This is a genomic window from Pseudomonas sp. PS01300 (assembly GCF_029960155.1).
Lineage (GTDB): Bacteria > Pseudomonadota > Gammaproteobacteria > Pseudomonadales > Pseudomonadaceae > Aquipseudomonas > Aquipseudomonas palmensis.
The window spans coordinates 1-40,390 of record NZ_JASCPN010000051.1 but is presented as its reverse complement, the minus strand read 5'-3'; the positions used below and the strand labels follow the sequence as shown (position 1 = coordinate 40,390).

The following is a 40,390-nucleotide window of genomic DNA, read 5'->3' as shown; positions in this document are numbered from 1 at the left end:
CGGGTCAAGCCCGCTCCCACACTGACCTGTGTGGGAGCGGGCTTGACCCGCGATGAGGCCACCCGAAACACCCGAGAAATTACCCGCCAAGCTCCCGATGTTTTTTCCTCTGACTGTCACCGCGCACTGCCAACCTAAGCCTCGTGGATCGGCCAGCAAGCCCTCTGGATCAAGGCGCTGCGCCACGCCACCGTGACATGCAAGCGCGACTCACCTCAACGTACGAACACGACGAAAGGAGCTTCTTCATGTTTAAGCGCACTATGATCGCAGCCTCGCTGGCTGTTGCCGCACTGGCTTCGGCTCAATCGATGGCAGCGGTTGTCGGTGGCGGTGCCACCCTGCCACAAGGTCTGTACACCACCCCAGGCGTACTGGGCGCCGGTTTCGACACCTACACCGGTGTTGGCAGCGGTAAAGGCAAGTCGGCTTTCCTGTTCAACCGTGCCGCCGATATCAACAAGCCCGCCGGTGTGACCGTCGATTTCGCAGGCAGCGACTCGATCCTTTCCGATGCGGAAATCAACACCTACAACCTGGACCACAACAGCGCCGGCAACGACGTCGCCAACAAGTGGGGCCCGCTGATCCAGGTTCCGTCGGCAGCCACCTCGGTCACCATCCCGTACAACCTCAAGCTGGCCAACGGCACTGCCGTCAACGACCTGAACCTGACCAGCGCCCAGCTGTGCGGGATCTTCTCGGGTTCGATCAGCAACTGGAACCAGATCGACGCCAGCTACCCGAACAAGGCCATCAAGGTGTTCTACCGCAGCGGCAGCAGCGGCACCTCCGAGATCTTCACCCGTCACCTGAACAGCCAGTGCCCGACCCAGTTCGGCGTCAGCAGCACCTTCACCACCGCTCAGGTCGGTGCAGAGCCTGCCACGTTCCAGGGTGTTGCCCTGAGCGGCGATATCGTGACCTCGGTGTACGGCACCGAAGACGCCATCGGCTATGTAGGCCCTGAAGACGTGGATGCCACCAACAACGCCAAGGTCGCCCGCGTCAACAACCTGCTGCCAACCGTCGGCAACGTGCAGACTGCACTGGCCAACGCCGCGCCACCGGCCACCGCCGCCGCACGCGCGATTCCGCAGAACTGGGCCCCGGTGCTGGCCAACCCGGCCACCGGCTACTCCATCGTTGCCTACACCAACCTGATCTTCGGTCAGTGCTACAAGGACGCCGCAGACGGCACCGCCGTCGTCGCCTTCCTGAACCGTCATTACGGCGCCACCACCAACAACGATGCGGCCATCATCGCGCAGAAGCTGATCCCGTTGAGCCCAGCCTGGAAAAACGCCGTTCGCCTGCAGTTCGCCAACCAGTCCGGCGCACTGGGCGTGAACAACCTCAGCGTGTGCAACACCCAGGGTCGCCCGGCCTAAGCCGCGCCGACGCCTGTCGCTGTACCCCGTCGGTAACGGCTCGCGCCGTTACCGGCTTTTGCGTTTCAGAACGCCACCGATCACATGAACTTTGCGTGACAAAGGTTCGGTCTGCCGCCCGTGCAACCGCCTATGTCATAGGTCACCGGCCGCACCGGCGTGTGGCACCCCATTACCGCGATGGACCAGAAAAGGATTGATTGCAATGCGCCTTGGCACTGCTGCTTCGCCCTCCCACCGTACCCACCGTCAGGCCGATATGCCCCTGCTGCGGCTCAAGCCGCTGGCCCAGGTGATTGCGCTGCTGGCCCTGGCCGGCAGCGTGCAGGCGGCGCCTGCGGCGTTCAGTTCGGCCTGGTTCGCGGCCAAGGGCAGCGCGCCGCAGGCCGGCGGTACGGGCGGGCAGGGCGGTGCGGTGCAGTTGCCGGGGCTGCCACCGCCGCTGGCCCAGCAGCAGCGTGCCAATGCCCAGTTGCAGCGTTCGCTGCAAAACCTCAACAACACCGTGGCCGCCATCGCCGCGCAACAGGCTGCCCAGGCGGCCGGCCGCGCCGCCGCGCTGGCGGCGCCCTCGAGCATCCACAACGGCCTGGGCGGCAATGGCCTGAACCCGCTGCTCGATGCCAATGGCAAGCCGTTGTTCACCAACGCCGAGGCTCCGGTACAGACGCAGAAGGGCGGCACCACCCAGGTGACGATCAAGCAGACGGCCGACAAGGCGATTCTCAACTGGGAAACCTTCAACGTCGGCCGCGACACCCAGCTGACCTTCCAGCAGGACGCCAACTGGGCCCTCCTCAACCGCGTCGGCAACAGCGTCGCGCCCAGCCAGATCCAGGGCACGATCAAGGCCGACGGTACGCTGATGATCGTCAACCGCAACGGCATCGTGTTCAGCGGCAGCAGCCAGATCAACGTGCGCAACCTGACGGCGGCCGCCGCCACCATCAGCGACCAGCAGTTCACCGAGCGCGGCCTGTACGTGGACAGCCTGGGCAGCCAGCCGACCTTCACCGATGCCGCCGGCAAGGTCATGGTCGAGCGCGGCGCGCTGATCCAGACCCACGCCCCGGCCAGCTCCACCCAGGGCGGCGGCTACACCCTGCTGCTGGGCCACGAGGTGGAGAACGCCGGCCGGTTGATCAACGCCAAGGGCCAGGCGACCCTGGCGGCGGGCGATACCTTCTACATCCGCAAGGGCGTCGGCACGGCGGGCAACCCGTACTCCACCACCCGCGGCAACGAGGTGGCCACCACGCTGAAGGCCGGCAGCACGGCCGGCACGGTGCGCAACAGCGGGCTGATCCAGGCCAGCCAGGGCGACATCACCCTGACCGGGCATCAGGTGCGCCAGCAGGGCGTGGCCGTGGCCACCAGCTCGATCGACAACCGCGGCACCATCCACCTGCTCAACGCGGCCAGCGACCGCACCGGCAACGTGACCCTGGCCGCCGGCAGCACCACTGCCATCGTCATCGACGCCAACCCCGGCAGCGCACTGGACAGCCAGCGCGAGGCGGTGCGCAAGGACCTGGGCGGGCAGGTCAACCAGCGCAACGGCGCGTTCGACAACCTCAGCGCGGTGGCCGATGACCGCAGCCTGTCGCGGGTGGAGATCGTCAGTGGCGGCACGGTGGACTTCCAGGGCGGCTCGCTGACCCTGGCCACCGGCGGCCAGGTGGCGGTGAGTGCCGGCCAGCGCAGCCTGCTGCGCGACGGCGCGGTGCTGGACGTGGCGGGCGCGGTCGGGGTCAAGCTGGCCATGGACAGCAACAGCATCAAGGTCAACATCCAGGGCAACGAGCAGCGCGACGCGGCGGGCAACCGCGACAGCGGCGCGCTCAACAGCACCGATGTGTGGGTCGACATCCGCGAGCTGGTGCACGTGGCCGCCGGCACCAACGGCTACGAGGGCGAGCGCTGGTACACCGCCGGCGGCCTGCTGGAAGTGGGCGGCTACCTCGGCACGCGCAGCCACGGGCTGGGCGAGTGGCTGGCCCAGGGCGGCACGGTGAGCTTCACCGGGGGCGACCTGGTGACCCAGTCCGGCTCGCTGGTCAACCTCTCGGGCGGCACGCTGGACGTGGCCACCGGCTACCTCAAGCAGACCTGGCTCAAGGGCGCCGACGGGCGCCTGTACAACCTCTCGCGTGCCCCTGGCGACGTCCTGTACCAGGGCGTGTACAAGGGCTACGAGCAGCACAGCGCACGCTGGGGCCAGACCCGCTACTTCTACAGCCCGCTGATCGCCCCGCGCGAGCGCCTGGAGAACGGCTACACCGTTGGCCGCGATGCCGGGCGGCTGGTGGTCGGCACCGCCAATGCGCAGCTGGGCGGTGAGATCCTGGGCGAAGCCTTCAAGGGCGACCACCAGCTGCAGGCCCCGCAGGCCGGCCTCGACGGCTACCGGCAAAGCCAGCTGAGCCAGGCCCGCAGCGCGCAGCTGATCGTTGGCGACTACCGGCCCACCGCCACGGGCAGCGTGCTCAACGCCGGCGCGGGCAACCTGCACCAGGTGGTGATCGGCTCGCAGGTGCAGGGCGGCTCACTGACCCTCGACGCCCCGGTCGAGGCCGAGCGCGAAGGCGTCCTGCGCCTGGAGGCCGAGCGCCTGCGCGAGCTTGGCGGCCTGCAGGTGGCCGCGTATGAGGGCATCCGCCTGGAGCAGGCGCTGAACCTGGCCGACGGCGCCGGCCTGAGCCTGCTGGCGCCACAGGTGCAGATAAACGCCGACCTGGTCAGCCACGGCGGCGACCTGCTGCTGGGCAACCTGCAACGCGGCTCGGACAGCCTGCGGGTCGGCAATGCCGGCCTGGCCGCGCGTATCGAGGTGGCCGACGGGGTTCGCGTGGAGGCCAGCGGCCGGCGCCAGGACGGCGTCAATGCGCAGCCCGCCGACCTGTCGGCCTGGCTGGACGGCGGTTCGCTGGCCCTGCGTGGCACCGGCGACATTCGCCTGGGCCAGGGCAGTGTGCTGAGTGTGGAAAGCGGCGCGGCGCGCACCCCCGACGGCAGCTGGCGCGGGGGTGCCGGTGGCGACCTGAGCCTGGCCAGCCTGACCTCGGGCGGGGCCGGTGGGCAGTTGCTGCTGGGCGGCGAGCTGCGCGGGTACGGCACCACGGGCGCCGGCACGCTGGCCCTGCGCGGCGACACCGTGAGCATCGGCGCCGACACCCCGGCGGCCAGCCTGAACCTGGGCAGCGATTTTTTTGCCAAGGGCTTTGCCCGCTACGAGGTGGTGGGCAACCAGCGCCTGGAGGTGGCGGCCGACAGCCAGGTGCAGGTGACGCGGCCGGTGTATCGCCTGCGTGGCGATGCCCGTTCGGCGGCCGAGGCGCTGGAGCTGTGGACGCCACCGCAGTACCTGGAGAACGCCGCCAAGGGCGTCCTGACCCAGCGCGCCGGTGCCAGCCTGCTGCTGCAGGCGGGCAGCGAGTTGGACCAGTCGGCCCAGCAGGTGGCGTCACGCTGGCTGCAGGTAGCCAGCGGCAGCCGTATCCAGGTCGATGACGGGCAGTCCATCACGTTGCGAAGCCCCGGTGGCCTGCAGGTTGACGGCAGCCTGGTGGCACACGGCGGGCAGATCACCCTGGCTGACACTGTTGTGCAGGAGGCCTTGACCAGTGCGGTGCGGTTCGAGCCGCATCAACGGGCGATCCGGGTCGGCGCCGGGGCGCTGCTCGACGTATCGGCCCGTGCCGTCACCGCCGTGGACGCGCGTGGCGAGCGCTATGGCGAGCTGCGCCAGGGCGGCAGTATCGTCATCGGCAGCACCTTCGACCCCAACCTGGGTGGCGCGCTGGCCCCCGACCTGTTCGTGGTGGTCGAGCGCGGCGCTGTACTGGATGCGTCCGGCAGCCAGATGAGCGTCGATGTACCCGGGGTTGGCGCGACTCGGCTGGCCAGCCAGGGCGGCAGCATCAGCCTGAGTTCGATCAATGGCCTGTACGTGGACGGCGAGTTGCGTGCAGCGGCGGGGGGCGCTGGCGTGGCGGGCGGCAGCCTGACCCTTGCGCTGGAGAGCGGTACCTACCCGATCACCCCGGCCTATGCCGAGGCCATCCGCCAGCGCGAGCTGCGTATCAGCCCGCGCGGGGAAGCCTTCGCCAACCAGGCCGGTAAGCTGGAACATGGCCATGGCCACCTCAGCGTGGCCCAGGTGGCGCAGGGCGGGTTCGATGCACTGACGCTGTTCAGCCGCGGCGTGATCAGCTTTACCGACGACGTGACGCTGCAACCGGCGCGCAGCCTGCACCTGTATGCCGGTGCACTGGGGCTGGCCGAAGGGGCTCGCGCCGATACCCGGGTGCGCCTGTCGGCTGCGCATGTGCGTCTGGCCGGGTACACCAGCCTGCCGCCGGCCGGGCCGGGCCTCACCAACAATCAGATCGGTATCGCGCTTTCGTCGCAAGCCGATCAGGCCAGGCTGCAGGTGGATGCGGCGCTGATCGACGTACGCAATACCCTGAAGTTCGGCACGGGGGTGAGTGAAGCGCTGAGCATCGATCGACGCGGCTTCCATCAGGTCAGCCTGAACAGCAGCGGCGATCTGCGCCTGCTCAAGACACTGGGCGGTAACGACACGCGGCTGGTGGCGCCGGGCACGCTGACCCTGAGCGCGGCGCAGATCTACCCTGGCACCAATGCCGTGGCAGTGATCAAGGCCGAGCATGTGAAGATTGCGCGCAGCAGCGCGGCCACGCCTGCCCAGCCCTATTCGCTGTTTGGCGCGCTGTCGATACAGGCCGACACCATCGACCAGCAGGGCGTGCTGCGCGCGCCCCTCGGCGCCCTGGTACTGGGCACCGCCAGCACCCGCGAAGTGACCTTGCGCCCTGGCAGCCTGACTTCGGTCAGTGCCGCCGGCCTGGTGATGCCTTATGGCGGCACGGTAGATGGCCTGGTGTACAACTTCGCCGGCCAGTCGCTGAACAGCACGGTGCTGGGCCAGAGCCTGCCCAACGGCTGGCTCAACGTGACCCTGGGCGGTGGCAGCATCGCGGTCGAACCCGGTGCGGTAATCGACCTGTCCGGCGGTGGCGATGTGCGCGGCGCCGGCTTCATCTCCGGGCGCGGCGGCTCCACCGATGCCCGCTATCACCCGCTGGTGCGCAACAACCCCGATGGCAGCTTCAGCCTGCCGGGCCTGGCGGACAACCCGGTGTACGCCATCGTGCCCGGTGTGCAGGCCAGCGTGGCGCCCGAAGCGGTGGCGGGCGAGCCATCGGGTTCGATGCCGTTGGTGGGCCAGCAGATCACCCTGGACGCCGGGATACCGGGCCTGCCCGCCGGCACCTACACCTTGCTGCCGGCCAGTTATGCGCTGTTGCCGGGGGCCTACCGTGTCGAGGTCAACGGCCAGGCCAGCGTCGGCGCGCCGCAGGCAGGTGCCACGGCGCTGCGCAATGGCTCGTGGGGCCTGACCGGCAAGCGCTCGATCGCCGGCAGCGGGCTGGGCGATGCCCTGTCGCAGCACCTGATACTGACCGGTGCCGACACCTTGCGTCGGTACTCGCAGTACAACGAAACCAGTTTCAGCCAGTTCCTGCTCGACGATGCCGCACGCCTGGGTATCCCGCGTGCCGCGCTGCCCATCGATGCCAAGGGCCTGACCCTGGACCTGGGCCATAACGACACCACGCGGCCCGGCTTCAGCATGCAGGGCGTGCTGTTGAACAAACCGGCGGACAAGGGCCACGGCAGCATCGCCACGGTGCTGTTCGGCGACACCCTGGTGATCCACGGCGACAACGCGCCCGCCACAGCGGGTGCCGGCGAAACCGCCATTGCCGCGTCGCAGCTCAACGCCCTGGGTGCCAGCAGCCTGCGCATCGGCCATGCCGGGCAGCGGGTGTACGGGCAGGGTGGCAACCAGCTGCTGTTCGGTGATGCCAGGGGCACCAGCATCGTGCTCAAGGGTGGCGCGCACCTGAAGGCCGCCGAAGTGCTGATGGTTACCGGGCGCATCGCCGGCGCCATCAACATAGAGCAAGGCGCGAGCATCGATACGCTCGGGCAGGGCGCACCCGCCTACGACAGCCGCGACGGCTACCTCTACAACCCGCACAACAGCAGCCTGCTGATCGTGTCCAATGGCTGGGTCGACGTGCTGGCGCCGCAAGCGCCCAGCGGGACGATCACCGGGCCGGGCAGCATCCTGATCGGCGGCTGCCTGACGCGGTGCAGCGGCCAGACCGAGCTGTATTCCGAAGGCACCATTGCCGCCGCCACCAACAACCGCTTCAGCCTCGACGACCAGGTGCGCTTCGGCACCCGCAACCTGACCCTGGCGGTGGGCGCGATCAACGTCGGCAGTGCGCAAAGCCTGGCCGCTGCCGCTGCGGCGGGCTACCTGCCCAGCGGCCTGACCCTCAACCAGCAGGTGCTCGACCGCCTGCTGCAGGGCGATACCCGCCGTGGCGCGCCGGCCCTGGAAACCTTGACGCTGACCGTGCAGGACAGCCTCAACTTCTTCGGCACCACCGCGCTCGACACCCTCGACCCGGCGACCGGCAAGTCGCGCCTGAGCAACCTGGTGCTGGGCACCCCGGCGATCTACGGGCATGGCGCGGCCACTGACGTGGCCAGCATTCGTACCGGCAACCTGATCTGGAGTGGCGCCACCCAGGCCGCGCCGGCCCTGCTCGGCAACGGTGCCGGCACCGGCAGCGGGCGGCTGCAGATCGAAGCCCGGCGCATCGAACTGGGGTATGGCCCGCAGGCGCAGAGCAGCAGCCAGCCGGCGTTCGAGCGCCTGGCGCTGGGCTTCAGCGACGTGGCGCTGCTGGCCAGCGAACGCCTGACTGCCAACCACCGCGGCAGCCTGTCGGTGTATCAGTCACGCGGCGAGTATGTGACCGGCGAAGGCTACCGCTACAGCGGCGGCAACCTGCTGGTGCGCACCCCGCTGGTGACCGGTGAAGCCGGTTCGGTCAACCAGGTGCGCGTCGGCGGTGCCCTGCAGATGCTCGCGGGGGCGGCGCCGAGCACCGCCGACGCGCAGCTCAAGGCCGGGGCGCTGGGCGCCGAATGGTCGTTCAGCGCGCAGCGCATCGACCTCGACACCCGCGTGGCACTGCCCAGCGGCAAGCTGACCCTCGACAGCCAGGGCGACCTGCGCCTGGGCCAGGCGGCGCAACTGGACCTGGCCGGGCGCAAGGTCAGCCTCAACGACCTGGACAAGTACAGCTGGGGCGGCGACGTGATCCTGCGTAGCCAGCACGGCAACATCCACCAGGCGGCCGGCTCGATCATCGACCTGCACGCCGAACACAATCAGGCCGGCAGCCTGGAGGTGGTGGCGCTGGACGCCAGTGCCGGCCAGGTCGACCTGCAAGGCCGCCTCCTGGGCGCAAGCTCCGGCCACTACGATGCCGGGGGCACCCAGGTGCCCTACGCGGGTGCGGGTTTCACCCTGCGTGCCCAGGGGCTGGCCGGTGACCTGAGCAGTGCCTTCGCCACGCTCAACCAGCGCCTGAACGACGGCGGCGTGCATGGCAGCCGGCGCTTCCAGTTCAAGCAGGGCGACCTGCAGATCGGCAACGGGGTGCGCGCCAACCAGGTGCAGGTGTCGCTGGACAACGGCCATCTGCGTGTCAACGGCCTGATCGATGCCAGCGGCGAGCGTGTCGGCAGCATTCGCCTGGCCGCCGGCAATGGCCTGACCCTGGCCCAGGGCGCGGTGCTCGATGCACATGGCAGCGTGCTGCGCGTGGACAGCTACGGCAAGATCATCGACAGCCCCAACCGGGCCACGGTGGAGCTGAATGCCGGTGCCGGGAAACTGACCCTGGCGCGTGGCGTGCGTATCGACCTGCGCCATGGCACCGACGCACCACTGGGCGGCGCCGCCGGCCAGCACGATGGCCGCGAGCGCGGCACCCTGGCGCTGTATGCGCCGCGGCTGCGGGCCGACGACCCGACCCATGGCGACATCGCCATCGACGCCTCGCAGGCGCTGTCGATTCTTGGTGCGCAGCGCATCGACCTGTTCGCCATGGCGCGCGATCATGCGGCCCCGCAGGGCGTCGACCCGCATGTCAGCGGCAAGCCCTATGTCCAGATCGACCAGGCCTACCTCGACGCACGCCACGCGCAAAGCGTGCAGTTCATCGACAGCGCCCTGGCCAACACGGCGCTGGTCAATGGCAAGCTCGCCGGCCTGGTCAAGGGTTACGCCCAGCAGTTCCACCTGCGCCCGGGGCTTGAAGTGATCACCGACGGCGACCTGGTGGTCAGCGGCGACCTCGACCTGTCGCGCTACCGCTATGCCAGCCTCAACCCCAACGTGCACAAGACCGGCGCGGTGTACGGCTCGGGCGAGGCCGGCAGCCTGAGCCTGCGTGCCGGTGGCGACGTGGAGGTGCTGGGCAGCATCAACGACGGCTTTGCGCCGCCACTCGAGACCCAGGACGACGGCGGCTGGGTGCTGCTGGAAGGGCGCCTGGCCTATGGCGCCCAGGTGGTGGTGCCCAACGGCGGGGTCGAGCTGCACGAGGGCACCGGTTTTCTGGCCGGCCAGGTGCTCAACTACGACCTGCCGATACAGGCGCGCGTGCTGGCCTCGGGCGCTGTGCTGCCAGTGCGTGCAACCCTTTCGGCCGCGATCGAGCTGCCGGCTGGCACCGTGCTCTCGGCGGCGCTCTACAACGCCGACGGCAGCCAGGCACTGGCGGCGGGCACCCGCCTGGAGGCCCCGCTGCGCCTGGAGGCCGGCATGCAACTGGGCGCCGGCACGCGGCTGGTGGTCAACACGCCCGTCACGGCCATGACCTGGCCAAAAGGCGTGGCACTGCCGTCCGATCCGGGCCACCTGCTGAACGGTGGCGCCGATGACCTGGTGCTGCTGGCGGGCAACCTGGTGCTGCAACGCGGCGCGATCATTCCGCCGCGCACCGATATCAAGCTGGGGGGCGTGGGCTCGGTGGCGCTGCGCAGCGAGGGCAAGGGCACCAACTGGGCGGTCGCCAGCATGCTGCCGGCCGGTTCGCAGTCGTGGAACCTGCGCGTGGTGGCCGGTGCCGATACCACGGCGGCCGACCCGCGCCTGACCGACCCGAACGCCAGCGGGCGCCTGCGCCTGGCCGACCACCACGTGGGCATGCTGGCGGTAGGCGCCAGTGCCGGCTGGGTGTGGACCCAGGAAGGCATCGACGGGTTTGGTGTGGACGCCAAGCCCGGCGACCCGATCGACTTCGATGCCATCGGCTACCCCACGCTGTGCGACGAGTTCCCCACCTGGTGCGCCCGGGCACCGGCTGCCGGCGGCGGCCTGGTGTGGACCCAGGAAGGCATCGACGGCTTTGGCGTGGACGCCAGGCCCGGTGACCTGATCGATTTCGACGCCATCGGCTACCCCACGCTGTGCGACGAGTTCCCCACCTGGTGCGCCAGGGCACCGGCCGCCGGCGGTGGCCTGGCCTGGACCCAGGAAGGCATCGACGGGTTTGGCGCAGATGCCAGGCCGGGCGATCTGATCGACTTCGATGCGATTGGCTACCCCACCCTTTGCGATGAGTTCCCCACCTGGTGCGTGATGACCGCGCCGGGCAACACCGAGCACGACACGGTGCCCGGCGGCGCCTCGCGTTACAGCGTGCTGCGTACCGGTACCGGTGACCTGGACCTGATCGCCGCCGGCAACCTGGACATGACCACGCTGTTCGGTGTGTACACCGCCGGTACGGCGACCCCGGTGCCCGCCGCCTATCAACTGGCACGCGGGCAGGCCAATGACGGGCAGGTGCTGCCGGAGTTTCTCGGCGGCTACGAGGCGCTGGTCGATGGCGGCGCGCAGAGCCTGTACCAGGCCTGGTACCCGGAGCAGGGTGGCAACCTGCTGTTGACGGTGGGGGGCAACCTGACGGGCAACTCCCTCAGCCGCGAATATGGCAGCCTGACCCGCCTGGCCTACCAGTTGCCCACTGCACAGGTCGGCAACTGGCTGTGGCGCCAGGGCAGTGGCAACGCGCTGGCGGCAGACGAGCAGATACCCACGGCCTGGTGGATCAACTTCGGCACCTATGTGCGCTACCAGCGCAACAGTGTGGTGGCCGGCTTCACCGGCTTCGGCACCCTGGGCGGGGGCAACCTCGATGTCACGGTGGGCGGGCAGGCCGGCACCCTCGATGTGATCGGCAATACCGCTGACCAGTACCGCACGCAGTGGGACGACAGCGCACGTACCCAGGCCCTGCAGCTGGCAGTGGGCAGCACCGGCCGCGTGGGCCGCGATGGCAGCCTGACGCTGGGCGGTGGCGGCGACCTGAACCTGAAGGTCGGCGGCGCCGTCAACCCGACCCAGGCGGCCCTGGGGCGTGGCGACAACGCCGATGTACTGGGCGTGGCCGCCCATGACCTGCAGGGTACCCTGGTCAACCTGCGCGGCAACCTGCAGGTGTCGGCAGCGGCCCTGGGCGGTATCGACCGTGCCTACGGCGCGCTCGGGATACAGCAGGACAGCCACGAAACCCGCGCCTACGACCCGTTCCAGGCCACCCTGGCCAGCGCCAAAGGCGGCCTGGTGGTGGTGCCCGGCGACGCCACGGTGCAACTGAGCACCCGGGGCGACCTGGTGCTGGGGGCGGCGGCCGACCCGGGCCGTGTGCCCACGCTCAACACCACGCCGTTCGGCACGGCGGCGGGGGGCGGCAACAGCTGGTTCAGCCTGTGGACGGCCAACACTGCCATCGACCTGTTCTCGGCGGGCGGTGACCTGACCCCCAGCACCCAACTGATCGAATTGACCCAGCCGGTCAGCGGTGATGCGCTGTCCGGCCTGGATACCTCGCCCACCGACGGGCGCTTTGTCTACCCGTCGATCCTGCGTGCGGTGGCGGCCTCCGGCAACCTGTACTACGGGAACTCCGCGCAGTACCGGGAGAAGAACCGGCTGCAGGGCGCGAGTGGCTACTCATTGCTGCTGGCACCTTCGGCCAATGCCCAATTGCAGCTGGTGGCGCAGGGTTCGATCTACGCCGGTGGCTATGCGATCAACCAGTCCGGCGCCGCACCGTCGGCCCTGGCCACGCCGTTCAACCCGGGTTTCATCGGCAGCTACAACGGCCACAGCGTCAGCAACCAGAGGCCAGACGGGATTGCGGCAGACCTGGAAGCGGGTCGCTTCCCGCTGTTCGCCTTTGGCAGCACCAGCACCGCCAATGCCTACGGGCAGTTGCAGCCGGCGCGCATCTACGCCGTGAGCGGCGACCTGGTGGGGGTGCGCTCGGGCGAGGTCCTGAACTTCGGCAATGCGCGCAATGGGGCCGTCTGGTACGAGGGTGCCGCACCGATGTGGATGATGGCGGGGCGCGACATCGTGTACAGCGGTACCGGCCTTGGCGAGACCACCTACGTGCCGGCGATGATGTCGGACATCGTCGGTGCGCTGGCGCTGTCCAGCGGCAACCTGTTCGTGCACAACCACGCCACCGATCATTCGCAGGTGGTGGCTGGGCGCGACATCCTGTTCAGTGGCCTGAACGTGGCCGGCCCCGGCACGCTCATCGTCAGTGCCGGGCGTGACCTGCGCCAGGAGGACCGCGCGGCCATCACCAGCCTGGGCGCCATCGTCACCGGCGACAACCGCCCCGGCGCAAGCCTGGTGTTGCAGGCCGGCGTGGGCGCCCAGGGGCCAGGGTATGCGCGCTTTGCCGAGCTGTACCTGAACCCGGCCAACCTTGCCGACAGCAACCAGAGCCTGGCGGCGCAGCCGGGCAAGGTGGCCAAGACCTACGCCGAGGAGTTGCGTCAATGGCTGGCCGAGCGCTACGCCTTCGAGGGCGATGCGGCCCAGGCGCGGGCGCGGTTCGCCAGCCTGCCGGCGACCGAGCAGGCGGTGTTTGCGCGCCAGGTGTACTTTGCCGAGCTGCGTGCCGGCGGCCTGGAGTACAACACCGTGGGCGGGCCGCGTCAGGGCAGCTACCTGCGCGGGCGCAATGCGATCGCGGCGCTGTTCCCCGAGCAGGACGTGGCCGGCAACCCGATCCGCTACGACGGCGACATCCTGATGTTCGGCGGGGCCGGGGTGCGTACCCAGGTGGGGGGCGCGATCCAGATGCTCACCCCCGGTGGCCAGCAGGTGTTCGGCGTGGAGGGCGAGGCGCCGCCGGCCGGCGCCGGGGTGATCACCCAGGGCAACGGCGATATCCAGCTGTACGCGCGTGGCAGCATCCTGCTGGGGCAGAGCCGCATCATGACCACCTTTGGCGGGTCGATTCTGGGCTGGTCGGCCGAGGGCGACATCAACGCCGGGCGTGGTTCCAAGACCACGGTGGTCTACACCCCGCCGCGCCGGCTGTACGACACCTGGGGCAACAGCAGCCTGTCGCCCACGGTGCCGAGTACCGGTGCGGGTATCGCCACCCTGGCGCCGGTGGTGGAAGTGCCGCCGGGAGACATCGACCTGATTGCGCCGCTGGGCACCATCGATGCGGGGGAGGCGGGCATCCGGGTGTCGGGCAACGTCAACATTGCCGCGTTGCAGGTGGTGAACGCGGCCAACATCCAGGTGCAGGGTGATGCCAAGGGCATGCCGGTGGTGGCGGCGGTGAACACCGGCGCGATCTCGTCGGCGAGTGCGGCGGCGTCGTCGGCGACCCAGGCCGCCGAAGATGCGGTGCGCCAGCAGCAGGCCGCGGCCCGCCAGCGTCAGCCGTCGGTGATCACCGTGCAGGTGCTGGGGTTTGGTACCGAGCGCCTGGTGCCGGGCAAGGAGGGCGCGAGCCTGGGGCCGCAGTACAACCCGCAGAGCCCGGTGCAGGTGCTGGGGGCCGGGGCGCTGGATGAGCAGGCGCGGGGGCGGTTGACGGAGGAGGAGCGGGGGAATCTGGTGCTGTAGGGGATGTGCTAGCCGATGCTTTTGTGGCGCCCTCAAGATCGAGCGCCGCCCACGCGGCGCATCGCGGCGCAAGGCCGCTCCCACATTTGTTGCAACGCGCCATGGCCTGCGAGATCGGCGTTGTCAGCCTTGTTTGTTTGGCGACAGATCTTGGCGATGCTGGTGCGCTAGTCGATTTTTTTGCGATGAATTGGCAAATAGCGGGTGGTCCTACCGCAGCCTGCCGTCGGACCACCAAGGCTGACAACGCCTATCCCACAGGCCATGGCGCGTTGCAACAAATGTGGGAGCGGCCTTGCGCCGCGATGCGCCGCGTGGGCGGCGCTCGATCTTGAGGGCGCTGGAGCCCCCAATGCATGCACCTGGCTGCCCAGATGCATTCCCCAAGGCATGCACCTCCCCACTCCCCACCTTTTTCTTCATGAAGCTTTGGTGACAAAAGTTCGGTAGCAAAGCGCCACCCCCGTCATGGGTATGTGCAGTCACTGCGCAGCCGCACAGGGACGAAGGGAGTGGAGCGATGGGAACCATGGAACGCTACGCAAAAGTCGGAATGCAGGAACTCGATCAACGCCTGGCGAAGATCGTCGAAGCCGCGCGCAAGCAACCGGTGTCGGTGTACCGCTACGGCGCACCCTGGGTGTGGATCGTGTCCCAGGACGACTGGCAAAGCGCGCTCAAGGAAGTCTCCAGCTGCATCCCGCCAGGCCATTCGCTGGTGATGCTCAAGCCCAGGGTCGAGGAACTGCTGGCCGCGCACGCGCAGGAGCTGGCCGACCTGGCCCGGCGCAACGCGATGAGCATCGCCCCGCACACCCTGATGCACCTGCTGCTGTTGCAGCTGCTGTATTCGGTCCCCAGCGAAAAACAACTCTACGAACAGCTCAACTACAACCTGCTGTTCCGCTGGTTCGTGGGCCTGGAACTCAAGTCGCGGGTGTGGAGCTTCAACCTGTTCAGCCACGACCTCAACGCACTGCTGGCCTGCCAGCAGGCCACGCGCCTGCTGCAGTCGATCGTCAACGAGGTGTGCAACGCGGGCCTGGCGCAGATGCCCGAGTTCAGCCTCAACCTGGCCCAGCTGCACAGCTGGCTGGCCCGCCACGCCGGTCACGGCGGCGCAGACAACCATTCATAAGACACGGCCCTGGGCCAGACGGATTTCCTTGAACGAGGGGGCGGTGTGGAGCATTTGTTTTTCAACGGGTGGCGAGCCGGCGCAGTGATGCTGCTGGCCCTGGGAACCCACCACGCAAGCGCCGAACAGGCCGAGCGTCGCGTCGATATCAACGAGTACGTGGTGCGCGGCAACACGGTGCTCGATGCCCGCGCCATCGAGGAGGCGGTGTACCCCTACCTCGGCCCGCAGAAGACCCTGGTGGATCTGGAAGGCGCCCGCGAGGCCCTGCAGAAACGCTATCAGGCGCTGGGCTATCAGTCGGTGTTCGTCGAGCTGCCCGAGCAGCAGGTCGAAGGCGGCGTGGTGTACCTGCAGGTCAGCGAAACCAGGGTCGGCCGGGTACGAGTGGTCGGCGCCAGGCATTACTCGCCCGTGGAGATCCGCGAGCAGGTGCCGGCCCTGAGCGAGGGCCAGGTGCCGGACTTTGCCAAGGTCCAGGGCGAACTGGCCGCACTCAACCGCGGCCCCGGGCGCCAGGTGATGCCACTGGTGCGCGAAGGCCAGCGCCCCGGCACCCTGGACGTCGACCTGCAGGTCGAAGACAAGCAGCCCTGGCACGCCAGCATCGGCCTGAACAACGACTACAGCGCCGACACCAGAAAGCTGCGCAGCGTGGCCACCGTGGGCTACAACAACCTCTGGCAACTGGGTCACAGCGTGTCGCTGACCTGGTTCACCGCCCCCCAGGACACCGACAACGCGCAGGTGTGGTCCGGTTCATACAGCGCGCCCCTGAACCCGCGCTGGACCCTGCAGGCCAGCGGCTACAAGTCCGACAGCAGTGTGGCCACCGTGGGCGGCAGCAACGTGCTGGGCAAGGGCCATTCCTACGGGCTGTCGGCGATCTACTCACTGGTGCCGGACGGCAACTGGGCCAACTCGTTTTCCGTGGGCATCGACTTCAAGGACTTCGACGAGCAGGTCGAACTGGGCGGCGAGCGCGATACCGTGCCGCTCAAGTACGCACCGATCACCCTGGCCTACAACGGCTTTCGCTATACCGAAGCCTCGCAGCTGGGGCTGGGCCTGAGCCTGGTGGCCGGCACACGCCGGCTGTTCGGCTACGGCAGCGACGACGAGGCCTTCGACTACAAGCGCTACCGCGCCGACTCCAGTTTCGCCGCGCTCAAGGGCGATGCGAACTACACCTTCACGTTTGCCGGCGACTGGCAGAGCGCAACCAAGCTGGGCTTTCAACTGGCCTCCGGGGCCCTGGTGTCCAACGAACAGTTCGCTGCCGGCGGCGCCACCTCGGTGCGCGGCTACCTGGCCGCCGAACGCACCGGCGACGACGGCCTGCTGTTCTCCCAGGAACTGCGCACGCCCTCGCTGGGCCGCTACGTGGGCAGCTACATCAGCGACTGGCGCTTCTATGTGTTCGCCGAAGGCGCGCAGCTGTCGTTGCAGGACCCGCTGCCCGAGCAGGACGACCACTTCAGCCTGGCCAGCGTCGGCCTGGGCACCCGCGCCACCCTCAACGACTGGCTGTCCGGCAGCCTGGACTGGGGCCTGCCGCTCAAGGACGGCGCGAACACCGAGAAAAACCACTCGCGTCTGCACTTCAGCGTACAGGCAACCTTCTGACCCCATCGGCATCGACCCTGGAGACATTCCATGCAACGCCTCATCTTGACCCTGCTCATTTGCCTGGGCTTTGCCCTGCCGGGCAGCGCCAGTGCCTGGTGGCAGGACGACTGGCAGTTCCGCAAGCAGATTTCCGTCGACACCACGCCCCAGGGCGCGGCGCTGACCCAGTCGCTGGGCCGCACGGCACTGCTGGTACGCCTGCACACCGGCAATTTCAGCTTTGACGGGGTCAATGAAAACGGCGCGGACATCCGCTTCGTGGCCAGCGACGACAAGACCTTGCTCAACCACCAGATCGAAAGCTTCGACCCGCTGATGGGCATGGCGCTGATCTGGGTCGACGTGCCGGACGTGCAGGGCGGCCAGCGCCAGGACCTGTGGATGTACTACGGCAACCCCAAGGCGCAGCCGGCCAATGCGCAACCGGCCTTCGATGCCGACTACACCCTGCTGATGCACTTCGACGGCGCCGCACCGCGTGACGCCAGCCCCTACGGCAACCAGGCCCAGGGCAGTGCGGCGAGCATCGAGGGCATCATCGGTCGCGCCATCCAGTTCAACGGCCAGCCGCTGCTGCTGGCACCCAGCCCGTCGCTGCAACTGCCGGCTGGCGCCGCCTTCACCTTCAGCGCCTGGGTACGCCAGGACCAGCTGCTGGGCGATCAGTTGCTGCTGGCCCGCCATGAAGGCGAAAACCGCCTGCTGCTGGGTGTGAGCCAGGGCCTGCCGTTCGTCGAGGTCAACGGCCTGCGCAGCGCTGCCGGCCAGGTGCTCGATGCCGGCCAGTGGCAACACCTGGCGCTGGTGGGCGAGGGCGGTACGCTCAGCCTGCTGGTGGACGGGCGCCAGGTCGCCAGCCTGACCGCGGCGGTGCCGGCGTTCAATTCGACCCTGGCCATCGGCGCCGACCTGCCGCCGGCCGAGGGTCAGCCGGCCGGCGCCTATGTGCCGTTCGTGGGGGCGATGGACGAGCTGCGCCTGTCGCGCATCGCCCGCGCCGTGCCGGTGCTGCAGGCCGACGCGCTGGCCCAGGGCGCCGAGTCGCGCCTGGTGGTGTACGGGGTGGATGAAGAGCAGTCCGGTTTCGGTTTCGGCAGCCTGGGCTTTCTGCTCAAGGCGGTGCCGCTGGACGCCTGGATCATCATCGCGGTGCTGGTGCTGATGATGGTGCAGTCGTGGGTGATCATGCTGCGCAAGAACCGCACCCTCAACCACGTCAGCCAGGCCAACCGGCTGTTTCGCGAGCAGTTCGCCAACATCGGCACGCGCCTTGAGATGTTCGCCGACGACACCGCCCTGGGCGAGCGCCTGACGCATTCGTCGCTATGGCGCCTGTACCTGGTGGCGGTCAAGGAGATCCGTACCCGCCGCGCCCAGGGCTTCGACACCTCGGCGGTGTCGGCGGCCACCATCGAGGCCATTCGCTGCTCCATGGACGGGGTGCGCACCCGCGAGAACCAGGCGCTGGGCTCGAAGCTGTCGAGCCTGTCCAACGCGATTGCCGGCGGCCCTTACATCGGCCTGCTGGGCACCGTGCTGGGGATCATGGTGGTGTTCCTGGGCACCGCGATGGCCGGTGACGTGAACATCAACGCCATCGCCCCCGGCATGGCCGCGGCGTTGCTGGCCACCGCCATGGGCCTGTTCGTCGCGATCCCCGCGCTGTTTGGCTACAACCGCCTGATCACCCGCAACAAGGAGGTCAGCGCCGACATGCGCGTGTTCGTCGACGAGTTCATCACGCGCCTGGCCGAGCTGCATGGCGAAGGCCAAGCCGGCGAGGCCAGCCACCGGCGTGCTGCCCACGCTGCCCACCCGTCCGTACCGGCCTGAGGAGAGCGCCATGGCAGCCATGAATGCTTCCCACGACGATGACGACGACGCGGCCGTCGACAGCATCAACGTCACCCCGCTGGTGGATGTGCTGATGGTGGTGCTGGTGATGTTCATCCTCACCGCCACCGCGCAGGTGTCGGGCATCCAGATCCAGCTGCCCAAGGCCAGTGCCTCGGTGTCGCTGTCCCAGCCCAAGACCAAGGCGATCTCGGTCAACGATGCCGGGCAGGTGTTTCTCGACGCCTACCCGGTGACCCTGGCCGAACTGGAAGAGCGCCTGCGCAGCGAGAAGGCGCGCAGCCCGGACTTCCCGATCATCGTGCGCGGCGACGCGGCGGTGCAGTACCAGAAGGTGGTCGAGGTGCTCGACCTGTTGCGTCGGCTGGAGCTGGCCCAGGTCGGGCTGGTGACCGGCAAGCCGAACCAGGGTTGAGGATGCCCATGAACCAGAAGTTCGATAGCCGGCGCCTGCTCAAGTGGGGCGTCGTGGCACTGGTGGGCGCGGGCCTGGCCTGGTTGCTGTGGCAGTGGGCCAACGACATGAGCGGGGTGCGCCGCGAGGCACCGAAGATCCCCGCGATCATTCCGCTGCCGCCACCCCCACCGCCGCCTCCCCCCGAGCCCCCCAAGGAACCGGAGCCGCCCGTGGAAGAGAAGATTGTCGAGCCGCAGCCGGTGCCCGAGGCCGAGGAGGTCAAGCCGGCCGAGGAGGCGCCGCCGAGCCCGGCCGATGACATGGCCAACCCGATGCAGATCGACGGCGATGCACAGGCGGGCGGGGACGCTTTCAACATCGGTGCCGGCAAGGGCGGCGGCATGGCCGGCGGCGGTGGCGGGCTGGGTAGCGGCAGCTACGGCCAGTTCCTGGCGTATGCCTTCCAGCGCCTGCTGCGCGACAACCCCGAGCTGCGCAACCTGACCTTCAACCTGCAGGGCGATGTTTGGCTCAGCGAAACCGGCGAGGTGACCCGCGTCGAGCTGGTGCGCTCCAGCGGCGATGCCGCGGTGGACGCCCAGGTGCTGGCCGCATTGCGCGCCGCCCCGGCCATGACCCAGCGCCCGCCGGCGAGCCTGACCCTGCCGGTGCGCATCGCCTTGCAGGGGCGCCGCGGATGAACCCGGCGCCCGATCCCTACGACGCACGACTTACCAACAGGAGCGGTAAATCCATGATGTGCTCAGTGAACCGATTGACCCTGGCAGTCGGCCTGGTGGTCGCCGCGGCGGTCGGTCCGGCCGTGGCGCAGACCCCGGCGCCGTCGCAGAACGCGACGATCAACCTGATCCGCCTGCTGGTGCAGCAGGGTGTGCTCAAGCAGGACCAGGCCCAGGCCCTGATCGACCAGGCCGAAAGCGAGGCGGTGCAGGCCCGCGCCAGCGTGGCGGCGGTGCCGGCGGCCAATGGCGAGGTGCGCGTGCAGTATGTGCCGGCCATCGTGCGCGACCAGATCCGCGACGAGGTCAAGGCCGAGGTGATGGCCCAGGCCAGGCAGGAGAACTGGGCCGCGCCCAACACCTTCCCCGACTGGGCCTCGCGCATCAGCTTCGATGGCGACGTGCGCCTGCGCGACGAGTCGCGCTACTTTTCGGGCAACAACAGCAACGAGATCATCGATTTCGCCAAGCTCAACGCCGACGGGCCCTACGACGTCAACCCCAACAACGGGCGCAACCTGCCGCCGCTGCTCAATACCCGCGAAGACCGCGAGAACCTGCTGCGCCTGCGCGCGCGCCTGGGCCTGAAGGCGGTGCTGTCGCCGAGCTGGACGGCGGGTATCCGCATCGGCACCGGCAGCGACAACGGCCCGGTGTCCACCACCCAGACCCTGGGCGGCGGGTTCGGCAAGAAGGACCTGTGGCTCGACCAGGGCTACCTGAGCTGGGTGGCCAGCGAGCGCGTGACCCTGACCGGCGGGCGTATCGCCAACCCGTTCATGTCCACCGACATGCTGTATTCCAACGACCTCAACTTCGACGGCGTGGCGGCCCTGTTCAACCAGCCGCTGAGCGACAGCCTGAGCCTGTTCGGGACCCTCGGCGCGTTCCCGGTGGAGTACAGCGCCGACACCGCCAGCAGCAACGGGCTGGACAAGGAGAGCAGCGACAACAAGTGGCTGTACGGCGCGCAGCTGGGCGCCAACTGGCAGATCAACGACAGCAACCGGCTCAAGGGCGCGCTGGCCTACTACCGCTTCGACGACATTGCCGGCGAGCGCTCCGGGGCATGCGAGCCGTGGAACGGCGACCCTGGCTGCGACAGTGACGGCAGCCGCCCGACCTTCATGCAGAAGGGCAACACGCTGTTCCTGCTGCGCGACATCACGCCCAACCCGGCCAACCCGGCCGCCACCCCGCAGCCGCAGTTCGTGGGGCTGGCATCGGAGTTCAACCTGCTGGACCTGAACGCGGTGTGGGACACCGAGCTGCCGCACGACTTCAAACTGCGCAGCCAGGCCAACTACATCCACAACCTGGCCTACGACGAAGGCGAGATGCGCAAGCGTTCGGCCGGCCAGTTGGCCAACAACCTCGACAGCGACGGCAACATCAAGAGCGGTGCCAATGCGTGGATGGTGCAGTTCACCCTGGGCAACGCGCTGGAGCTGAAAAAGCAGGGCGACTGGAACCTGTTCGCCGGCTACAAGCACATCCAGCCCGATGCCTTGCCCGACGGCTTCAACGATTCCTCGTTCCACCTGGGCGGCACCAACGCCAAGGGCTACATCCTCGGTGCCAACTACGGCCTGGACCAGAACGTGTACGCCACGGCGCGCTGGATGAGTACCGAGGCGGTCTACGGCGCGCCGTTCGATATCGATGTGCTACAACTTGAAGTCAACACGCGCTTCTAGCAGGCGCGCACAGGGAGAAAGAGCATGAACAAGCGAGCCTATCGGGCCTGTTGTTCGTACCTGCTGGTGGCGTTGGGCGTGAGCTGGGCGGGGGTGGCTGCGGCCGAAGGCATGGAAGAGCGCCTGCGCACCCAGCTGCGCAGTACCACCCAGCAGTTGCAGGCGCTGCAGAGCGAACAGGCGCAGGCTTCGGCGGCGCGCCAGAGCGCCGAGCAGCAACGCGATGCGGCCCAGGCCCAGGTGCAGCAACTGACCGCGCAACTGGCCCAGGCCCGTGGCCAGGCCGAGCAGCTGCTGGGCCAGCAGCAGGCCCTGCACGGCCAGGCGCAGGCGCTGGTGGCCAGCAGCAACGCGCAACTGGGCAAGTACAAGCAGGCCTACGACGAGCTGCTGGGCATGGCCAAGGCCAAGGAAGCCGAGCGTGCGCGCCTGGCCGCCAGCCTGGCCGAGCGCGAGCAGCAGGTGCTGGCGTGTTCGGCAAAGAATCAGCAGATGTACGGGGTCGCCAAGGGGATTCTTGCGGCCTACGAAAAGATCGATGTGGCGGATGTGATGAAGATGCGCCAACCCTTTGCCGGGGGCGCCCGGGTGAAGTTCGAGGAACTTGCCCAGGCCTACGGCGATCAGCTGTACCAGACCCAGTTCGATGCCGCGCAGGGCGGCAGCAAACCGCAAGTCAATTGACACAAGGAAGCGAAGCCATGAGTGACAACCAACTGATCGAAACCGTCAGCGCCGACTCTCTGACCACCCTGTTGCAGGATGCAGGTTGCCGAGTCAATCGCAGCGAGCAGAATGCCGTGGTGCAACTGCTCAGTGCCAGCCAGGGCGTGGGCTATGCGGTGCGCTTTGGCAACCGTGCCGAGCGCGAGGGCGAGTTCCTCGACTTCACCTACAGCTGCGCCCTGCGCATCCAGGGCGAGCTGCCGGCCGGGCTGGCCGAACGCTGGAACGTGTCGCGCCGCTTCGCGCGGCTGTCGGTGCAGGGCGAGTTCCTGGTGATGGAGATGGACGTGATGGTGGCCGACGGCGTCAGCCACAAGCACCTGCTGGGCAGCCTGGTGCTGTGGGACCGCCTGCTGCAGGAGTTCATCGTGTACCTGCGCGACTACAGCCGCAACGTGGCCCAGGTGCAGGACGAGGCGGTGGCCGGGGCTGAAGCGGTGAGCGCTTCGTGACTCGACGTACGCTGTGGGCCGGCGCGGGCGCGCTGGCCGTTCTGGGCGTGGCAGTGGTGTTGGCACTGCGCACGGGGGATGACCCGGTGGCAGCCAGCGCGAAAGCGCCGGCGGTTGCCGCTGTGGCGAGCGATGCGGGGCCGGCGCTGGCGCGCCTGGGCGACCAGCAGGTCAGCGTGGAGGAGCTCAAGGCGCTGTTCGCCAAGCTGCCGGCGCCGGCGCGCGAGGGACTGAGCGGCAATCGCCAGGCCCTGGAGGGCTGGATTCGCTCGCGCCTGGCGGAAAAGGCGCTGTACCAGCAGGCCCAGGCCCAGGGCTGGTCGGAGCGTCCCGATGTGCAGGCGCAGACCCATGCGGTGGTGGAGCAGATCGTGCTGCGCGACTACCTGAACTCGGTCAGCCAGGTACCGGCCGACTACCCCAGCGAGGCTGAACTGCAGGCGGCCTACGAGAACGGCAAGGCCAGCCTGCAACTGCCCACGCGCTATCACCTGAGCCAGATCTTCCTGGCGGTGCCGGACGAGCAGTCGGTGGCACGCGTGCGCAAGCAGGCGCTGGCCCTGAGCAAGCAGGCCCAGGCTGCCAATGCCGACTTTGCCGCGCTGGCCAGGGCCAACTCGCAGGACCGCGAGAGCGCGCAGCGTGGCGGCGACAGTGGTCTGCAGCCGCTGAGCCAGTTGCTGCCGCAGGTGCGCGATGCGGTGCCGCAGCTCAAGGAAGGGGCGGTGAGCGAGCCGTTGCAGAGTGCGGCGGGCTTTCACATCGTCAAGCTCATCGAGGTGCAGCCGCCGCGTGTGGCCAGCCTGGACGAGGTGCGCGACAGCCTGCGTGACCTGTTGCGGGCCCAGCGCCAGGAACAGGTGGCCCGGGCCTACGTGGACGGCATGTTCAACAGCGCGACGCTGAGTATCGATGGCGCTGCGCTCAATCAGGTCATGGACGCCAGCCGCTAGGCGGCGTCGATCAAGGAAGAGCGGGCCCTGGCCGGGGCCCGGCAGGAGGCGAGGATGCCGATGTTCGATATGCCGCACTACGTGCCCGATTATCCGCCGGCCGAGCCGCTGGCCAAGGTGCGGGCCGGGCTGGGCTGGGTGCAGGACGAGCAGATGCTCAGCTGTTTTCTGGCCAGTGCGCGGTGCGGCTGCTTCATGCAGGCTGCGCGCAGCCTCAACCTCAGGTCCACCCTGTTGCGCAAGAAGCTGGCGCAGCTGGAAGCGCGGGTGGGGTATCCATTGTTCGTCAACCGCGGCCATGCCCTGGTGCTCAGCCGCGAGGGGCGCCAGTTGCAGGCGTTGCTGCAGTCGAGCCTGAGCAGCAAGCCACAGGCCATGACCGCGCTGGATGCGCCGGTGCTGGTGCGCCTGGCGGTGGCCGAGCCGATCATGCAGGACATTCTGGCGCGCAACCTGGTGGCTTTCGTGCGCCAGAACGCCGGGATCCGCCTGGATGTCAGCGGCCTGGATGCACAGGGATTGGCGCAGGCCGATGTGGTGCTGTGGCTCGATGACGAGGCGGGCAGCGTGCCGCTGCCGGGGTTTGCCGGCGAGGCGCCGACGCGCCTGGCGCAGCTGGAGTATCACCCGCACATTGCCAAGCGCTATTCGCGCGAGAGCAACCGGCCGGTGTGCCGGGACGACCTGCGCGACTACATGCTGGTGCAGTGGCAGGGCGAGGCCCAGGTGGCGGCGCTGGCGCCGTGGAACCGCCTGTTGAGCGAGCGCGAGGCGGGGGTGACGCGGGTGCCGGGCTACGACCTGTTCAGCCAGTTGATCAAGTGCAGCGCGTGCATCGGCTTGCTGCCGCATTATGCGGCGCAGCTGGACCGTGGCCTGCTGGCATTGCCGGGGTTGCTGGAGGCGCCGATGCGCCGCACGGTGTGGCTGGCGGTGCATGAGCGTGCGGCGCAGGCGGCGTTGGTGCAGGTGCTGGTGACCATGATCCGGGCCGCGTTCGAGGAGCGTCGGGAGTGGTTCTGAAGGGGCGCGGTGCCCTGTAGGCGCCGGCTTTGCCGGCGAACCGGCGCCGCACCTCAGACGATAAAGCGCGTGACCAGCGTGGTCAGTTGCGTGGCCAACTGCGACAGCGCATGGCTGGCGACGCGGGTCTGCTCGGCGCCCGCCGCCGAGCGGCCCGACAATTCACGAATGTTCAGCAGGTTGCGATCCACCTCGCGGGCCACCTGGGCCTGCTCCTCTGCCGCGCTGGCAATCACCAGGTTGCGCTCGTTGATCTGGCCGATGGCCGTGTAGATGCCCTCCAGCACCTGGCCTGACGCCTGGGTGATGCCCAGCGTGGACTGCGCGCGGCCGGTACTGGCCTGCATCGAGTCCACCGCCGCCTGGGTGCCCTGTTGCACGCTGTTGATCATCTGCTCGATTTCCTGGGTCGATTGCTGCGTGCGGTAGGCCAGGGTCCTGACCTCATCGGCCACCACCGCAAACCCGCGCCCGGCCTCGCCGGCACGCGCCGCCTCGATGGCGGCATTGAGCGCCAGCAGGTTGGTCTGCTCCGACACCGAACGGATCACCTCCAGCACCGTGCCGATCTCGCGAATCTGCACAGCCAGCTGTTGCAGGCGCTCGCCGCTGATCGCCACTTCGCGAGCCATGGCCTGGGTGCCGTCGATGTTGTCGGCCACCTGCTGGCGGCTCTGTTCGGCCAAGGCATTGGAGGCACTGGCCGCCTGGGAGGTGGACACCGCATTGCGCGCCACTTCCTCGACCGCCGTGGTCATCTCGGTAATCGCCGTGGCGGCCTGTTCCAGCTCCTGGTCCTGCTGGCGCAGGCTCTGGGTGCTCTGCTCGGTCACGCTGTCCAGGGCCTGGGCGGCGCTGGACAGCTGCGTGGCGCAGGCGGTGATCTGCCCCAGGGTATCGCGCTGGCTGTGCTGCATGCGTTCCAGTTCGGCGAACAGCTGGCCGATCTCGTTGTGGCTGCGTACCGTCACCGGCACGCTCAGGTCGCCCCCGGCAATGCGCTGAAAATGCACGCCGGCCTCGCGCAGCGGGCGCAGCACACGGGCGACGATAAAGGCCCAGCACACGGCGGCCAGCACCAGGGTCAACAGCCCCAGCAGCACGCTCAGCCACTGGGCCGTGGCCAGGCGCTGGTCGGACTCGGCCATGATCTGCCGGCTGCGCTCGGCCAGGGCTGCCACCAGTTGCTGGCGCAGCGCCTGCAGGGCACGCATGGCGTTGCCGGCATCCACGTTGACGGTGAAGTAGTCGTCCAGCGAGCCCTTGAGCGTGGCGGCGCGCTGCCCGGCCACGGCGTTGGCGTAGTCGGCGAAGGTGCGCTGCAGGTCCTGGGCCAGGGCCTTTTGCGCCGGCTCATGGGTGTTGGTGACGAAGGCGTCGACCAGCGCCTGGCTGTCGCCCAGCAGCTTTTGCGACATGGCCAGGCGCGCCTTGGCACTGTCGAGGTGGCCGCCTTGCTGCTCGATAAAGCCCGACGACACGTTGGCACTGGCGCGAATCGCCATCAGCAGCGCGTTGTTGAGGCGGTCGGACTGCTGGGCGGTCTGGTCCAGCTCGTTGATCTGCGCGTCGCTGCCCACCGCCGCCCGCCAGGCGCTGACGGTGGAAAACAGCAGGGTGGCGCTGAACAGCAGCAGCACCCAGAACATTCCGGTGCGGATCTTGAGGTCGGCAAGCATGCGGGCATTACTCCTGGCAGTAAAAAATACCCCCACTCTGTGCGGTGGGTAGGCTGCTATCGGAGGCGCGGCGCATGACTTTAGGGGGCGACGACGGGTTCTGTTCGATTACCGCACAGCCTTTGTTTCAGCGGCCCTCGTGCTGGCGGCGGTAGGCGCCGGGCTGCACGCCGATGGCCTTGCCGAACGCCCGGGTGAAGGCGGCGATGGACTGGTAGCCCACCGCTGCGCAGACCTGCTCGACGGTGTTGTTGGCCTTGAGCAACTGGCAGGCGTGACGCATGCGCAGCGCCAGCAGCACCTGGCCCGGCGACTGGCCGGCCAGCTCGTTGAAACGCTTGAAGAAGGCCGAGCGCGACAGCCCTGTGCAGGCGGCCATGCTCTCCAGCGACCAGGGCTGTTCGGGGTGTTCGATCAACTGCTCCAGCAGCGGGGCGAACGCCGGGTGACGGGCCAGGGCGACCAGGCCGCCAAGGTCCTGGTTGTCGCTCACCTGCTGGCGCAGCACGTACAAGAACAGCAACTGGCTCAGGCGCTCCAGCAGGGTGGAGGAGGGTGCGGGGGTGCGCTGGCATTCCTCCAGGATCAGCTCGAACAGCGCCCGCGCCGCCTGCAGCGACGGGTCGCCGGTGCGCAGGATGATCCAGTCGGCCAGCGACTCGGCCATCAGCGACGACAGCCCCGGCTGAAAGTGAAAGAACCCGCACACCAGCCCCACGCCATCCGCCGCCTGGCTGTCGAGTGCCTGCATCGGGATGCGCGGCTGGCAGCGCGCGGTGTCGCTGTCGGCGCTGTCGGACAGGCGATAGGGCAGGTCGCGCAGCAGGAACACCGCCTCGCCGGCCTCCAGCCGCTGCGGCTCGGGCTGGCCGTCGATGTGCAGCCAGCAGTGGCCCTGCACCACCACATGAAAGCTGGCCCGGGCCAGGCCCTGGGTGCTGGCGTGCCAGCCACCGCAGTAGCGCCCCACATGGAACAAGCTGGCGTCCAGTTCCAGACGCTCTAATAACCAATCGACCAAAACGCTGGAAGAAATCATCTAATGGAAACACTCTGGAGCAAGTAATCGCGACTGTAGAATATGGATCGGTTTTCTTATAACCAACAGACTTGGCGAACACCTTCAGTATGCAGGAGACCACGCCATGTCACGCATCACTCTACACACCGTGCAAAGCGCCCCGGAAGCCGCGCGCCCGTTCCTGGAGAACGCGCAGAAGAATTCCGGCTTCATTCCCAACCTGCTGGGCGTGCTGGCCAACGCGCCGGCCGCGCTGGAAACCTATGTGACGGTTTCGGCGCTCAATGGCAAGACCGAGCTGAGCCTGGCCGAGCGCGAAGTGGTGCAGCTCATTGCCGCCACCCAGCACGGCTGCGACTTCTGCGTGGCCGGCCATACGGCGGTGGCGCTGAACAAGGCCAAGCTGCCCGAAGAAGTGGTGCAGGCCCTGCGTGCGCGCGGCGAGTTACCATCGCCCAGGCTCGAAACCCTGGCCAAGTTTGCCCGCGAAGTGATTGCCACCCGTGGCAATGTGAGCGATGCCACCTACGCTGAGTTTCGCGAGGCCGGTTACACCGAAGGCCATGCCCTGGAAGTTATCCTGGGGGTGAGCCTGGCCACGCTGTGCAATTTCGCCAACGTGTTTGCGCGCACGCCGCTCAATGACGAGCTGGCCAAGTACCGCTGGCAGGCCGACGCTCAGTGAGCCCCGTGGCGCCAGTGTGTGGCTGGCGCCCTGTTCTAAGGAGGAAAGAACATGCTTGATCCCGTATTGCAGCACTGGCTGGAGGCCAATGCCGAGGCGCTCGACCAGGGCCGGTGCGACCCGCAGCAGGTGCTGGGGCAACTGGCCGCAGCCAAGGTGCTGGGTGTGGGTGTGGACCCGCGTCAGGGCGGCAGCGGCGCCAGTGTGGCCGACGCCGTGGAAACCGTGGCCAGCGTTGCCAGCTATTCGCTGGCCGCCGCCTTCGTGTTCTGGGGCCAGCGGGCCTTTATCGAATACCTGCTGCACAGCCCCAACAGCGCCCTGCGCGAGCGCCTGCTGCCGTCGTTGCTCAGCGGTGAGCTGGCCGGTGCCACCGGGCTCTCCAACGCAATGAAGTTTCTGTCCGGCATCGAGTCGCTGCAGGTCAGCGCCACGGCGCGCGGCGAGCAGGGCTGGGCGCTCAACGGGCGCCTGCACTGGGTCACCAACCTGCGCAAGGGCGGCTTCGTGGTGGCGGCCGCCATCGACCGCGCCGAAGGCGGTGCACCGTTCGTGGTGGCGATCCCCGACGGCATCGCGGGGGTGCAGCGCTCCCCCGACCTGCAACTGATGGGCCTGCAGTCGAGCAATACCGCCGCGCTGGATTTCGATCAGGTGGCCCTGGGCCGCGACTGGCTGCTGCATGAGGATGCCCGGCAGTTCCTGCCGGCGGTGCGCCCGGCGTTCCTGGGCCTGCAGTGCGGCATGGCCATCGGCCTGGCGCGGCGCGCCTTGCAGGAAGCGCAGGGGCATCTGCAGGGGGTGCGTTCGGTGCTGGCGCAAACCCTCGAGGCGCAGCGCGAGCTGCTGGCCGATGTGGTGAGCGAGCTCAAGGCCGGCCTGCTCGACGGGCGCTTCCTGGGCAACCCGGCGTCGCTGTTCAAGGTGCGCATCAGCCTGGCCGAGATTGTTGGCGAGGCGCTGCAACTGGAGCTGCAGGCCAGCGGCGGCAAGGCCTACCTGAGCGAGTACGGCGCAGGCTTTGCGCGGCGCTGGCGCGAGTCGGCGTTCGTGCCGATCGTGACCCCGAGCCTGGTGCAACTGCGCGCCGAGCTGCAACGCCAGGCACGCGCAGCATGAGCAAGGTGGTACTGCAGGCCCGCGGTATCAGCCTGGGCTACGCCCGCGAACAGGGCTGGCAAACCCTGCTCGAAGGCTTCGACCTGGACCTGGCGCCGGGCGAAGTGGTGTCGATCCTGGGCCCCAGCGGGGTGGGCAAGTCCAGCCTGCTGCGGGTACTGGCCGGCTTGCAGGCGGCGCGCGATGGTCGCGTGAGCCTGCTCGGCGAGCCGCTGGACGGCCCGCATCCACGGGTGGCGGTGGCGTTCCAGGACCCCAGCCTGCTGCCCTGGCTGAGCCTGGAAAGCAACGTCGCCTTCGGCCTGGATTTCGCTCGCCAGCCGCGTTTGGCCAAGGCCGAGCGCGAGGCGCGCATCGACCATGCGATCGCCGCCGTGGGCCTGCAGCATGCACGCCAGCATTACCCGGCGCAGTTGTCCGGCGGCATGGCCCAGCGCACCGCGCTGGCGCGCTGCCTGGCGCGCCAGCCCCATGTACTGCTGCTGGACGAGCCCTTTGGCGCGCTGGACGAAGTGACCCGCGCCGACATGCAGCAACTGCTGCTGAGCGTGATCGCCGAACACGGCACCGCTGCGGTGCTGATCACCCACGATATCGACGAGGCCCTGCTGTTGTCCGACCGCATCCTGCTACTGGGCGACCACCCGGCGCGGACCCTCGGCCAATGGCCCATCGACCTGGCGCACCCGCGTGAGCAGCAGGTCGAGGCACTGGGCGCGTTGCGCATCGAGATTCTCAAGACCCTTCGGCGGGCGAGCCGCACCCACACTTCCCCAACCGATTCTTTGCCTACGCCGTCGGAGACTGCCCATGTGCCTGGACGACTTCACCCACACTCGTCGTGATTTTCTCAAACTCAGCGCGGTGCTCAGTGCCGCCGGTGCGATGCCGCTGCTGAGCAGCCTGCAGGCGCGTGCCGCCGCCGAGCCGGATGCGCCGGTGCGCATCGGCTACCTGCCGATCACCGACGCCACGCCGTTGCTGGTGGCGCACAACAACGGCCTGTTCGACGCCGAGGGCATCAAGGCCGAGCGCCCGGTGCTGCTGCGCAGCTGGGCGCAGGTGATCGAGGCGTTCATTTCCGGGCAGGTCAACGTGATCCACCTGCTGTCGCCGATGACCGTATGGGCGCGTTACGGCAGCAAGGTGCCGGCCAAGGTGGTGGCCTGGAACCACGTGGGCGGCTCGGGGCTGACCGTGGCCCCGGACATCACCGAGGTGAAGCAGCTGGGCGGCAAGACGGTGGCGATCCCGTTCTGGTACTCCATTCACAACGTGGTGGTGCAGCAACTGTTCCGTGATAACGGCTTGCAGCCGGTGTCGCGGGCGGCGACGGCTGCGGTGGCGGCCAACGAGGTCAACCTGGTGGTACTGCCGCCTTCGGACATGCCGCCGGCGTTGGCCAGCAAGCGCATTGCCGGCTACATCGTCGCCGAGCCGTTCAATGCCCTGGCCGAGGAACTCAAGGTCGGGCGCGTGCAGCGCTTTACCGGCGACGTGTGGCGCAACCATGCATGCTGCGTGGTGTTCATGCACGAGCACGACCTGAACAATCGCCCCGAGTGGTCGCAGAAGGTGGTCAACGCCATCGTCAAGGCCCAGCTGTGGACCCGCGACCACCGCGCCGAGGCGGCGCAGATTCTGTCCAAGAGCGGTGCCAACCGCTACACCCCGCATGCCCCCGAGGTGCTGGGCCGGGTGCTCACGCCGGCTGCCGACAGCCGCGAACAGTATGTGCAGAGCGGGGCGATCCGGCATGCGCAGTGGGACGAGCAGCGCATCGACTTCCAGCCGTACCCGTTCCCCAGCTACACCGAGGAACTGGTGCGCCGCCTCAAGGACACCCTGATCGAAGGCGACAAGGGCTTCCTGGCCGCACTGGACCCGCAACAGACCGCCCGCGACCTGGTGGATGACCGCTTCGTGCGCAACGCCATCGGTGCCGTTGGCGGGCTCAAGGCCTTCGGCTTGCCCGACAGCTTCGAGCGCAGCGAGGAGTTCGCGGTCTGATGGTCAAGCCAGTCAAACACGCGGCCCTGGGTATCGCCGGGCTGCTGGTGCTGTTGTTGCTGTGGTGGGGTGGGATCGTGCTGTTCGGCGGTGACGGGCTGGCCTTGCGGTTTGCGCCGCAGGCCACCTTTGCCAGCCTGCTGGAGCTTTTGGGGCATGCCGAGCTGTACGAGCATGTGGCGGTGAGCCTCAAGCGCATTCTGGTGGGGTTGGTGCTGGCGTTGCTGGTGGGCGTGCCGCTGGGTTTGCTGGTGGGCAGCTACCGGCGCCTGGACGCGGCGACCACCCCGGCGTTCCAGTTCCTGCGCATGATCTCGCCGCTGTCGTGGATGCCGGTGGTGGTGATGCTGATGGGGGTGGGTGATGCGCCGATCTACTTCCTGCTGGCGTTTGCCGCGTTGTGGCCGATCTTGCTCAACACGGCGGCGGGTGTGCGTCAGCTCGACCCGCGCTGGTTGCAGTTGAGCCGCAGCCTGAGCGCCACGCGCTGGGAGACCTTGCGCAAGGTGATCCTGCCGGGGGTGGTGGGGCATGTGCTGACCGGCGTGCGGCTGGCCATCGGCATATTGTGGATCGTGCTGGTGCCGTGCGAGATGCTCGGGGTGAGTGCGGGGCTGGGGTATTTCATTCTGGATACCCGCGACCGGCTGGCGTACTCGGAGCTGATGGCGATGGTGCTGGTGATCGGGGTGCTGGGCTTCATGCTGGATGCACTGGCGCGAGGGCTGCATCGGCGCTGGGTGCATGGGTGAGGGGCTGACCCCTTCGCCGGCAAGGCCGGCTCCTGCATTGGCTCCAGGTCGTGGGGGCAGCCCGGCACCTCACACCGAACACGCCCGCCGATACTCCCCCGGCGTCACGCCGTACGCCTGCTTGAATTGCCGGTTCAGATGACTCTGGTCCGAATACCCCAGCGCAAACGCAACGTTGAACGGCAGGCAATCAGCCTTGAGCAGTTCCCGCGCACGGCTCAGCCGGCGCTGCTTGAGCCAGGCATGCGGCGGCAGGCCGGTAGCCTGGCGAAACACCCGGGCAAAATGAAACGGCGACAACCCCACCGCAACCGCCAACTCCTCCAGCGACGGCGGGTAGGCCAGCCGGCTTTCCATCAGCTCCTTGGCCCTGGCCACCGACTGCGGCTCCTGCCCCGGTGCCCGCGCCTCGCGCGCCCCGGCATGACGCTGCACCAGCAGCAACACCGCCTCGCGCCACGCGGTCTGCTGCTCCAGCGCACTGGCGCCATGCTCGGCCAGGCTGTGCAAGCCACTGAAGGCACGCGCCAGCTGCGGGTCGTGCAGCACGCTGGCCTTGAAAATGGGCAGGCCGCCGCGCTTGAGCTCCAGCTCGTCCAGCACCGAGGTGATGCGCTCCTGCTCGGGGTAGTAGCCACGGTAGCGCCAGCCATGGGCATGCGCCTTGGCACCGGTGTGCAGCTCGTCCGGGTTGATCAGCACCATGCTGCCCTCGGGCGCCAGGTGCTCGCTGCCACGGTGCCAGAAGCGCTGTGCACCGGACTCGATGATGGTGATCACGTAGCCTTCGTGCACATGCGGGGCGAAGCGCTGCTGCACGTAGCGCGCATGCAGCATCTCGATGTCGCCCAGCGCCTGGGCCTGCCACAGGCGGGTCTGTTCACGCAGCACGGTTTTCATGGGGCGCCGTTCAACCACCAGCGCAGCACGAAGAACAACCCCATGCTCAGCAACATGCTCAGCAGCACGCTGCGGGTCCACAGCACCAGCACGACGGCCACGACCGCGCCCAGCAGGTAGGGGTTGGCCAGGCTCAGGTCGAGCTGGTGGTCAGGCATGAACACGATCGGCCCGCAGATGGCGGTGAGCATGCCCGGCACGGCAAACCCCAGGAACTGCCGCGCATTGGAACTCAGGCGCAACGGCAGGCGGGGTTCGAGAAAGGCGTAGCGGTTGAGAAACACCAGCAGGCCCATGGCAACGATCAGCAGCATGATCATGTGCGTGCTCCGGTCAGTTTCTGGCAGATGAAGCCTGCGCTCATGCCCAGCAGCCCGGCCAGCACCAGCGCGGTTTCCCAGTGCCAGTAGCTGAACAGCACCGAGCTGAACAGGGCCACGGCCACGCACACCACCGTGGCCAGGTTGCGTACCAGCGGCGCGATCAGCGCCACGAAGGTGGCGACGATGGAGAAATCCAGGCCCAGCTGGTCCAGGTGCGGGATGTTGCGCCCCAGCACGATGCCGGCCAGGGTGAACAGGTTCCAGGCAATGTAGAAGGTCAGGCCCACGCCCAGCGCGTACCAGCGGTTGAACTGCTGGCGGTCGTACTGGCTGGTGAGGGCGAAGAATTCGTCGGTCAGCAGAAAGCCCAGGCCCAGCCGCCAGCGCAGCGGCAGGTCGGCGATCACCGGGCGCATCGACAGGCCGTACAGCAGGTGCTGGGAGGTCAGCAGCAGGGTGGTGAGCAGGATCGAGAACAGGTTGGCGCCGCCCTTGAGCATGCCAATGGCCACCAGTTGCGCGGCGCCGGCGAACACGATGGCCGACAGGCCCTGGCCTTCGAGCGGGGTGAGGTTGGCCTCGATGGCCATGGAACCGGCCAGCAGCCCCCAGGGGGCCACCGCCAGCGACAGCGGCAGGCAGGCGATCGAGCCTTGGATGTAGGCAGTGCGGGCAACGGCAGAACGGGACATGACAACACACGCTTGGGGTCGGTTGCACAGGATGCCAGAGCCGTGGGCGCTTGCCTTGTACGATCTTGCGGTGCCCGCGTACTTCAGCGCTGGCTGGTGAGGCGTCGCTGCGCCGGCAGGCAGCCATTGATGTCGACGGCCTTCTGGTAGTAGGTAAGGCGCTGGCCCGGGTCGATGGTGCCTAGCAGGCGGTAGACCTCGGCCTGGAAGTCACGCTGGCGCCCCCACTGCATGTTCAGCCCCTGGGGCTGCTGGCGATTGCATTCCAGGCGCACCGCCGGCTGCGGGTAATAGGGGGCGTACAGGGTGTTGTTCAGCGGTATGCGTTCCAGCGCCTGGCGGTAGTCGGCGCTGTCGCTGAAGGCCGGGCACCAGGTGGTGATGCCCAGGGCGGCCGGGGCGAAGCCCTGGCGAATGCTGGCTTCGAGCAGCGGGCAGGCGGACCTGGCGATGTCGTTCTGCGGCAGGTAGGTGATGTAGAACAGCGCCAGGCGGTACTGCGCCACCGGGTGGTCGAGTTCGGCCGCCTTGCGCAGCAGCGCCACCGCCGGTTCCAGGATGCGCCCCAGCGCCTCGACCTCGCCGATCAGCTCCTGGTCGCCGGGCTCGGGGGTCAGTGGCAGGGCACGGCTGCGGGCATCGGCCTGCTCCAGAAACGGCAGGGCCTGGCGGTACAGCAGGTCGGCGTGGGGGTCGATGCGCACCTCATCGGCCAGGGCCAGGGCGGGCAGCAGACAGAGCAGGCTGATGTAGCGACAGGCAGAAAACACGTTAACGTTCCATCCGCGAAAAAAGGGCAGCGCTGTTCATGTCGGTATCCGGCTATCCATGGTTGGGTGGGGCTCCTGGGTCGGCATTCTAGCGGTTGGCGGCACCGGGGCAAACAGCCGTTGCTCCATGAAGTCGATGAATACCCGCAGCTTGGGCGACATCTGTCGCCCCGATGGCCACAACAGGTACAGACAACCGCCGTGGTCCAGGTGTTCATCCAGTACCGTCACCAGTTCGCCGCGTTCCAGTTGCTGGGTGATGGTGAAGTCCGGCAGGCAGGCGATACCGTGGCCGCGCATGGCAAAGCAGATGCGTGTTTCCAGGTGGTTGCACACCATCGACACCGGCACCTCGTGGTCGGCGCCGTTGTCGGCGCGGCGCAGTGGCCAGCGCTGGAGTTTGCCGGTGGTCAGGAAGCGGTAGTGCAGCCCGGCGTGAAGGGCCAGCTCGCGGGGATGGCGCGGCGTGCCGTGCTCGGCGAAGTAGGCCGGCGAGCCCACCAGCACATGCCGGAAGTCGCCCAGGCGGCGGGCATTGAGACGCGAATCGGAGGGTTCGCCGGCCCGCAGTACCACGTCGAAACCTTCGCCGACGATATCCACCATGCGGTCGCTGAAGTCCAGGTCCAGTTCGATCTGCGGGTACTGCCCGATGAAGTCGCTGAGCAGCGGCACGATCATGCTGCTGACCTGGGGCAGGCTCACCCGCAGCTTGCCGCGCGGGGCCTGGCTGGCCTGGGACAGCTCGGCTTCGGTGGCTTCGATTTCGGCCAGGATGCGCCGGCTGCGCTCCAGAAACAGCGCGCCCTCGGCAGTGAGGGTGATGCTGCGGGTGCTGCGGTGGAACAGGCGTACCGCCAGCCGGCTCTCCAGCCGCGCCACGCGCTTGCCCACCGCCGAGGCGCTGACCCCCAGGGCCTTGCCGGCGGCCACGAAACTGCGGGTTTCGGCCACTTTCACAAACACCACGAAGCCGCTGAGGCTGTCCATGGTCGTTCTCCGATTGCGGACAGGTGTGTCCGGATTGTGCGGAATTCTACCCGTCTTTTTCCGCAGTGGCGGGAAGGATTACCGTGCAGTCACTTTTTTATTTCAGGAGTTTGCACCATGTCCCAGAGCAGTTGCCCGGCCCAGGCCGCAGCAGGGGTGGAGGCCGAACCGGCGTTCCCGTTGTCCGGCCTGCTGGCGTTGTCGATGGCCGGCTTCATCGCGATTCTCACCGAGACCCTGCCGGCCGGCCTGCTGGGGCACATCGCCAGCGGCCTGCAGGTCAGCGAGGCGATGGCCGGGCAACTGGTCACGGCCTATGCGCTGGGCTCGCTGCTGGCGGCGATCCCGCTGGTGACCCTGACCCAGGGCTGGCGCCGACGCAGGGTGCTGATGCTGGCGGTGCTCGGCTTCGGGGTGTTCAACACGGTGACGGCGGTGTCCGAGCACTACACCCTGACCCTGGCGGCGCGCTTCATGTGCGGGGTGGCGGCCGGCCTGGCGTGGGGCGTGATCGCCGGGTACGCACGGCGCATGGTCAGCGTGAGCCAGCAGGGCCGGGCGATGGCGGTGGCCATGATCGGCGCGCCCCTGGCGCTGTCGCTGGGGGTGCCGGCGGGCACCTGGCTGGGCGACCTGCTGGGCTGGCGCAGCACCTTCGTGCTGGTGTCGCTGGCGACCCTGGTGCTGATGGGCTGGGTGCTGCTCAGCGTGCCGGACTTCGACGGCCTGCCGGCCGGCAGGCGTGCCGCCATCGGCCAGGTGCTGGCCACCCCCGGGGTGAGCGCGGTGCTGGCGGTGATCTTCACCTGGGTGCTGGCGCACAACGTGCTGTACACCTACATCGTGCCGTTTCTGCAGGCCGGCGGCATGGCCGGCAGCACCGGCCCGGTACTGCTGCTGTTCGGCTGCGCCGCGCTGGTGGGGATTGGCGTGGTGGGCGTGCTGATCGACCGCCACCTGCGCCGGCTGGTGCTGGGCAGCCTGGTCGGTTTCGGCGTGGCGTCGGTGCTGCTGGGCCTGGCTACCGGTGCGCCGCTGCTGGTGTACTTCAGTGTGGCGCTGTGGGGCCTGAGCTTCGGCGGCGCCGGCACCCTGCTGCAGACCGCCAGTGCCGATGCGGCGGGCGAGGGCGCGGACGTGGCGCAGTCGATGATCGTCACCGTGTGGAACCTGGCCATCGCCGTGGCCGGGCTGGTGGGCGGCGTGCTGCTGAGCCACTGGGGCGTGCAGAGTTTCCCGTGGCTGCTGCTGGCGCTGGTGGGGCTGGCGTTGACCCTGACCCTGCGTTCGCACCGGCACGGTTTTCCGCTGGGGCGGCGCAATGCCGGGTAAGCCCGGCACTATCAGGTAGAATCGGCGCATTGACAGGGGTACGAGGTTGCAGCGGTGGAGGTTCAACAGGGCTTTGTCCTGACCCGGCACTGGCGGGATACGCCAGAGGGCACATGCGTGGAGTTCTGGCTGGCGACCGACCAGGGCCCGCGCCAGTTGCGCCTGCCCGTGCAGACGTCGGTGGCGTTCGTCGCCGCCACCCAGCGTGCCCATGTCGAGGCGGTGCTGCGCACCGAACGCGACGTCGAGCTGCGCGAGCTGGCGCTGTGCGACTTCCGCCACCGACCGGTGCTGGGCCTGTACTGCCGCCAGCATCGCCAGCTGATGCAGCTGGAAAAACGCCTGCGCGCCGCGGGCGTCGACCTGCTGGAAGCCGACATCCGCCCGCCCGAGCGCTACCTGATGGAGCGCTTCATCACTGCCCCGGTGACGTTCAGCGGCCGCCCCGATGCCGACGGCCTGCTGCTCGACGCCCAGCTCAAGCCGGCCCCGGACTACCGGCCGAACCTGCGCCTGGTGTCGCTGGACATCGAGACCACCGAGCGCGGCGAGCTGTACTCGATTGCCCTGGAAGGTTGTGGCCAGCGCCAGGTGTACATGCTCGGCCCGGCCAACGGCGACGCCAGTGGCGTGGACTTCGACCTGGAGTACTGCGCCAGCCGTGCCCAGCTGCTGGAGCGCCTGAACGACTGGATGGCCCGGCACGACCCCGACGCGATCATCGGCTGGAACCTGGTGCAGTTCGACCTGCGCGTGCTGCACGCCCATGCCCAGCAGTTGCAGGTGCCGCTGCGCCTGGGGCGCGGCGGCGAGGTGATGGAATGGCGCGAGCACGGCAGCCGCACGCACTTTTTTGCCGCCGCTGCCGGGCGCCTGATCATCGACGGCATCGAGGCGCTGCGGTCGGCGACCTGGAGCTTCCCCTCGTTCAGCCTGGAGAACGTCGCCCAGACCCTGCTCGGCGAAGGCAAGGCCATCGATACGCCGTACCAGCGCATGGACGAAATCAACCGCATGTTCGCCGAGGACAAGCCGGCCCTGGCGCGCTACAACCTCAAGGACTGCGAGCTGGTCACGCGCATCTTCGCCAGGACCGAGCTGCTGACCTTTCTGCTCGAACGCGCCACGGTCACCGGCCTGCCGGCCGACCGCAGCGGCGGTTCGGTGGCGGCGTTCTGTCACCTGTACATACCGCTGATGCACCGCCAGGGCTTTGTCGCCCCAAGCCTGGGCGGGCGCCCGGACGAGGCCAGCCCCGGCGGCTTCGTGATGGATTCGCGCCCCGGCCTGTACGAGTCGGTGCTGGTGCTGGACTACAAGAGCCTGTACCCGTCGATCATCCGCACCTTCCTGATCGACCCCATCGGCCTGGTCGAGGGCCTGCGCGAGCCGGATGACGAACACTCGGTGCCGGGTTTTCGCGGCGCACGCTTCTCGCGCACCCGGCATTGCCTGCCGGCCATCGTCGAGCGCGTGTGGCAGGGCCGCGAGCAGGCCAAGCGCGAGCACAATGCGCCGCTGTCGCAGGCGCTGAAGATCATCATGAACGCCTTCTACGGGGTGCTTGGCTCCAGTGGCTGCCGCTTTTTCGACCCGCGCCTGGCGTCGTCGATCACAATGCGCGGGCACGCGATCATGCGCCGCACCCGCGAGCTGATCGAGGCCCAGGGCTACACGGTGATCTACGGCGATACCGACTCGACCTTCGTGTGGCTCAAGCGGGCCCATGACGAGGCGCAGGCCGGGGAGATCGGGCGTGCCCTGGTGCAGCAGGTCAACCAGTGGTGGCGCGAGCACCTGCGCGATGAGTACGGCCTGGACAGTGCGCTGGAGCTGCAGTACGAAACCCACTACAAGCGCTTTCTGATGCCCACCATCCGCGGTGCCGAGGAGGGCAGCAAGAAGCGCTATGCGGGCCTGGTGCACCGCGAGGGCGGGCCCGACGAGATGGTCTACAAGGGCCTGGAGGCCGTGCGCACCGACTGGTCGCCGCTGGCCCAGCACTTTCAGCAGGAGCTGTACCAGCGCATTTTCGAGCGCAGGCCGCACCAGGCCTATGTGAAGGACTACGTGCAGCGCACCCTGGCCGGGGAGCTGGACGATCAACTGGTCTACCGCAAACGCCTGCGCCGGCCCCTGGACGACTACCAGCGCAACGTGCCGCCGCATGTGCGGGCGGCGCGCATGGCCGACGAGTTCAACGACAGCCAGGGGCGGCCACGCCAGTACCAGAATGGCGGGTGGATCAGCTACGTGATGACCCTGGCCGGGCCCGAGCCTTTGGAAAACCGGCGCAACGGCATCGACTACGAGCATTACCTGACCCGGCAACTGCAGCCGGTGGCCGATGCGATACTGCCGTTTGTGGGGGATGACTTCAGCACCCTGATCGATCGGCAGATGGGGTTGTTCTGATGGGGCTGTTGCGCCCCTGCACACCACCATTGAGCGAACCTGCAGGAGCCGGCCTGGCCGGCGAAGGGGCCAGTGGCCCGACACATCCCTGACCTTCAGCTATCCTCTGCACATGCACAGCTACCCTTGAAACCGAAAGTTACTTTTGTAAACGTCCACACACGCGGGCAGTCGTTTAGGCTCGCTCGGATCTTTCGCTTTGATCTGTAGTCTTTGGTGCATGGAAACAAGAAGGAGATGCACATGCTTGTTCGGTCACTGACCTTCGCCACCCTGCTGGCAGTCGCCAGCCCGCTGCTCGCCGACGACGCGCCCCTGGCCGTTGACCTGGGCAAGTCCAGACCCCTGATCGTGATTGCCCCCAGCACCGCCGACCCGACCTTGCGCACCCTGAACGAGGCCCTCAAGGACCCGGCGACCAAGAGCAAGTTCGAGGAGCGCAACCTGGTGCTCTACAGCGTGGCGGGCATGGTCGGCAAGCGTGACGACAAGAACCTCGAGCAGCAGACCACCATGGCGCTGATTCGCGAACTCAGCCTGGGCGCGCGCAAGGGCACCCAGGTGGTGCTGGTGGGCAAGGACGGCGAGAAGCACATCATCGAGCATGACGGCACGGTGGAGCCGGAGCAGATCTTCGCGGCGGTCGACCAGTTGCCGGCCAGCGAAAAGGCCATTGTGGCGCCGACGGTCGCAGCGCCCGCCGCCGAGCCTGCGCCAGAGGGCAAGCCGGGCAAGCATGCCAAACCGGCCAAGCCCGCCAAGCCGCCCAAGCCGCTGGAAGACTGAGACACCCCTTCGCCGGCAAGGCCGGCGCCTACAGGTTCAGCGCTACGCCTGTAGGCGTCGGCCTTGCCGGCCAAGCAC

Annotated in this window: 27 protein-coding genes; 20 read left to right on the top strand and 7 right to left on the bottom strand. The window is 68.2% G+C overall.

The annotated features are described in order from the left end of the window. Positions 1 to 248: 248 nt before the first annotated feature. The 12 genes from QMX96_RS20590 to QMX96_RS20535 all read left to right on the top strand — a co-directional run bounded on the left by QMX96_RS20590 (position 249) and on the right by QMX96_RS20535 (position 24,838). A complete protein-coding gene (locus QMX96_RS20590) occupies positions 249 to 1,391 on the top strand; it encodes a substrate-binding domain-containing protein (protein WP_043860338.1) in 1,143 nt (380 codons plus the stop codon). A gap of 205 nt (positions 1,392 to 1,596) precedes the next feature. Further along, entirely contained in the window at positions 1,597 to 14,229 is a 12,633-nt protein-coding gene (locus QMX96_RS20585) for a filamentous hemagglutinin family protein (protein WP_282362310.1), read from the top strand. A gap of 520 nt (positions 14,230 to 14,749) precedes the next feature. Continuing rightward, complete coding sequence (locus QMX96_RS20580) at positions 14,750 to 15,367, top strand: transposase (RefSeq protein WP_173925066.1); 618 nt, start codon at positions 14,750 to 14,752, stop codon at positions 15,365 to 15,367. Positions 15,368 to 15,454: 87 nt separating this feature from the next. Then, entirely contained in the window at positions 15,455 to 16,993 is a 1,539-nt protein-coding gene (locus QMX96_RS20575) for a ShlB/FhaC/HecB family hemolysin secretion/activation protein (RefSeq protein ID WP_088515468.1), read from the top strand. 30 nt (positions 16,994 to 17,023) lie between these two features. After that, a complete protein-coding gene (locus QMX96_RS20570; protein ID WP_282362309.1) occupies positions 17,024 to 18,829 on the top strand; it encodes a MotA/TolQ/ExbB proton channel family protein in 1,806 nt (601 codons plus the stop codon). 10 nt (positions 18,830 to 18,839) lie between these two features. Beyond that, on the top strand, positions 18,840 to 19,265 hold the full coding sequence (locus tag QMX96_RS20565) for a biopolymer transporter ExbD (protein WP_043860333.1): 426 nt from the start codon (positions 18,840 to 18,842) through the stop codon (positions 19,263 to 19,265). Positions 19,266 to 19,273: 8 nt separating this feature from the next. After that, positions 19,274 to 19,948: an energy transducer TonB gene (locus QMX96_RS20560; protein WP_240619904.1), complete on the top strand. Its 675-nt coding sequence runs from the start codon at positions 19,274 to 19,276 to the stop codon at positions 19,946 to 19,948. Positions 19,949 to 20,001: 53 nt separating this feature from the next. Then, entirely contained in the window at positions 20,002 to 21,684 is a 1,683-nt protein-coding gene (locus QMX96_RS20555) for a putative porin (protein WP_104573033.1), read from the top strand. A gap of 24 nt (positions 21,685 to 21,708) precedes the next feature. Further along, a complete protein-coding gene (locus QMX96_RS20550) occupies positions 21,709 to 22,368 on the top strand; it encodes a hypothetical protein (protein ID WP_043860179.1) in 660 nt (219 codons plus the stop codon). Between the two features lie 17 nt (positions 22,369 to 22,385). Next, positions 22,386 to 22,862 carry a YbjN domain-containing protein gene (locus tag QMX96_RS20545; RefSeq protein WP_043860180.1) on the top strand — a complete coding sequence of 159 codons (477 nt, stop codon included), beginning with the start codon at positions 22,386 to 22,388 and terminating at the stop codon, positions 22,860 to 22,862. Beyond that, positions 22,859 to 23,815 carry a peptidylprolyl isomerase gene (locus QMX96_RS20540; RefSeq protein WP_282362307.1) on the top strand — a complete coding sequence of 319 codons (957 nt, stop codon included), beginning with the start codon at positions 22,859 to 22,861 and terminating at the stop codon, positions 23,813 to 23,815. The genes QMX96_RS20545 and QMX96_RS20540 overlap by 4 nt, the downstream gene beginning before the upstream one ends. A 54-nt stretch (positions 23,816 to 23,869) precedes the next feature. After that, the gene (locus QMX96_RS20535; protein ID WP_282362306.1) at positions 23,870 to 24,838 is read left to right on the top strand and encodes a LysR family transcriptional regulator; all 969 of its coding nucleotides are present in this window, start codon (positions 23,870 to 23,872) and stop codon (positions 24,836 to 24,838) included. Positions 24,839 to 24,891: 53 nt separating this feature from the next. On the opposite strand, the gene QMX96_RS20530 is transcribed toward QMX96_RS20535, so the two are convergent. Together QMX96_RS20530 and QMX96_RS20525 are read right to left on the bottom strand one after the other, a co-directional pair. Continuing rightward, a complete protein-coding gene (locus QMX96_RS20530) occupies positions 24,892 to 26,517 on the bottom strand; it encodes a methyl-accepting chemotaxis protein (RefSeq protein ID WP_282362305.1) in 1,626 nt (541 codons plus the stop codon). A gap of 127 nt (positions 26,518 to 26,644) precedes the next feature. Further along, positions 26,645 to 27,556: an AraC family transcriptional regulator gene (locus QMX96_RS20525; protein WP_043860183.1), complete on the bottom strand. Its 912-nt coding sequence runs from the start codon at positions 27,554 to 27,556 to the stop codon at positions 26,645 to 26,647. A 106-nt stretch (positions 27,557 to 27,662) separates the two neighbouring features. Between QMX96_RS20525 and QMX96_RS20520 the strand changes: the two genes are divergently transcribed. Genes QMX96_RS20520 through QMX96_RS20500 form a run of 5 tightly spaced genes read left to right on the top strand, consistent with a single transcriptional unit; the run spans position 27,663 to position 32,104 of the window. Further along, positions 27,663 to 28,223 carry a carboxymuconolactone decarboxylase family protein gene (locus tag QMX96_RS20520; protein ID WP_282362304.1) on the top strand — a complete coding sequence of 187 codons (561 nt, stop codon included), beginning with the start codon at positions 27,663 to 27,665 and terminating at the stop codon, positions 28,221 to 28,223. 51 nt (positions 28,224 to 28,274) lie between these two features. Continuing rightward, positions 28,275 to 29,342, top strand: a complete 1,068-nt coding sequence (locus tag QMX96_RS20515; RefSeq protein ID WP_058541149.1) for an acyl-CoA dehydrogenase family protein — start codon at positions 28,275 to 28,277, stop codon at positions 29,340 to 29,342. Beyond that, on the top strand, positions 29,339 to 30,187 hold the full coding sequence (locus QMX96_RS20510; RefSeq protein ID WP_043860186.1) for an ABC transporter ATP-binding protein: 849 nt from the start codon (positions 29,339 to 29,341) through the stop codon (positions 30,185 to 30,187). Before QMX96_RS20515 ends, QMX96_RS20510 begins: the two co-directional genes overlap by 4 nt. Next, complete coding sequence (locus QMX96_RS20505) at positions 30,153 to 31,352, top strand: ABC transporter substrate-binding protein (protein ID WP_282362303.1); 1,200 nt, start codon at positions 30,153 to 30,155, stop codon at positions 31,350 to 31,352. Before QMX96_RS20510 ends, QMX96_RS20505 begins: the two co-directional genes overlap by 35 nt. After that, on the top strand, positions 31,352 to 32,104 hold the full coding sequence (locus tag QMX96_RS20500) for an ABC transporter permease (RefSeq protein WP_054916072.1): 753 nt from the start codon (positions 31,352 to 31,354) through the stop codon (positions 32,102 to 32,104). Before QMX96_RS20505 ends, QMX96_RS20500 begins: the two co-directional genes overlap by 1 nt. 69 nt (positions 32,105 to 32,173) lie before the next feature. On the opposite strand, the gene QMX96_RS20495 is transcribed toward QMX96_RS20500, so the two are convergent. From QMX96_RS20495 to QMX96_RS20475, 5 genes are all read right to left on the bottom strand, one after another. After that, positions 32,174 to 33,004 (bottom strand): AraC family transcriptional regulator, encoded by an 831-nt coding sequence (locus tag QMX96_RS20495; RefSeq protein WP_054916071.1) that lies wholly within the window; start codon positions 33,002 to 33,004, stop codon positions 32,174 to 32,176. Then, positions 33,001 to 33,324, bottom strand: coding sequence for an AzlD domain-containing protein (locus tag QMX96_RS20490; protein WP_054916070.1), 324 nt, complete (start codon positions 33,322 to 33,324; stop codon positions 33,001 to 33,003). Before QMX96_RS20490 ends, QMX96_RS20495 begins: the two co-directional genes overlap by 4 nt. Beyond that, complete coding sequence (locus tag QMX96_RS20485; RefSeq protein ID WP_043860191.1) at positions 33,321 to 34,019, bottom strand: AzlC family ABC transporter permease; 699 nt, start codon at positions 34,017 to 34,019, stop codon at positions 33,321 to 33,323. Before QMX96_RS20485 ends, QMX96_RS20490 begins: the two co-directional genes overlap by 4 nt. An 83-nt stretch (positions 34,020 to 34,102) precedes the next feature. Further along, positions 34,103 to 34,789 (bottom strand): hypothetical protein, encoded by a 687-nt coding sequence (locus tag QMX96_RS20480; RefSeq protein ID WP_043860192.1) that lies wholly within the window; start codon positions 34,787 to 34,789, stop codon positions 34,103 to 34,105. A 36-nt stretch (positions 34,790 to 34,825) separates the two neighbouring features. Then, positions 34,826 to 35,779: a LysR family transcriptional regulator gene (locus tag QMX96_RS20475; protein ID WP_282362302.1), complete on the bottom strand. Its 954-nt coding sequence runs from the start codon at positions 35,777 to 35,779 to the stop codon at positions 34,826 to 34,828. 117 nt (positions 35,780 to 35,896) lie between these two features. Here QMX96_RS20475 and QMX96_RS20470 point away from each other — a divergent pair, with 117 nt between their 5' ends. The 3 genes from QMX96_RS20470 to QMX96_RS20460 all read left to right on the top strand — a co-directional run bounded on the left by QMX96_RS20470 (position 35,897) and on the right by QMX96_RS20460 (position 40,312). Continuing rightward, on the top strand, positions 35,897 to 37,111 hold the full coding sequence (locus tag QMX96_RS20470) for an MFS transporter (protein ID WP_282362301.1): 1,215 nt from the start codon (positions 35,897 to 35,899) through the stop codon (positions 37,109 to 37,111). A 54-nt stretch (positions 37,112 to 37,165) separates the two neighbouring features. After that, positions 37,166 to 39,526, top strand: a complete 2,361-nt coding sequence (locus QMX96_RS20465; RefSeq protein WP_054916068.1) for a DNA polymerase II — start codon at positions 37,166 to 37,168, stop codon at positions 39,524 to 39,526. Positions 39,527 to 39,769: 243 nt separating this feature from the next. Continuing rightward, positions 39,770 to 40,312: a DUF4174 domain-containing protein gene (locus QMX96_RS20460; protein ID WP_282362300.1), complete on the top strand. Its 543-nt coding sequence runs from the start codon at positions 39,770 to 39,772 to the stop codon at positions 40,310 to 40,312. The last annotated feature ends 78 nt before the right edge of the window (positions 40,313 to 40,390 follow it).

What these genes read in the sequence shown, in the direction of transcription:
- QMX96_RS20580 (WP_173925066.1), top strand. Translation starts at nt 14,750, where the DNA reads ATGGGAACCATGGAACGCTACGCAAAAGTCGGAATGCAGGAACTCGAT.
- QMX96_RS20470 (WP_282362301.1), top strand. Translation starts at nt 35,897, where the DNA reads ATGTCCCAGAGCAGTTGCCCGGCCCAGGCCGCAGCAGGGGTGGAGGCC.
- QMX96_RS20475 (WP_282362302.1), bottom strand. Translation starts at nt 35,779, where the DNA reads ATGGACAGCCTCAGCGGCTTCGTGGTGTTTGTGAAAGTGGCCGAAACC.
- QMX96_RS20505 (WP_282362303.1), top strand. Translation starts at nt 30,153, where the DNA reads ATGTGCCTGGACGACTTCACCCACACTCGTCGTGATTTTCTCAAACTC.
- QMX96_RS20515 (WP_058541149.1), top strand. Translation starts at nt 28,275, where the DNA reads ATGCTTGATCCCGTATTGCAGCACTGGCTGGAGGCCAATGCCGAGGCG.
- QMX96_RS20555 (WP_104573033.1), top strand. Translation starts at nt 20,002, where the DNA reads ATGATGTGCTCAGTGAACCGATTGACCCTGGCAGTCGGCCTGGTGGTC.
- QMX96_RS20575 (WP_088515468.1), top strand. Translation starts at nt 15,455, where the DNA reads ATGCTGCTGGCCCTGGGAACCCACCACGCAAGCGCCGAACAGGCCGAG.
- QMX96_RS20500 (WP_054916072.1), top strand. Translation starts at nt 31,352, where the DNA reads ATGGTCAAGCCAGTCAAACACGCGGCCCTGGGTATCGCCGGGCTGCTG.
- QMX96_RS20460 (WP_282362300.1), top strand. Translation starts at nt 39,770, where the DNA reads ATGCTTGTTCGGTCACTGACCTTCGCCACCCTGCTGGCAGTCGCCAGC.
- QMX96_RS20530 (WP_282362305.1), bottom strand. Translation starts at nt 26,517, where the DNA reads ATGCTTGCCGACCTCAAGATCCGCACCGGAATGTTCTGGGTGCTGCTG.
- QMX96_RS20490 (WP_054916070.1), bottom strand. Translation starts at nt 33,324, where the DNA reads ATGATCATGCTGCTGATCGTTGCCATGGGCCTGCTGGTGTTTCTCAAC.
- QMX96_RS20585 (WP_282362310.1), top strand. Translation starts at nt 1,597, where the DNA reads ATGCGCCTTGGCACTGCTGCTTCGCCCTCCCACCGTACCCACCGTCAG.
- QMX96_RS20485 (WP_043860191.1), bottom strand. Translation starts at nt 34,019, where the DNA reads ATGTCCCGTTCTGCCGTTGCCCGCACTGCCTACATCCAAGGCTCGATC.
- QMX96_RS20550 (WP_043860179.1), top strand. Translation starts at nt 21,709, where the DNA reads ATGAACAAGCGAGCCTATCGGGCCTGTTGTTCGTACCTGCTGGTGGCG.
- QMX96_RS20495 (WP_054916071.1), bottom strand. Translation starts at nt 33,004, where the DNA reads ATGAAAACCGTGCTGCGTGAACAGACCCGCCTGTGGCAGGCCCAGGCG.
- QMX96_RS20545 (WP_043860180.1), top strand. Translation starts at nt 22,386, where the DNA reads ATGAGTGACAACCAACTGATCGAAACCGTCAGCGCCGACTCTCTGACC.
- QMX96_RS20565 (WP_043860333.1), top strand. Translation starts at nt 18,840, where the DNA reads ATGGCAGCCATGAATGCTTCCCACGACGATGACGACGACGCGGCCGTC.
- QMX96_RS20525 (WP_043860183.1), bottom strand. Translation starts at nt 27,556, where the DNA reads ATGATTTCTTCCAGCGTTTTGGTCGATTGGTTATTAGAGCGTCTGGAA.
- QMX96_RS20535 (WP_282362306.1), top strand. Translation starts at nt 23,870, where the DNA reads ATGCCGATGTTCGATATGCCGCACTACGTGCCCGATTATCCGCCGGCC.
- QMX96_RS20560 (WP_240619904.1), top strand. Translation starts at nt 19,274, where the DNA reads ATGAACCAGAAGTTCGATAGCCGGCGCCTGCTCAAGTGGGGCGTCGTG.
- QMX96_RS20510 (WP_043860186.1), top strand. Translation starts at nt 29,339, where the DNA reads ATGAGCAAGGTGGTACTGCAGGCCCGCGGTATCAGCCTGGGCTACGCC.
- QMX96_RS20520 (WP_282362304.1), top strand. Translation starts at nt 27,663, where the DNA reads ATGTCACGCATCACTCTACACACCGTGCAAAGCGCCCCGGAAGCCGCG.
- QMX96_RS20590 (WP_043860338.1), top strand. Translation starts at nt 249, where the DNA reads ATGTTTAAGCGCACTATGATCGCAGCCTCGCTGGCTGTTGCCGCACTG.
- QMX96_RS20570 (WP_282362309.1), top strand. Translation starts at nt 17,024, where the DNA reads ATGCAACGCCTCATCTTGACCCTGCTCATTTGCCTGGGCTTTGCCCTG.